This window comes from Polynucleobacter sphagniphilus (assembly GCF_029892205.1).
Lineage (GTDB): Bacteria > Pseudomonadota > Gammaproteobacteria > Burkholderiales > Burkholderiaceae > Polynucleobacter > Polynucleobacter sphagniphilus.
Genome location: NZ_JARXVX010000001.1, coordinates 1 through 56,892 on the forward strand (window position 1 = coordinate 1; position 56,892 = coordinate 56,892).

Below are 56,892 nucleotides of genomic sequence, written 5' to 3' on the forward strand. Positions count from 1 at the left end.
TAGCTGCTAAGAAGCCTGCTGCTAAAAAAGTAGCTGCTAAGAAGCCTGCTGCTAAAAAAGTAGCTGCTAAGAAGCCTGCTGCTAAAAAAGTAGCTGCTAAGAAGCCTGCTGCTAAAAAAGTAGCTCGTAAAGTAGCAAAAAAAAAGTAAGTAAGCCTGCTGCGAAGAAAGCGGGCTCAGCTGTAAAAAAGCCCGTGGCTAAAAAAGCCGCGCCAAAGACTAGTTCTTTGAATACCGCTGCTGCTTGGCCCTTCCCAACTGGCACACGTCCATAAGCTTTAGCTTGTAGACGGGTGAAGTTCAAAGGGGTCTCTTTTGAGACCCCTTTTTTATTGCCCTAAAAGTAAAAATCTTTAAAAGGCAAAACCAAACGCAGATTTGAACTGCGCTGCAATCTCATCTTTACTGGGTTGATGATTTTGTGGGCCTTGATGGCTAATCTTGATTGAACCCATCAAACTGGCCAGGCGGCCAGTTGTTTCCCAATCCATCGCATTTTCTAGGCCAAAAAGCAGTCCACCACGAAAGGCATCGCCGCAACCGGTTGGATCGATCAGCTTTTCTGCTGGCACTGGTGGGATAGGAATGCATTTATTTTGTGTGTAAATATCAGCACCTTCAGCACCTTTGGTAACAATCAGGGCTTTTACACGTTCAGCAATCTTATCCAAGCTCAGGCCAGTTCTTTGGGAAAGCATTTCACCTTCATAGTCATTGACTGCAAGGTAGCTGGCAATATCAATGAGTTCGAGTAATTCTGGGCCGTTAAACATCGGCAAACCTTGGCCTGGATCAAAAACAAATGGAATATTTGCTTCCGCAAGCTGATGGCAATGCTCCCACATGCCTTGACGACCATCTGGGGCAACAATTCCAAAATGAACAGCCCCTTTTTTATTTTGCGTACGCTCTGTCACTACCTTGGAAACAAGATTGAGGTGAGATTCATTCATGGCCCCCGGATGAAATGCAGTAATTTGGTTGTTGACCTGATCGGTTGTGATCATTGCTTGGGCAGTGAAGGCCTGGGGAATGGTGCGAATATGACTGGCATTGATTTCTAGTCTTTTAAGGTGCTCTAGGTAGGGATCAGCATCGCCACCAACTGTTGCCATGATGATGGGGTCGCCACCAAGCAGGTTCAAGTTGTAGGCAATATTGCCTGCACAGCCGCCAAACTCACGACGCATAGTTGGCACCAAGAACGCCACATTGAGCTTGTGAATCTGGTCAGGCAGAATTTGATCAACAAATTTACCCTCAAAGTTCATGATCGTGTCGTATGCAATAGAACCGCAGATTAGGCTTGCCATAAATTACTTTCTTCTAATAATGATCTGATAGTGGGTGATAGCTTAAGGGTAAATCACGCTGACTCGATAGCCTGCAGCATTTTGAGGCAGTGAAATTGGCAGATTGATAGAGAGAGCCTCTCCTGCGCGCACGCCGACTTGTGAAAAATCTGGATGAGATTCTTGCCATTCATTTGTAAGCCATTCTTGAGGCGTAAATTGCATAGACTCGATCTCATTTTCTTCTGCATCGGTGATCACCAACACCAAATTAGGAGGCAAAACGGGCAATGCAAGTTTATTTTGTAGCTCCACTTGCAGGATTGAATGATTAGGGCCGCCTTTAAGGCCCTCTCGCGCGTTTTCTGGTGATAGTGTGGCAGAAGTTATTTTCCATGCTGAAAAATCGCTTAGAGGGCGATTCACGCACTTTGCTGCCTGACAAATTTTTTCATCTGCGCTGAGTAAAACTGTAAATGCTTTTACAGCAAGTGGATTTGAACTGCCATCGATGTTCGTAGCAAGTTTCGGTAGTAAGAAATTGCGTGATAGGTGCTCACCAAAAATGATGAGCACTAGCGCGCATAGAACGATCAGAGCTAATTTAAGACTTTTTTTTTGAGCCGAAGCGAGTGAATGTGTTTTTGTAGAGTCACTTTGGATTGCTAAAGTGCCATGCAAACAAACCCAACCGTCACTTTCTTTCCAAACCGAGAGTGTTAACCACTGGCTATAGGTTGCAATCACCTCTTCAGCTTGTCTGGCAAGAACACCGGATAGAACGATTCTGCCGCCTGGGCGCATTTTGTTGACTAGTGCCGGAGCAAGTACTTGCAATGGGTTGGCAAGGATATTGGCCATCACAATGTCGTATTTTGTTTCTGCAGCCAACTCTGGAGCACCTTCGGTTGGCAATACAAAGCGAATCACGGTGTGATTAATCTCCGCATTACTGCGCGCCGCGACCATAGCTTGGGGATCGATATCGGTTCCTACTACGGGATTGCAGCCAAGTTTTGCTGCTGCAATCGCTAGAATTCCGGACCCACAGCCGTAATCGAGCAAACTTTGCTTTTCTAGATTGGTATTTTGTTCAAGCCACAATAGGCATAAATGGGTGGTGGGGTGACTGCCTGTACCAAATGCTAATCCTGGATCGACTGCAAGACAGATTGCATTGGGATCAGTAGGGGTGTCATGCCAAGAGGGGACTACCCAAATACGCTCGCCAATTTGAATGGGTGCAAACTGACTTTGGGTAAGGCGAACCCAGTCTTGCTCCTCAACTATTTTTTCTTGTGGGGCTGTCAGTGCAAATCCAGCTTCTTTCAAGGCAATCAGCAATTGCGGAATGAAGTTTTCTGCCCCAGAATCGTCAATATCGGGATTGAATAGCGCTGTGACTGAGGATCGATCCCAGGCCTGCACTTCTGGTGATAGGCCAGGCTCTCCATAGAGGGGGTTTTCGTCGTAGCCACCTGCAGCATCATCTTCGACGGTGACTGAAAGCGCACCCAATTCAAGTAATGCATCACCCAGGGGCTCTGCAGTCTCGGCTACTACGGTAAAGATTAACTCACGATAAGACATGCAGGGATCTCGGTTAAATAGAAAAGCTTATGCTTTGCCGCGGCTCGCAGCTTGCTCTTCAAGGCGGTGCTCTAAATAATGAATATTGGTGCCACCTTCAATGAAATTAGGGTCAAGCATGAGTTCGCGATGCAGAGGTACGTTAGTTGTTATGCCGTCAATCACCATTTCTGAGAGTGCAATTTGCATCCGGCGGATTGCTTGTTCGCGTGTATTGCCATAGGAAATCAACTTACCAATCATTGAATCGTAGTTCGATGGGACCATATATCCACTGTAAGCATGGGAATCGACACGAATACCAGGGCCACCAGGCATATGCCAGGATTGGATGCGTCCTGGGCTTGGCGTGAACTTAAATGGATCTTCGGCATTTAAGCGGCATTCAATCGCATGACCGCGAAAGACAATATCTTTTTGGCGATAGGACAACTTCAGTCCCGCAGCAATACGAATCTGCTCCTGCACAATATCTACGCCAGTGATCATTTCAGTGACTGGGTGCTCAACTTGCACTCGGGTATTCATCTCAATAAAGAAAAATTCACCGTTTTCATAGAGAAACTCAAAAGTGCCAGCGCCACGATAACCAATTTTTCTGCATGCTTCTGCGCAACGTTCACCAATTTTGGCAATTAAGCGGCGATCAATACCAGGCGCAGGCGCTTCTTCGATTACTTTTTGGTGTCGACGTTGCATTGAGCAATCACGCTCTCCTAACCAAATCGCATTGCCATGGGTATCAGCCAAAATTTGAATCTCTACATGGCGTGGCTTCTCCAGAAATTTCTCCATATAGACTTCTGGATTGCCAAAAGCACGACCAGCTTCTTCTTTGGTCATGTTGACCGCATTAATAAGAGCGGCTTCTGTATGAACGACGCGCATCCCGCGACCGCCACCACCTCCAGCAGCCTTAATAATGACTGGGTAGCCAACGCGTTTTGCCGTAGCAATAATTTCCTTAGGGTTTTCAGGTAAAGCACCTTCGGATCCAGGTACACACGGCACGCCCGCTTTAATCATGGCGTGTTTTGCTGAAACTTTGTCTCCCATCAGGCGAATCGATTCGGCTCTGGGACCAATAAAAGCATAGCCAGACTTTTCAACGCGTTCGGCAAAGTCGGCATTCTCAGAAAGAAATCCATAGCCAGGATGAATGGCTTCTGCATCAGTTACCTCTGCCGCAGAAATAATGGCTGGCATATTCAGGTAGCTTAGGGGAGAGGGTGCTGGCCCAATACAGACTGCTTCATCAGCTAGCTTGACGTATTTAGCTTCTTTATCGGCAGTTGAATAAACAACAACAGTCTTAATTCCCAACTCGCGACATGCGCGTTGGATACGGAGAGCAATTTCCCCCCGATTGGCGATCAGAATCTTAGAGAACATATCGGCTCTGAGTTAGGTAACAGTAGGAAGGATTGCTTAAAGGAGTTTTACGCAATGATGAAAAGCGGTTGGTCGAATTCAACGCCTTGTCCGTTTTCACACAGAATTTGCTTAATCACACCTTCTTTTTCTGCTTCAATTTCGTTTAGCAACTTCATTGCTTCAATGATGCACAGCGTTTGACCTACTTTGACGCTGTCACCCACTTTGACAAAATCAGGCGATTCCGGGTTTGGTGCCCGGTAGAAAGTACCAACCATTGGTGAGCGAGCAACGAATCCAGTTTCAGCTGGGGTTTCTGCAATGGGAGCGGCTGCTACTGGAATAGCTGCTACTGGAGCAGCCTGCATGACTTGGGGTGCAGGGTTGGCATAGACAACTTGCCCAGTAGGGGCGGGTGATCCAGCATTCACAATGCGAACGCGATCTTCACCTTCGTTGACTTCCAATTCGGAAATACCAGATTCAGCAACGAGGTCGATCAGGGTTTTGAGTTTTCTAAGATCCATGGAAATACTTCCTCTCTTTTGATGCTTGATTAATCTTTATTTTTGCAAACGGGCAATGGCAGCTTGTAATGCCAGCTCGTAGCCAATGGCGCCTAGTCCGCAAATCACCCCAGTAGCAATATCAGATAAGTAAGAGTGCTTACGGAACTCTTCGCGTTGATGAATATTTGAAAGATGAATTTCGGTAAAAGGAATGGCTACACCTGCTAAGGCATCGCGTAATGCCACACTGGTATGAGTAAAGGCACCTGGATTGATGATGATGAAATCAACCCCATCTTGTTTGGCTTTTTGTACTCGGTCGATTAACTGGCCCTCATGATTGCTTTGATAAGTATCTAGGTCGACAGAATGGGCTTTGGCGATTTCACCTAGCTTTGCGTGAATATCTGCCAAGGTAGTTTTGCCATAAACCTCGGGTTCACGGGTGCCGAGTAGATTGAGATTTGGTCCTTGAATTACAAGAATTGAAGCTTTTTTCGACATAGATCGATATTTTTAAATGCAGTTAGGTGTTAATAAGGAAATTACACTTTTTGCTACAAAGCCGCTTTTCAATCAAAGCAGGTGCTTCAATAATGCATAAAGTATACCTCGCAAGCTCATAAAAACTCCCTGAAAACTGGGGAGTTTTTATATTTTTGAGCGAAGTTAAAGCATTTTGCTGAAAAATATTACCCCTCGTTATCTAGAAGGGGTTTTAAGAAAATTGGTTAAATTGAATTAATTGTTGCTAAAAAGCCGAATTTATTGCCTTTTTAAGTCTATCTTCATCTATCTTACCCAATTTAGTGTCGATCACTTTACTTTGCGGAGAGACCACAACGGTATAAGGTAGGGCGGACTGGGTATTGCCAAGCGACTTATAAATACTGCTGGCATTCATTCCACCCATCACAATCGGATAGGAAACTGGGGTCTTTTTAAGAAAATCACGTACGTTAGAGGGTGAGTCAACGGCGATGCCTACAAATAAGACATTTTTCCCGGAAAATTGCCTTTGCAGCTGATCCAATTGTGGCATTTCTTCAACGCATGGGGGGCACCAGGAGGCCCAAAAATTGAGAACCAGCACTTTTCCTTCCCATGCGCTGGTATTGATAGCCTTTCCATCAGGTGACTGCCATTCATTAGTAAATACTGCTTTGACGGCCTCTTCATTTACAGCCCTGTTTTGAGAAAACCAATGCGAGCTAAATGCGCCTGCCATGAGGGCTAAAAAACAAATTCCGATGATGGTGATCCATTGTCTGCGGTTCATAGCGAGTCCTTAGCTAAAATTCGATGATGCATATTCATATCTTGGGCATTTGCGGCACATTCATGGGCGGCATTGCCGCAATCGCACGACAAGCCGGTCATCGAGTTACCGGCTGCGATGCGAACGTCTACCCGCCAATGAGCACTCAGCTTGAGTCTCAGGGCATCGAGCTCATCGAGGGGTTTTCTCCTGACCAATTATTGCAGTTTGAGACGATGCCTGATTTATTTGTGATTGGGAATGTGGTTTCTCGCGGCAATCCATTGATGGAAGCTATTCTGAACCAAGGTTTGCCATACACCTCTGGCCCTCAGTGGTTAGGTGAACAAGTTTTATTTGGACGGCACGTCTTAGCAGTTGCGGGTACGCATGGGAAAACAACCACCTCGGCCATGCTGACCTGGATTTTGGAATTTAATGGTTATCAGCCTGGTTATTTGATTGGGGGCGTTCCTCTCAATTTCACGGTATCAGCGCGCTTGGGCGAGAGTGAGTACTTTGTTATCGAGGCAGACGAATATGACACCGCCTTTTTTGATAAACGCAGCAAATTTGTTCATTACCGCCCGCGAACAGCGCTCTTGAATAACTTGGAATTTGATCATGCCGACATTTTTGCGGACCTCTTGGCAATCGAAACTCAATTTCATCATCTCGTTCGAACTGTACCTGGTGATGGTTTATTGGTAGTCAACGGTGAGGAGCCTGCCTTGGAGCGAGTCATTGCTCGCGGTGCATGGGCGCCTGTGGAGCGGTTTGGGCAAGCCGCTCAGAATGAATGGTCTTTGGTATCCCAAGCACATGACGGCTTTAGTGTGTTGCATTTGGGTAAAGAGCTTGCTCAAGTGACATGGGCTCCAGACTCTGGGGTAATGGGGCGCCATAACCAACTCAACGCATTGGCTGCAATTGCTGCAGCCAATCATATTGGCATCTCACCAGTCGATAGTGCTAAAGCATTAGCGCAATTTAAAAATGTAAAGCGACGTCTAGAAACGATTGGCATTCGAAATGACATCACTGTCTATGATGATTTTGCGCATCACCCTACAGCGATTACCACTACGGTAGATGGCTTGCGTCGTCGTGTTGGGCAGGCGCGCATCTTGGCCGTACTGGAGCCACGCTCGAACACGATGAAACTCGGTGTGATGAAAGCCCAGTTGCCTGATAGCTTAAGTATGGCGGACAAAGTATTTGCCTATGGGGCAAATGCAGGAAAAGAGTCCTTGGGTTGGGATCTTACGGAAGTGTTTTCTCCCTTAAATACGGTGGCGGCTGATAAGGCAAAAGCATTTGATAATTTAGATGCTTTGGTCAATGCGGTTGTTAGTGAGGCCAAGCCAGGCGATCACATCTTGGTGATGAGTAATGGCGGATTTGGTGGCGTGCACCAAAAAATATTGAGCGCACTATAAGTCGACTCGCGATATAGAAAGAAAAAGATGGGTAAACGTTTAGAAGATAAAGTGGCGATTGTTACGGGCTCGGCCAAGGGCATCGGTTTTGCTACAGCACAACGTTTTGCCCAGGAGGGCGCTAAAGTAATCATTGCTGACGTAAATCCTGTGGCAGTTGAAAATGCTGCTGCACAGATTCCTGGCTCTGAGGGCTATGTGATGAACGTGACTGAGCGTGCCAGCATTCAAGCTGCGGTAGATCAAATCATGCAACGCTATGGTCGGATTGATATCTTGATTAATAACGCGGGCATTACACAAGATGCGCGTCTAGTGAAGATGACTGAGGCGCAATTTGATGCAGTCATTGACGTCAATCTCAAAGGTGTTTTTAACTGCACCCAATTGATTGTGCCGCATATGCTTGAAGCGGGTCAAGGTGCGATTGTGAATGCCTCCAGTGTGGTGGGTATCTACGGTAATTTTGGACAAACCAATTACTCGGCAACGAAATTTGGTGTCATTGGCTTTACCAAAACGTGGGCACGTGAATTGGGCCCCAAGGGAATTCGGGTCAATGCTGTCTGCCCAGGATTTATTTCCACTGAAATGGTCAAAGCCATGCCAGAAAATATCCTAAAAGATATCGAAAAACGAAGTTGGTTAGGACGCTTGGGTACTCCTGAGGAAATGGCCAATGTGTATTTATTTTTAGCGAGTGATGAAGCAAGCTACGTCAATGGCGTAGCGCTTGAGGCCAGCGGCGGAATCTCCCTCTAAATATGCATCTCTTATACGAAGAAGGTGGCGATATCAAAATCGCCACGGTGCAATCTACCTCTGGTGAAGGCGATGCCCAATCATGGCAAGCCACGAGTCTGACCGGCAAAAAGATCAAACTGAAAGCCAAAGAAGTGTGGCTTCGATTTGAAAAACCAGAAGCCCAACTGGTAATGGATGAAGCACACTCTTTATCCACAGAAATCGATTTGCAGTTTCTGTGGGACTGCGCTCCTGAAGAAGAATTTAGTTTGCTTGAAGTATCACAAGAATATTTTGGTGCTGGCGCGAGTATTTCTCAGCAAGCTTCCTTGGCAATTGCACTGCAAGGCGCTCCCGTTTTCTTTCGCCGCAAAGGCAGAGGTCGTTTCCAAAGGGCGCCACTAGAGCAATTGCAAGCAGGTTTAGCTGCATTAGAGCGTAAGAAAAAAGAATTAGAGCAACAAACGATTTGGCAAGAAGAGTTGATTGTGGGCATCTTTCCTGAAGACTTGAAATCTCAGGCGCACCAATTATTGTTTGCTCCAGATAAAAATACTTCAGCCTATAAGGCTTTGAGTGCGGCTTGCACGCAGACCGGAGAAACACCGGCGCAATTAATGATTCGTTGCAAGGCGATTGCTTCCCCTTTGGACTATCACCAGGGCTTGTTCCTGAAGTCATATTTTCCAAAGGGCGCCCATTACAACCCTGGTATCACTATTGATCAAGGCGCTTACGCGGCAGCAATACAAGAGCTCCCGATTGCGGAGGTAAGTGCTTTCTCAATCGATGATTCAGGAACTACAGAAATTGATGATGCCTTGTCCGTGACCCTATTACCAAACGGAAATCATCAAATTGGTGTGCATATTGCTGCCCCAGGTTTGGTAATTGCAAGGGATGATGTATTGGATCAGCTAGCACGTCAGAGGATGTCAACGGTCTATTTTCCGGGTGACAAAATCACCATGCTGCCTCCTGCTGTGATAGAACAATTTTCTCTGGATGCGGGCGCATCTCGGCCATCCCTATCGCTTTATGTCGAGATTAATGGGGAAGGCGGGCTTATTTCCGACTCTTTGCACATGCGCGCTGAAATGGTGCCCATTGCCGCCAATTTGCGCCTGGAAGATTTGGAGCACCGAGTTACAGATGAGGCTTTAGCTGATGAAGGTGTGGATTTTCCCTATCGTCATGAGCTTGCTATTTTGTGGAGAGCAGCAAAGTTATTGCATGCAGGGCGCCAAGAGAGACGTCTTGCGAATGGCTTGCGAGCAGAACAATTGGGTGTGATTGATCCCAATGCCTTGGCTCGAGATTTTCACTTCCAGATTAAAAAAGTAGCTGGAATTGAGCGGGTAGAAATTACTCCCCGTCAGCGTGGCTCGATTTTGGATACGATCGTTTCTGAATGGATGATTTATTGCAATAGCGCTGCTGGGCGCTTATTGGCTGAACACGGTCTACCAGGATTGTTTCGTACACAAAAAGGTTGGGGTCCATTGCGTACTCGGATGCAGACGCAGCCCGGTCCGCACGAAGGCTTGGGTTTGGATTGCTATGCCTGGAGTACCTCTCCCTTAAGGCGCTATGCTGATTTAGTAAATCAATGGCAGCTGATTGCTTTAGCTAAACATGGCGTAACGGCCAAGATGGTGGCGCCGTTTGCCCCTAAGGATTCTGCGCTCATGGCTATTGCTGCGGATTTTGAATCTTGCTATCAGGCCTATGCAGAGTACCAAGATCGTATGGAGAAATACTGGTGTTTGCGTTGGATTGAGCAAGAGCCTAATGCAAAAACCGTCTATGTACGCCACCTTAAAGAGGGCATGTCTAGAGTAGAGCCGATTCCCTTGCATTTACCAATTCCTGAGTTGGCAACCCATCTAAGAATGACGCGCGCGAAAGTGGTGATCGATAGCATTGATCTCTTGCAGTTGAGTGCTAGCGTGCGCGTATTGGAGCTTGAGTCTATTGAAAAAGTGTCTGAACAAACTCCTGATACCGCAGAACCTGTGGAAGCTTCAACTGATGATGCCAATCCCAGCTAAGCTAGAGCACTCCAATGTAGTAGTGAAGGCGATTGCATTTAAAGACTTCCTTCGTAGTGCCTGGCAGCAGCATCCCTTGTACTGCGCCTTAGTCGTTTCACTTTTAATTCACATGATTTTTCTATCCTTCCGTTGGGGAATAGGTGAAATTCAAAACAGGCGTCTCAACACCCCTTTAAGTGTGGTGCTTGTAAATGCAAGTCATCAACAAGCTCCAAAACAAGCAAATAAATTAGCGCAGGCCGATTTACAGGGTGGTGGTAGCGCTGATGAGCAAGATGCCACGGCATTGCATCGTGCTCGCTTGGGGGCCCAAGCCCGCATTGAGGTTTTGGAGAAGCAGCAAAAACAAATGTTGGCAAAGCTTGATGCACAACGAGCACGTACTAGCGGCGGCAAGAGTGGCGAAGAGCAGAAACTTATGACCCAACTGAATTCACTACAAGCAGAACTTGCAAAACGCTTGCAAGCGAATGGACGCCAACCGCGCCGCGTGGTCCTGAGTGGTGCTAGTACAAAAGCGGTTTCTTTTGCTCAATATTTCGATGCAATGCGTCAAAAGATTGAAGTCTATGGCAGCACCTTTTTTCCACAGGCTAATGGCCGACCTTTATATGGCAGCTTGGTGATTGTGATCAGTGTTGACTCTCAAGGAAGGATTACTAGTAATGCAAAAGGGCAAGATGGAGTGAGTATTGGACGTAGCTCAGGTAATCCAGAGCTCGATCGTCAAGCTCTTGCCATTGTGCGGGCCTCTGCCCCCTTTGGACCATTTCCGCTTGCAATGCGCAATCAGATTGATGTGCTCGATTGGGTTTCCACCTTTGAATTTACTCGCGATAGTGTTGACCACTTAGAGCTACGCCACCAATCAAATTCTAAAAATTAGCTTATCCTCTAACTAGTATGAACCCACCAAGCCCATCCTCAATTCATATCGATCCTGCCCAATATCCAGGGGTAGATGTATATGCTGTGGCTGGCAATCCGATCGCTCATAGCAAGTCACCCAGTATTCACCATCGCTTTGCAGAACAAGCAAAGCAAGCAATTCATTACGGCAGATTAGAACCTGAGCTCAATGCATTTGAGCAGGCGGTGAGTACGTTTTTCTCTGCAGGTGGCAAGGGTATGAATGTCACTGTGCCATTCAAGTTAGAGGCGTATGCACTTGCTGATGTCTTAACCCCGCGTGCACAACTAGCAGGAGCTGTGAATACCCTTTGGATGTCAGATAGCAAGCTTTATGGAGACAACACCGATGGCGCTGGTTTAATAAGAGATCTATTAGCACAAGGTATTTCACTGCAGGGCGCAAGAGTGCTGGTATTGGGTGCTGGTGGTGCCACCCGCGGTGTGATCGGGCCGCTTTTGGAGCAGTTACCAGCCAGCTTGACGATTGCCAATCGGACTGATCAAAAAGCGCTTGAGTTGGTAAATATGTTTGCGCAGTTGGCAAAGACTAAAGAGGTCATATTCAGCGCATGCACGCTATCTGATCTTGAGTCTCATACCAAGACGCCTGCGCCGTTCAACCTGGTCATTAATGCCACAGCTTCTGGGCTTGCTGATCAGTCTCCATTGACTGCAGGTGCGGCCTCTACTATTTTTGTCCCAAGTTCATTTGCCTATGACATGGTCTATGGGAAGATAACCCCCTTTATGCAGCAGGCGATAGGGCATGGAGCCCGTGTCAGTGATGGCTTGGGTATGCTGGTAGAGCAGGCTGCAGACGCCTTCTTAATTTGGCGAGGAGCAAACTTAGCCCATTCAATTGATCCACGTGCAGTACTGGCAGCACTGCGCAGTTAAACCTATGCGCTGGCTCAGTTATTTTCTGAAGTGTGTATTGGGTAGTTTGCTAGCGATGCAAATCTACTTTGTGATTCAGATTGGCGTATGGAGTACGCTCAATCCAAGTAGCACCGCTTTTCAACGATCCGAGCAATGGCGCTTGTGCTCTTGGCACCTTTCGTGCCCCATCCAAAAAACCTGGACACCATATAACCGAATCTCAGCAAATGTAAAGCGGGCTATTTTGGTGAGTGAAGACGATATCTTTTTTCAGCACAAGGGTGTGCGTGTTGAGGATATGCAAAAAGCCTGGGAAAAAAATAAAGAGCAAGCTCACCAACATGGGAGTCAGTCTAAGATTGCCTTAAGAGGTGGTTCAACTATCACGCAGCAGTTGGCAAAAAATCTTTTTTTATCCTCAGAGCAAAACTATTTCCGCAAAACGCAAGAATTAATCATTACTGGCTTATTAGAGCTCATGCTTACAAAGCAGCGTATTTTTGAGATTTACCTAAATTCAGTCGAGTGGGGTGAAGGGGTTTTTGGTATTGGCGCAGCTTCTGTACATTACTTTGGCGTCAGCCCAGAAAATCTCAGTAGAGAGCAGGCCGCGATTTTGGCAGCAGCCCTCCCGGCTCCAAAATGCTTTGATAAGACGCAATATTGTCGTCGGGCTAACTTCAATTTTCCTGCACGGCAAGATTTTATTTTGGAGAACATGGATCGGGTTGTCCTGGCGCCAGTCCCCAAAAAAGCTGCTAGTCGGTAATTTTCACTGCAGCCCGAAGTGCATCTCTGGTGCTGATAGCCACCGCTCGAGCGGTGGCTGCAAAGTCTGCGCCTGAACTGGCATACAGAATCGCCCTAGATGAGTTGATCATCATGCCTGTCCCGGGACGATGAGCGATGCTGCCGGCTTTGACGGTTGCATCAATATCGCCACCTTGAGCACCAATCCCAGGAATTAAAAGAGGCATTTCTCCCACAATAGCTCGTACTTTGGCAATTTCATCTGGGAATGTGGCACCCACCACCAGGCTTAATTGACCCGAGCTATTCCATTTTTCTGCCGCTAAGCGAGCTACGTGCAAGTAAAGCGGTTCGCCGCTGGGCGCAATATTTAAAAATTGGAGATCTGATCCACCGGGATTGGAGGTGCGGCACAACACAATGACACCTTTACCGGCGTGTTTGAGGTAGGGCTCTACTGAATCAAAACCCATGTAAGGGTTAACGGTTACTGCATCAGCCCCATAACGATCGAAGGCTTCGAGCGCATAGTGTTCGGCAGTACTGCCGATATCTCCCCGTTTTGAGTCCAGTATGACTGGAATATGAGGATATTTATTTTTAAGGTGCTTGACGAGTTTTTCTAGCTGGGATTCCGCGCCTTGAGAGGCGAAGTAGGCAAACTGGGGCTTAAAAGCGCAGACTAAATCAGCTGTGGCATCAGCGATCTCTCGGCAAAACTCAAAAATACCTTCAGATTTCCCCTGAAGCGATGGGGGCAAGCGCTTTGGGTCTGGGTCAAACCCAACACACAGCATACTGCCTTGGGAAGCCCATGTGGATTGGAGTTGCTCGTTAAAGGTTTTTGGGTTTGAGTTCATTTGATTTGCGCTTAGTTTAATGAAACTACTATCTCTATAGGATAAACTAGCGCACATTCCTTAGGAGTCCACCATGATCAACTTGTTCGTCCTACAAAATGGCCGACTCTCTCAAGAGCAAGTCGAAGATCGCAATGAATTGTTGCAATATTCAAATCCGATTTGGATCGACGTGGTTGATCCAGAAGAGGAAGAGCTTGTCTGGATTAAAGAAGCTTTTGGTGTCTTATTGCCTGAATTGGATGATTTGGGCGACTTAGAAGCATCAGCCCGCTATTTTGAAGCGGATGACGGTCACTTGCATATTCGCACCGATTTCTTATTGGATGAAGAGGAAACCTCCCGAAATATTCGAGTGGCTTTTGTATTGACCAAACAAGTCTTATTCTCCATTCACGATGAAGATTTACCCGTTTTCCGATTGGTGCGTTTACGCGCGCGTTTGCGTCCTGGTTCTGTGAGTAATGCAAAAGATGTGTTGCTTGATCTGTATTCAACCGATGCTGAATATTCTGCAGATGCCTTGGAAGAGGTTTATGAAAACCTCGAGCTGGCAGGAAAAAAAGTACTTTCCGATGACATTAATGACTCGGAAGCGGAAGAGGTTTTGGAAACCATTGCTAAAGAAGAAGATACGAATGGTCGTATTCGTCGTAATGTGATGGATACGCGCCGCGCCTTATCTTTTTTAATGCGCAGTAAATTACTCTCTGATGAGCAACAGGAAGAGGCGCGCCAGATTTTGCGCGACATTGATTCTCTTGAAAACCATACTGCTTTTTTGTTCGATAAGATCAACTTCTTGATGGATGCTACGGTAGGTTTTATTAATCTGAACCAAAGTAAGATTATTAAGATCTTCTCGGTGGTATCGGTTGCCTTGATGCCACCAACTTTATTGGCCAGTATCTGGGGTATGAATTACAAACATATTCCTGAGCTGGATTTAGAGTGGGGCTATCCATTAGCGCTGGTGTTGATGTTGATCTCGGCGATTATCCCGCTGTGGTACTTCCATCACAAAGGTTGGATGAAATAATCCTTGCTTATGGATGGCTGGCAAGTAAGTGAATAAGCTCAGTGAGGGCGTATTCACAAGCTTGCATGCGTACCCTCGAGCGGTCACCCTCAAAGTGCATGGTTTTGTAGGTGGTATGTTTTGCATCATCACCCAGCGCCCAAGCAAAGCAGACCGTTCCCACTGGCTTTTCGGGTGAGCCACCAGTGGGGCCAGCGATACCTGTAATAGAAATGGCGACATTGACCGCAGCATTCTTTCTTGCGCCCTGTGCCATCGAGATTGCCACCGGTTCACTGACTGCGCCAAAGGAGTCAATCATTTCGATTGGTACGCCCAAGCACTCTACTTTAGCTTGATTGCTATAGGTGATATAAGCGCGCTCAAACCAAGCGCTAGAGCCTGGTAATTCAGTCAGTGCAGCACTTACGAGGCCGCCAGTACAGGATTCGGCAAGGGCCAAAGTCCAGCCTCGCGCAATCAAGGCATTCCCAACAGCTTGACTCAGGCTTAGGTTCATTTATGAGAATTGTTTTAGGGTAACTTGAACGAGAGCAAAGGCTATCAGGGTGAAGAAGGCCGCAGCCAAATCATCGACCACGATACCAAAGCCTCGCCACCAGATTTCAAAATGGCTTGAGGGAGCATCGCTGGTATTCCCTTCGAGGGTTTTGAAATAGCGATCAATCCATCCAATGGGGCCTGGCTTTACCGCATCGAAAAATCGAAAGAGAGCAAATGCTAATAGCTGCCAGTAAATAGAGCTGGGCGAGATAAGCAGCAAGATCAACCAAAAGCTCACAATTTCATCCCAAACAATGCCACCAAAATCTTTTTTGCCTAATTCTTCACTCACCTGGCCACAAATCAGACAGCCCAAAACAAGCCCAATGCCAATAATCCACCAGCATTGCCAGCGCTCTAAAAATAGAGTCCCAATGAGAAATGTTGCCCAAGCCCAAAGACTGCCTGCTGTACCAGGTGCGATTTGACTTAGTCCACTGCCAAAGCCAAATGCCAGGATTCGGTTGATCTTTTGGAAGACCCAGCCTAGTGTCGGGGTCGCACTAGTTGTTGTGTTGATATGCAGATTCATGCAAAGTGATCAAAAGATCGCAGCAGACTGGCCGTGGCATCTTTATCGAGCAGTTGACCAGTAGAGTCTATTAAATCAATGGAGGGCTTGCTATTGCGCATGGCTTTAATAGTACCAATTCGAGCCAGGGGAAGAGATAGTTCTTGGCTGATTTGATTTAAGCGATCACGCTGCTCTTGCTTGGCTGTAAAACACAATTCATAGTCATCTCCACCACAGGCAGCAAACTGATTCTGGATAGTTTCACTTTGCTGCAATAGCAGCCCAGATTTAGGTAATTTCCCAAGTAATATTTCCGCATCAACATGAGACTGCTCAAGGATGTGCATCAGATCCCCCAGTAAGCCATCTGAAATATCAAGCGCGGCGCTCGCAACGCCTTGGAGACTTTGCCCAAGAGTGATACGCGGTTCAGGTTGGTGCATGCGCATTTGAATTGATTGGAGGTCGGGCGCAGAGATGGTTAATTCATGACGCAGTGCAGCAAGAGTCAATCTTGCATCACCCAGTGTTCCTGAAACCCAGATGTCATCCTGTACTTTTGCGCCTGATCTACGAATGGCTTTTTCCTTGGGAATAGAGCCAAATGCAGTGATCGAGATGGTTAGAGGTCCGGCGGTTGTGTCACCCCCAATGAGGGGGCATGTGTATTTATTGGCGATCTCAAATAGACCTTGGCTAAAGGCCTCTAGCCAGTGCCCATCAGCATGCGGTAGTGCTAACGCTAAAGTGAAACCTAGTGGCTTTGCGCCCATGGCAGCAAGGTCTGAGAGGTTTACGGCTAAGGCTTTGTATCCTAGGGACCGAGGGTCGACATTCTTGAAAAAATGCCCGCCTTCAACCAGCATATCGCTTGTAATCGCCAGCTCTTCGCCCACCGCTTCTTTTAGGATGGCGCAGTCATCACCAATCCCAAGCAGGACTCGTGAACCAGCGTCGGATTTGCCCTGGGCAAGCATTGCATCCGACTCCATTTTGAAGTAACGGGCTATGAGTTCGAATTCGCCAAGTTGAGAAGACATGCCCCATTTTAGGACTCTTGGACCTTCGCCACGCGAGAGGACTAGAATAAGAAACTTCACTATGACTTAATAATGAGTTAATCGATGAGCAAAGAACGCAACAAAGAACAAGAAATTGCCGATTTAAGAGCGGCAGCCCTTCACTATCATGAGTTTCCAGTTCCTGGAAAAATTGAGATTGCCCCCACTAAGCAGTTAACCAATCAACGCGATTTGGCGCTGGCTTATACCCCTGGGGTAGCTGCTGCTTGCGAAGAGATTGCTAAAGATCCGGCAAATGCGTTTCGATATACCGCTAGAGGAAATTTAGTGGGCGTGATCACCAACGGTACTGCCGTACTGGGCCTTGGAAATATTGGCCCGCTGGCAAGTAAGCCGGTGATGGAGGGTAAGGCTGTTCTATTTAAAAAGTTTGCTGGTATCGACGTATTCGATATTGAGGTTAATGAAACCGATCCCGAGAAGTTGGTTGAGATTATTGCTGCACTTGAACCTACTTTTGGCGGCATTAACCTAGAAGATATTAAGGCGCCTGACTGCTTCCTAGTTGAACGTAAATTGCAAGCACGGATGAAAATCCCGGTTTTCCATGACGATCAACATGGCACAGCGATCGTGGTAGCAGCTGCGATTCTGAATGGCTTAAAAGTAGTCGGTAAGAATGTGGGTGACGTGAAACTGGTTACCTCAGGTGCTGGCGCTGCAGCTTTGGCCTGTTTAGATTTATTGGTTGATTTAGGCATCCAACGTAAAAATATCTGGGTGACTGACTTAGCTGGTATTGCCTACAAGGGTCGTAAAGAATTAATGGATCCTGAAAAGGAGCCATTCTGCCAAGAGACAGAATTGAGAACGCTGTCTGAAGCAATTGAAGGGGCTGACATTTTCTTGGGCTTATCTGCTGGTGGTGTACTGAAGCAAGATATGGTGAAGAAAATGGCTGATAAGCCTTTGGTTTATGCATTAGCAAATCCAACACCAGAAATTTTGCCTGAGGAAGTAAAAGCAGTTCGCCCTGATGCAGTGATGGCCACTGGTCGTACTGACTATCCCAATCAGGTCAACAACGTTTTATGCTTCCCATTTATCTTCCGCGGTGCCTTAGATGTGGGCGCAACTACTATCACTCGTGGCATGGAAGTAGCCGCGGTTAAAGCAGTTGCTGAGCTGGCACAAGCTGAGCAGAGTGAGGTGGTTACCTCAGTCTATGGCATTGAAAACCTTTCTTTTGGCCCTGATTATTTAATTCCAAAGCCATTTGATCCGCGTTTAATTACAGCGATTGCTCCAGCAGTTGCAAAAGCGGCGATGGATGATGGTGTTGCGCAGCGTCCGATTAAAGACTTCGATGCTTACCGCAATCAGCTCCAGCAGTTTGTGTACCACTCAGGTACTTTGATGAAGCCCTTGTTCAGCATTGCTAAAAATGTACCTGCTAATCAGAAGCGTATTGTGTTCTCCGAAGGTGAAGATGAGCGCGTCTTACGTGCGGTCCAAATCATTATTGATGAGCGTCTTGCAACACCCATTCTGATTGGTCGCCCTGCTGTCATTGAGTACCGCATCGACAAGTTTGGCTTGCGCATGAAGGCTGGTGAAGACTTTGAGATTGTGAATCCTGAAAGCGATGCACGTTTCCGTGATTTCTGGCAAACCTACCTAAGCTTGACTGAGCGCAAAGGTGTTTCAGAGGCCTATGCAAAATTAGAAACGCGTCGTCGTAATAGTTTGATCGGTAGCCTGTTGGTTAAAAAGGGTATGGCAGACGGCATGATTTCGGGAACGATAGGTAATCTTGCTACCCATCTGAAATATATTGACGAAGTGATTGGCCATGAACCTGGTGCGAATGTTTACGGTGCGATGTCTGGCTTAATTCTTCCTGGGCGCCAAGTGTTCTTAGTTGATACTCACATCAATCTCGATCCAACTGCAGAGCAATTAGCCGAACTTACTTTGATGGCTGCTAGTGAAATGCGGAAATTAGGTATTGTTCCAAAAGTAGCGCTCTTGTCGCATTCAAACTTTGGATCAAGCAATGCGCCATCGGCAATCAAAATGCGTGAAGTATTGGCTTTAATTCAGAAAGCAGATCCTGCGCTCGAGATTGATGGCGAAATGCATGGTGATAGCGCATTAGATGCAACAATTCGTGCCGGTGCAGTGACTTCATCATCACTGCAAGGCGATGCCAATTTATTGGTGATGCCGAATATGGATGCTGCAAATATTTCATACAACTTGCTGAAAACAGCGGCGGGCAATGGCATTGCAATTGGACCACTATTGCTTGGTGTTGCTAAGCCTATTCACATTCTTACTCCGGCAGCAACGGTTCGCCGTATTGTGAATGTGACTACTTTGGCGGTTGTAGAGGCGGCTAGCAATGCAAGAGGGGTGTCTTAAGCAATTTTTTAAATGTAAGTTAGTGATAACAAACATTTATTATTCTTATATAAATCAAAGGTTTATATAAAATGCACTCTTTTTGGGCTTGATTTGATGGCGTGTTAGGGGTAACCTAGCACCCATCATGAATAATCGCTCAGAAAACAACAATACGGTAGGATTTGACGAACATAGCCGCGCTGAAAGTTGGGATAGTAATGATCGTCTTGAAACCGAATCATCTGCTGCCAACGTGTATGCACAGGGCGGTTTATCTCGTCTACAAACCTATGCAGCAAATCAAGTTTCGGGGAAAAAAGTGACAGCTTCTTGGCGTGCCGCTTTGGCCGTTCGCGATGCCGGACCGCCTGCTATGTTGCGCAGTGTACGGCCTAATATCGTCCAATCTATTCGTGCTTTCCGTACGCCTGATCTGCAGGAAGCGGCTACGGAGCTTGGTCAGCACTTTATTTACGCTAATTGCGCTCATGCACTGACCAAAGGTGAGGTGTTGGAGGCTATTGCCATTGCCTATACTTTCACCAAGCAGCAAGCGAAAAATTTTGATCCTTTATTGGATGCCTTAACAACCACTATCGATAAATCAGGCCCTCAACCCGGTTTTGTAGTGGTGTTGGAAGGTTTGCCTTGCACGCAGAAGTTTGACAAAGAGGCTCGTGAGACATTGTTAGATGTGTTCCGTGATGCTGTCGATTTCTGGGCAGAACGTCGCACACCTTATCGCGTCTTCTACTCGTTCGCCTAAATAGAAGGCTCTAAGAATTATTTAGAGCTTTTTGTAGTTCTTTCTGTATTTGAGCATCCCAAACGCTATGTACGGCCGTGATCGCAACGATTCCGGCCGTTTCCGTTCTTAGGACTCGGCTGCCTAGGGAAACAATTTGATACCCAGCACGTTCTGCCAAAGCCTCTTCTTCTGGAGAGTGACCGCCTTCTGGGCCAATCATTAAAATAATATCTTGCGGTCCATTTTCTAAGAGTACGGAATACATGCTTTGAGTGGCATCTGGACTTAAAAGCAGCTTGAGGGATGGCTTTTGGGGCGCCTTAAGATAATCCGCCAAGTTCTGAATGGGCTCAACTTGGGTAAATACCGTTCTGTCGCATTGCTCGCATGCAGCTTGCACAATCCCAACCCAGTGGAGTAAACGTTTTTGGGCGCGTTCCTGGTCGCTTGAGCGGGTTAATTTGAGTACTGAACGCTCGCATTGCAAGGGGGCGATTACTTGAGCGCCAGTTTCTACAGCTTTTTCGACTGTCCAGTCCATTTTGTCCCCTCCGGCCAACCCTTGTGCCAAAGTAATCGCGTAAGGAGACTCCCGATGGGTATCACTGCGAATTTGACTAATCTGCGCCAGACCACTCTTTCCAGTTAAGGAAAGCAGGTGAGCTTGGCCTATTTGCCCTTTTCCATCGAATATGGGGAAGTTTTCACCCGGTGGAATGCGTCGAACACGCAGATGATGGGCTAGCTCGGGTGTGAGCTCGGTTGGCTTTTCGGATTGCCATGGGCTGGGAAGATAAAATTGAGGCATTACTGAAATATAGCTAATTTATTTTCCCAGGGACCACTTTTAGAATGTCGAACCTTCAAATACGAATGGCAAATGCTATTCGCGCCTTATCCATGGATGCAGTGCAGCAGGCTAATTCTGGCCATCCTGGCATGCCAATGGGCATGGCTGATATTGCTGTTGGTCTATGGAATGAGCACCTACGGCACAATCCAACCGATCCACATTGGATGAACCGTGATCGTTTTGTTTTATCAAACGGACATGGATCGATGTTGCTCTATGCACTTTTACATCTGACTGGCTATGACTTGCCAATGAGCGAGTTAAAAAATTTCCGTCAATTGCACAGCAAAACCCCAGGTCATCCAGAGTATGGAATGACGCCTGGCGTAGAGACAACCACAGGACCATTGGGTCAAGGTATTTCAAACGCGGTTGGAATGGCGCTTGCAGAAAAATTACTTGCTGAAGAATTTAATCGTCCCGGTCACAAAATCGTAGATCACCATACCTATGTATTTCTAGGAGATGGTTGCTTGATGGAGGGTATCAGTCATGAAGTTTGTTCATTGGCTGGTACGCTGAAGTTAAATAAGTTAATTGCACTCTGGGATGACAACGGTATTTCTATTGATGGCAAAGTGGTTTCTTGGTTCAATGAAGATACGCCAAAACGATTCGAGGCTTATGGGTGGAATGTCATTCGCGCCGTAGATGGCCATGATGCGCAAGCGGTAGCTGCAGCGATTGCACAGGCTAAGAAAAGCGACAAGCCAACACTCATCTGCTGTAAGACTGCGATTGGTCAAGGCTCGCCTAATATGGCTGGTAGTGATAAGGTGCATGGCTCACCACTGGGCGCTGCTGAAATTGCTGCTACTCGTGTAGCACTGAACTGGCCCTACGCCCCATTTGAAATTCCAAATGATATATATGCAGCATGGGATTTTAAGAAGCGTGGTCAAGCAGCTGAGCATGAGTGGAATAAACAATTCCAAGCGTATAAAACTAAATTTCCAGAGCTGGCTTCTCAATTGCAACGTCGTATGCAAGGTGACTTGTCGAAAGACTTCGCTCCTACCTTAGAAGCCTATTTAAAAACTTGCCAAGCAAAGGCAGAAACAATTGCTACTCGCAAAGCAAGTCAAAATGCGATTGAAGCATTGGCACCTGCTTTACCTGAGTTCATGGGCGGTTCTGCAGACTTAACTGGATCGAATTTAACGAACTGGTCTGCATGTAAACCAGTGCGTGCTGATCAATGGGGAAACCATATTAATTATGGTGTGCGCGAATTTGGTATGAGCGCCATCATGAATGGTATTGCCCTGCACGGTGGCTACATTCCATTTGGTGGAACTTTCTTAACTTTCTCCGACTATAGTCGCAACGCCATTCGTATGGCTGCTCTCATGAAGTTGCGTAGCATTTTTGTTTTCACGCATGATTCGATTGGCTTGGGTGAGGACGGACCAACACACCAATCTGTAGAGCATGTCGCCAGTTTGCGCTTAATTCCAAACTTAATGGTTTGGCGCCCTTGCGACACCACAGAGAGTGCGGTGGCATGGGGGGCAGCGGTGGCCCGTAAGAATGGCCCAAGCGCATTGATCTTTAGTCGCCAAAATTGCCCATTCGTTTCTCGTAATGCACAGCAGATTAAAGATATTGCACGCGGCGCTTATGTATTGCGTGACCCACAGAAGCTCAAGATCAAGGCGGTGATGATTGCTACTGGTTCAGAAATTGCTTTAGCGCTGCACACTGCAGAACGTTTGGAGCAGGAAGGTGTTGGTATTCGGGTGGTGTCTATGCCTTCGACCACTGTATTTGATCAGCAGGATGCTGCATATAAAGCAAAGGTGTTGCCAGCCAATATTCCGCGCATTGCGATTGAAGCGGGTGTGACCGATGGTTGGTGGAAGTATGGATGCGCCGCCGTACATGGCGTTGATACTTTTGGTGAATCAGCCCCAGCGCCTGCGCTCTATGAGTATTTTGGTTTAACCGTGGATCAGATTACTAAGACAGTGAAGCAATGCATTGCTCATGCTGAGGCTAATGAGTAAACAACCAATTTGAATATTAGTAAGGGGAATGGAATGACAATTCGTGTAGCAATTAATGGATATGGACGTATTGGCCGCATGGTTTTGCGTGCCCTGTATGAAGATCAGGTGAACGGCAAGCCAAGACGTGACATCAAGATTGTTGCGATCAACGCGATGGGCGACATTGATATCAATGCGCATTTAACGCAATATGATTCTGCGCATGGTCGTTTCCCTGCTGAGGTAAAAGTAGATGGTGATCATATGGTGGTGAACGGCGATCGCATCAAAATGTTCTCCACCCGTAATCCATTGGAGACGCCTTGGGGTGAATTGGGTGTGGATTTGGTATTAGAGTGTTCTGGAAAATTCACATCTAAAGAAAAAGCCATGGTTCACATTAACCAAGGCGCAAAAAAAGTACTGATTTCTGCGCCTGGTGAAAAAGATGTGGACGCTACGATTGTGTATGGCGTAAACCAACATGTCTTAAAGCCAAGCGATATTGTTGTTTCCAACGCAAGTTGTACAACAAATTGTTTGGCTCCCTTGGTCAAACCATTGTTAGAAAAGATTGGTATTGAGTCTGGTTTGATGACAACCATTCATGCTTTTACCAATGACCAAGTGTTGACTGACGTTTATCACAAGGATATGCGCCGCGCACGTTCTGCAGTCACCAGCATGATTCCTACTAAAACAGGTGCAGCTAAAGCGGTTGGTTTGGTTTTGCCTGAACTAGCGGGGCGTTTCGATGGTTTTGCGATGCGCGTACCGGTCATTAATGTTTCGGTCGTTGATTTAACCTTTGCCGCTAGCCGTGCGACCAGTGTGGATGAGGTCAACACGATCTTGAAGACTGCAAGCGAAGGCGAACTCAAGGGTATTTTGGGCTTTAACACCCTGCCTTTGGTTTCAATTGACTTTAACCATGACCCTCGCCCAAGTATTTACGATGCCTCACAAACCCGTGTATCAACTGACGGAAAATTAGTCAAAGTATTGGCTTGGTACGATAACGAGTGGGGTTATTCAGTGCAGATGCTCAATGCAGCCGAGGCCTTGATGGCTGTAAAGTAATTAAAAGTAGCTAAAATTACTTAAAAGTTGTCAAAATTAAGTAATTATCTGAAAAAGACCTCATTTAGAGGTCTTTTTTCATTAAGTCTTCGATTTATTGGGGCAATTCTTCTTCTGACAGTGCCCATAAAGGGCTAAAGAGTGCTCTTGCAGGGTAAATCCAAGGTTTTTGGCAATATCTTGCTGCCTTTTTTCAATTGCCTCGTCAACAAACTCTTCAACATGCCCACAATCAAGGCATACAAGATGATCATGGTGTTGACCTTCATTGAGCTCATAAATTGCGCGGCTATCACCTTTACTGGATTCAAAATGACTGCGAATGAGTAGGCCAGCCTGCTCAAATTGAGTCAAGACCCGGTAAACCGTGGCTAAACCAATGTCTTGATCATCTTTTGCTAGCGCTCTAAAGACATCCTCTGCGCTGAAATGGGTGCCCCCGTTCTGGTGAAAAAAATCAAGAATTTTCATGCGTGGGCCTGTGGCTTTAAGGCCAATATCCCGTAAATCGGCTGGAGTAGGGTTTTGGTTCGTATTCATGGCTTTGCGAGCTAAAATCAAGGTCTTAATGATACGGCCAGCCATGCAAAATTGCCTTCAACTATTTAATCGACTTTTGACCCCTTGTGCGAAGCACTCGCGCCAAACTGCGCGCCTTGGATTCTTGACACTCACCTTGTTGATGGGTCTCGGGATCGGGGGTTGCACTACCAGTGTGGATGAAGTGCAGCGGAACTGGATGAATTCAATTTTTAGGCCTTATGTTCCAGACATTGTGCAAGGCAACTTCATCTCCAGTGAGCAGTACTCCAAATTAAAGGTTGGCATGAGTCGCGAGCAAGTTCGTCAGATTTTAGGCACACCTCTGTTGGCGGATTATTTCCATGCAAATCGTTGGGATTATATTTTTGAATATAAACGCGCGCGTCAAGTGATTGGCAAAGAAAGACGCGTAACCGTCTTTTTTGAGGATGACAAGGTAGTCAAGTTCGATGGCGATGCATTGCCAACTGAAGTGGAAATGGTAGCTGAAATTGATGGCTATGCAAAAACCAAACGTTCATTCTGGCAAGTAGTTACTGGCACTGGAAAAGGTCCTGAGACGCCTCCATTGCAACAACCAGAACAATTGGTGCCTAGTACAACAGATAATATATCGGCAGCAGCCTCCGCTTCAACAGCGCCAGCCTCAGAAGTGCCTGCCTCTACTAGCGATCCGCTTACACCTCAGTAATAAAGTAAATCTGTTTATTACTGAGTGATGCCAATCAGTCTCAATATCTTAAATAAGAAACGAAGAATCAAATGATGAAGATTGCAATTGCCGGCGCAACAGGGCGCATGGGAAAAATATTGATCGAGACCGTTTTAAAAACGCCTGATGCCCAATTGGTTGGTGCGCTTGAGCATGCTGCATCAGAATATCTCGGGCAAGATGCGGGTGCATTCTTGGGTCAAACTACCGGCATCATTATTTCTGACAATATCGCGCAAGTATTGGAAGGTGCCGAATATCTGATTGATTTCACTCGCCCTGAGGGCACGATGGCTCATTTGGAAGTAGCTAAAAAAACCGGTACCAAAATGATTATTGGCACCACTGGCTTAACCGCCGAGCAAATTGATAGTCTGAAGATTGCTTCCCAAAGTTTAGCAATCATCTTTGCCCCAAATATGAGCATTGGTGTCAACGCCACTTTTAAGTTATTAGAAATTGCCGCAAAGATGTTGAACCAAGGTTACGACATCGAAGTGATTGAGGCCCATCATCGTCATAAGGTGGATGCCCCGTCTGGTACAGCGCTGAGGATGGGCGAAGTGATTGCTGATGCATTAGGTGAGAAGCTGGCTGATGTGGCGGTGTATGCGCGTGAAGGCCATACTGGGGAGCGTCGAGCAGGCTCAATTGGTTTTGCTACGATTCGCGGGGGCGATATTGTTGGTGACCACACAGTGCTATTTGCTGGAGAGGGTGAGCGGATCGAGATTAGTCATAAGTCGTCTAGTCGCCAGTCTTATGCTGAGGGCGCTTTGCGAGCCGCACGTTTCCTTCAAACACAAAGCTCGGGCTTGTATGACATGCAAGATGTTCTAGGCTTGCGTCAATAATTAGTCAATTAAAAAAGAAGAAAAGAGTTGTATTGAATGAGTAAGGACTATGACTACCGCAGTATTGAAGCGGCAGCACAAGCTGATTGGATTAACGCTGGGGTATACAAGGTATCGGAAGATGCTTTAGATGCTTCTGGCAAACCAAAGCCAAAGTATTACGCCTGCTCAATGTTGCCTTATCCTTCCGGTAAGTTGCATATGGGTCACGTACGTAACTACACCATCAATGACGTGATGGCACGTCAACTCAGAATGCAGGGTTATAACGTTCTGATGCCGATGGGTTGGGATGCATTTGGTATGCCAGCTGAAAATGCGGCCATACAGAATCAAGTTCCCCCTGCAAAGTGGACCTACGACAACATCGCTTACATGAAAAAGCAAATGGCTGCGATGGGGTTGGCAATTGATTGGTCGCGTGAAGTAGCTACCTGCAGTCCAGATTACTATCGTTGGAATCAATGGCTCTTTTTGAAAATGCTCGAAAAGGGAATTGCTTATCGCAAGACTCAACTTGTTAATTGGGATCCAATAGATCAAACCGTATTGGCCAATGAGCAAGTGATTGATGGGCGTGGTTGGCGCTCTGGCGCTTTAGTCGAAAAGCGTGAGATTCCTGGCTACTACTTCAATATCACCGCATATGCTGAGCAATTGCTCTCTGGCTTAGATAACTTAGGTTGGCCTGAGCGCGTGAAGACCATGCAGCAAAATTGGATTGGAAAAAGTCGTGGCGTACGTTTTGCTTTTAAGCATGAAGTTCAAGATAGCCATGGTCATTTTATTCAAGACGGTTTACTTTATGTATTTACTACACGCGCAGACACGATTATGGGTGTTACCTATTGTGCGGTAGCAGCAGAGCATCCATTGGCGGCACAAGCGGCTTTAAGCAATCCCCAATTGGCTGCTTTCATAGAGAAATGCAAAACAGGTAGCGTCATTGAAGCCGATCTAGCCACTCAAGAAAAAGAGGGTATGTTCACGGGCTTATATGTAACGCATCCCCTCACGAACGAATCCGTCCCAGTCTGGGTTGGTAACTATGTATTGATGAGCTATGGAGATGGCGCAGTGATGGGTGTTCCTGCCCATGATGAGCGTGACTTTGCTTTTGCATTGAAGTATCAACTCCCCATTAAGCAAGTGATCGCCTTGAAGGGTGAGTCATCTTTATTTAATGCAACACATTGGGAAGCTTGGTACGCTCAAAAAGACAATGTAGTTTGTTTGAATAGCGGGAAATACGATAGCATGTCTCATGAAGAGGCGGTAGCCGCAGTAGCCAGTGATTTAGAGAAAATGGGTATTGGTGAGCTTAAAACCACTTACCGTTTGCGTGACTGGGGTATTTCACGTCAACGCTATTGGGGTACGCCTATCCCAATCATTCACTGTGATGATTGTGGAGCAGTGCCAGTGCCGGAGGCTGATTTGCCAGTAGTGTTACCTGAAGATTGCGTGCCTGATGGAAGTGGTAATCCATTAAATAAACGTGCCGACTTCTTGAATGTGAAATGTCCAAAGTGCAGTAAGCCCGCTCGTCGTGAAACCGACACAATGGATACTTTTGTTGATTCTTCTTGGTATTTCATGCGTTATACCGGTCCTAATGCAAAGACAATGGTAGATACCCGTAATGAATACTGGATGCCAATGGATCAATACATTGGTGGCATTGAGCATGCTATCTTGCATCTACTCTATGCGCGTTTCTGGACCAAGGTGATGCGTGACTTAGACATCATCACCTTTGATGAGCCATTTCAAAACCTATTAACTCAGGGTATGGTCCTCAATGAGACCTATTACACAGAAGAGGCTTCCGGTAAAAAAACTTGGTTGAACCCTTTGGATGTCGAATTAGACCTGGATGAAAAAGGCCGTCCACGAGGCGCTAAATTAAAAGGGGATTTTGCAGGTACGCCAGTCATTATCGGCGGCGTCGAAAAGATGTCGAAGAGTAAAAATAACGGGGTTGATCCTCAGGCACTGATTGATCAGCATGGCGCTGATACAGCGCGACTCTTTGTGATGTTTGCTGCGCCACCAGAACAACAATTGGAATGGTCTGGCGCTGGTGTAGACGGCGCCTCTCGTTTCTTGCGTCGTATTTGGATGTATTCAAGCAGTCAAGCAGAGGCAATTGAGAATGCCAATCCTGATTTGCCAACCGCTTTCAATGAGTCAGAGAAAGAGTTGCGTCGCGAGATTCACTCGATCTTAAAGCAAGCTAACTTTGACTATCAACGTCGTCAGTACAACACGGTAGTTTCTGCTGCGATGAAGATGCTCAATATCCTTGAGCCTATCAAGCTTGGTGAGAAGGCAGAAATTAGCGCTTCCGTATTACGTGAGTGCATTGGTATTTTGTTGCGCGTTTTGTATCCAGTCGTACCGCATTTAACTCATACTTTGTGGAATGAAATGGGTTATGTGAAAACCTATGGTTTGTTATTAGACGCCCCATGGCCATTGGTGGATGAGGCGGCATTGGTCCAAACAGAAATCACCTTGATGCTGCAAATCAACGGAAAATTACGTGGGGATATTCGGGTGCCAGCCGATGCTAGCAAAGAGCAGGTAGAGGCTCTAGCATTGCAAAGTGAGCCAGCCCTCAAGGCACTCAATGGAAATGCGCCCAAGAAAGTGATTGTGGTGCCTGGACGTCTAATCAATATTGTGGCCTAAGTTTTTAACTGAAAATATGAGCGCAAATCAACTCAAGTCAAAGCAGTCAACATTGGGCACACACTTTTTGCCTGTGCGCCGAATGATGCTTGGGATGCTTGTTTTGACGCCCGTAAGTGGCTTGCTTGCTTGTGGATATCGTTTGCGCGGGATGGTCGATCTACCCTATAGGGTGATTGCGATTACGGGTTCCCCAACACCGCCCATGCGTAATGATTTACAGCAAGTGATTCTCACTGGAACTGATGCAAAAGTAGCGATTAATCCAAAAGATGCAGATGTTTTGTTGGAGATTACTAACGAAGTATATGGGCGCGAGATTTTGACTTACAACTCCAGCGGACAAATTTCCGCCTATCGCCTAACAATTCGCGTCGGCTTTAGGGCGATTGATACTGCGGGTGCAGACATTCTTCCGGATACAGAAATCTATATCAGTCGTGATATGGACTTTTCAAACTCTACCGTGTTAGCTACCGATGCTCAGCAGCAGCAATTCTTAACTTTGATGCGTAAAGATTTGGCCGTCCAGATTTTGCGTCGCTTAGCTGCTTCCTCTAAATCCCAGCAATCTAAAAGTTTTTAAGAGTGATTGTTTAATCGCATGGTTAAAAGCGATGCCCTGCAAATTCATCTGAAGTCGCTCACTTGTGCAGCTGCTTTAAAGTCGCTTTATATATTTTCTGGAGATGAGCCTCTACTGATGATGGAGGCAATCGATCAACTACGTGGTCTAGCAAAAAAATTAGGATTTACTGAGCGCGAAGTGATGCTGCAAGAGCGTGGTTTTGATTGGAGTACGCTATTGAACGCGGGGCAGACCATGTCTTTATTTGGTGATAAGCGCTGGGTTGAGCTACGCATTCCTACGGGGAAACCAGGACGGGATGGGGCAGATGCTTTAAAGCATTTTGCCGCCCAAATTGCGTCTCTGTCCACTGGTGCTGATGGGCCAGAAACAATCGTTTGTATCATTTTGCCCAAATTGGATGGCAAGACAAAAACATCTGCTTGGTTTACTGCCCTAGATGATGCTGGCATGGCTATACAGATTGATTCTCTTGATCGTGGCTTATTGTCGCAATGGATTGCTGGACGACTAAAGACGCAAGGTCAGGAAGTAAGTTCTGGGCCAGAGGGTCGACGTGCTTTGGAATTCATTGCCGATCAAGTAGAGGGTAATTTAATTGCAGCTCACCAAGAAATTTTGAAGTTGGGCTTGCTTTACCCTAAAGGGGTTTTAACTGAAGAACAGATCCGCGTTGCCATTCTGAAGGTTGCTCGATATAACGTATTTGAGCTGACTGAGGCGATGTTAGCTGGTGACTTGCCGCGCTTAAATCGAATGCTGGATGGGTTGAAGGGTGAGGGTGAGCCACTTGTTCTTATTCTGTGGAGCGTTACTGAAGAGCTTCGACTACTATCTAAGCTGAAGGTCGCAAGTGATGCCGGCGAATCAGTTCAGCAATTAATGCGCGCCAATCGGGTGTGGGGCAATAAGGAGCGTCTTTATCCTGCAGCCTTAAAAAGGATTCAGCCACTTAAATTGCGCAGAGCAATGCAGGTAGCGGCTGGGTTGGATCGACAAGTAAAGGGCCTTCATGTGCCAGAACTACCGGCTGATCCCTGGGACGGATTACGTTTGGTGGGCAATTTATTGCGTTAGTAGTATTTCCATTTAATACAGAGTAGATATAAAGTCAGAAAATGAGTGCTTCAATTAAAGAAATGATGCAGGAAATAGGGCAAAAAGCACGCGCTGCTTCGCGCGCTATGGCGCGGGCATCTAGCGAACAAAAGAATCAGGCGTTATTACATATCGCCAAATTAATACGTGAGCAAGCAAGCGAGATTCAAGTCGTTAATCAGATCGATGTAGATCGCGCCAGGAAAAATGGCCAAGACGCAGCTTTTGTTGATCGCTTAACGATGACACCTAAGACCATCGAAACGATGGCTTTGGGTTTAGAGCAAATTGTTTCATTAGATGATCCGATCGGCAAAATTTCTGCATTACAAAAACAGGCCTCGGGGATCGAGATAGGACAAATGCGTGTCCCTTTGGGTGTGATTGGCATTATTTATGAGTCTCGACCAAATGTCACCATTGATGCAGCCTCTCTTTGTTTGAAATCAGGAAATGCTGTCATTTTGCGTGGTGGCTCTGAAGCCATTGATTCCAATACCTTGCTTGCAAAAATCATTCAAGCAGGTTTAGCTGCCGCTCATTTACCAATGGATGCGGTACAGGTCGTCAGTACTACAGATCGCAGTGCCGTTGGTGAAATGATCACAATGACCCAATATATCGATGTGATTGTTCCTCGTGGCGGTAAGAGTTTGATTGCCCGCTTGATGGCTGAAGCTCGCGTGCCAATGATTAAGCATTTGGATGGAATTTGTCATACCTATATCGATGCGGATGCTGATGTCGCAATGGCGGTAAAAGTATGCGATAACGCCAAGACGCAGCGCTACGCACCTTGCAATGCAATGGAAACTTTATTGGTTAATCAAAATATTGGTCCAACTGTATTGCCTTTGCTGTGCAAAATTTATCAAGATAAAGGTGTCGAGCTCCGTGTAGATACTGCTACACGCAAGACATTAGAGGCTGCTGGATTCTCGGGCTTGGTTGATGCCACGGAGGAGGATTGGCAGACTGAATACCTCGCGCCTATTTTGTCCATTAAAACGGTAGCCGATATGGATGAGGCGATGAATCATATCGAACGTTATGGCAGCAAGCACACGGATGCCATTATCACTAACAATCAATCACAAGCGCATCGTTTTTTACGTGAGGTGGATAGTGCGAGTGTGATGGTCAACGCGAGTACCCGTTTTGCAGATGGTTTTGAATATGGTCTTGGCGCAGAAATTGGTATTTCAAATGACAAGCTACACGCCCGTGGCCCTGTCGGTTTGGATGGACTGACATCTCTCAAATACGTTGTGATGGGTCATGGCGAGATCCGCACTTAATTTTTTAGGATATCAATATGGGTAATGCATATTTGTGGGTCAAGACATTTCATATTGTCTTTATTGCCTCTTGGTTTGCGGGCTTATTTTATCTGCCACGTATTTTTGTAAATTTAGCCGAAGAAAAAAATAGCTTTGCTTATGAGCGCCTCTTAGGAATGGCCGATCGCCTGTTTCGTTTCATGACTATCTTGGCTGTGCCTGCGGTTTTACTTGGCTTTAGTCTCTGGCTTTATTTTGGCATTGGCGCGGGACAGATATGGATGCACATTAAGCTAGCCTTTATCATTTTGGTGATTGGTTATCACCATGCTTGCTGGAGTTTGTTGAAAAAATTTCGTCAACATAAAAATACAAAAACTGGAGTTTGGTATCGCTGGTTTAATGAAGTGCCCGTACTGTTGCTCATCATTATTGTTGCTTTGGTAGTGCTCAAGCCTTAAGGGCTTGACTCACCATCCTCTTTCATCCTATTTAGATTGCTAGTCTCATGAGATTTTTTGTTGTTTGTCCCGGCGGACTAGAAGTTCCACTTGCTAATGAATTAGCGACGATTGCCGCTCGTCCAGATTCGAAGGCCTTGGGTACGTGGGTGATTGAGCCTACTCCAACAAGCCCTACTGGTGGTGTTGGTTTGGCTGCGCCCCTCGCTGGGGCAATGGCTCTTAATCTCCATTCACGTATTGCCAGTCGGGTTTTACTTGAATTGGCCCAAGCGCCATATAGACAAGAAGAAGATTTATACAAATTAGCCAGTGGCTTAGCTTGGGAAGAGTGGTTTGACTCTAACCAAACCTTGAGAGTCGATGTCACTGCCCATCGCTCACCCTTAAAAAGTCTTAATTTTGCAACGCTGAAGATTAAAGATGCCATTGTGGATCGCTTGCGGGATGTGACTGGTGACAGACCAAGCATTGATACAGCATTTCCGGATGTGCGTGTCCAGGCGCATTTAACGGCAACTCATGTCACGATCTACTTAGATACTTCTGGTGAAGCCTTATTTAAGCGCGGTTGGCGGGATGAAAAAGGTGATGCTCCTTTAAAAGAAAATTTAGCCGCTGGCATTCTATCGATTACCGGTTGGAAGCCATCCCAAACTTTGTTTGATCCAATGTGCGGTAGCGGCACTTTCTTAATTGAAGCAGCCCAAATGGCCTTGGCTATTCCGCCAGGAGCAATTCGTGCAGGAATGTATGGTGATGATGTCAAACCAAGTCGCCTGGCCTATCGACCACTGGTGACCAGCGCACATGGTTTTGGTTTTCAAAGGCTCAAGCCCTTTAATACACCAGCTGAGCAAAAGCGCTGGTCAGCCCTTAAAGAGGCATCGCTGGCAGAAGTACTTGAGAAGCGTAAGCAATTCCCAGATGCCCAATCTTTGGGTATTAGTGGCGGTGATATCAATGAGAGATTGGTTGCGATGTTTAAAGGTAATTGGCAGCGCGCTCAATTACCAGGTTTACCAGTGACAAGGCAGATTGATGCTCTAGCGAGCAAGCCACCTGGAAATACTCAGGGCGGTGTCATGTTGCTGAACCCTCCCTATGGTGAGCGTTTGGTGATTAAGGGTGGTCGCGGTCAGGATCGCGAGAGCGGCAGAGAGTCTGACTACGATCAGGAGGAGCCTGAGGATCGTTTTGCACATAACTTAGAGACGGGCCGCCAGAGTGCGAAGCGTTCAAGCCGTGAATCGTTGAAGCGTCTTCAGGCAGAAGAGGAGCAAGACCCTAAATTTGTTGAATTTCTAAGACAGTTTGGTCAGCATTTGAAGGATGCATTTGGTGGTTGGAATGTATTTGTACTGACTGCAGATATGGCTTTACCTGGCCAATTACGCATCAAGGAATCCAAACGCACTCCTTTATTTAATGGACCTCTTGAGTGCCGTCTATTTAAATTCGAGATGCATGCAAAACGAGATTTTGTAAATGACTCTTCTGAGACCAAAGCGTCTTAAAATCAAATAGAGTCAAATTAGTTAACAAAGCTATTAGGAATGCACCATGGAATTTAAAACTTATATGTGTCTCATTTGTGGTTGGGTCTACGATGAAGCTGCTGGCTTACCAGAAGAGGGAATCGCGCCCGGGACCCTTTGGAAAGACGTACCTATCAATTGGACATGCCCAGAATGTGGTGCACGCAAAGAAGATTTTGAAATGATGGCGATTTAATTTGTCATCGATATCAGTATCAAACTGAGGAAAAGATTGTGGGACAAAACGACGTTTTATTTGAGCGAGCACAAAAGACCATTCCGGGTGGCGTGAATTCTCCAGTGCGTGCATTTCGTCAAGTTGGCGGAATACCGCGTTTTGTCACCCGCGCAAAAGGCCCTTACTTTTGGGATGCAGAGGATAAGCGCTATATAGATTTAATTATGTCCTGGGGCCCCATGATTGTTGGTCATGCCCATCCTGAAGTAGTAGAGGCCGTACAAAGAGCAGCAGAAACCAGTTTTAGTTACGGCGCGCCTACCGAAGGTGAAATCGAGTTGGCCGAGCGCCTTTGTGAATTAATGCCCAGCGTTGAGCAGGTCCGCATGGTTTCTAGCGGCACTGAGGCAACGATGAGTGCCTTGCGTTTAGCCCGTGGTCATACCGGTCGTGATTTGATTATTAAATTTGAGGGCTGTTATCACGGGCATGCTGACAGCTTATTAGTAAAAGCGGGTTCAGGTTTATTAACTTTTGCTGATTCAACTCAAAATGCGCCCTCTTCTGGTGGCGTGCCACATGATTTAGTAAAGCATACCCTCGTATTGCCGTATAACGATGTTGCAGCGCTCGAGGAAGTATTTAAAAATCAGGGCGATCACATTGCAGCAGTCATCTTAGAGCCCATTGCCGGTAATATGAATTTAATTCAGCCTGCGAGTGAGTTTTTGGGTGCAATGCGCAGTCTGACTGCCAAGCATGGTGCGGTATTGATTTATGACGAAGTCATGACGGGTTTCCGAGTGGCATTAGGGGGTGCGCAGTCATTGCAGGGTATTACTCCCGATTTAACTTGCCTAGGGAAGGTGATGGGTGGCGGTATGCCCATGGCTGCTTTCGGGGGTAAAAAAGAGATTATGTCCAAGCTTGCCCCTTTGGGTAATGTCTATCAGGCAGGTACTTTATCTGGCAATCCAGTCGCCGTTGCATCTGGGCTAAAGACTTTAGAGATTATTTCTCGTGCGGGCTTTTATGAATGTCTTACTGCGCAAACCGAAAAACTCATGGCTGGCTTAAAGCAAGCTGCTGATAAAGCACAGATTCCGTTTGCTGTGGATAGCGTAGGCGGCATGTTTGGCTTTTATTTTGCATCCAAAGTCCCCACCTCTTTTGAGGAAGTGACTAAAACCAATATCGATGCTTTTAAGAAATTCTTTCATGCAATGTTGGATGAAGGTGTTTACTTGGCACCATCAGCCTATGAAGCTGGATTTACTTCGATTGCCCACGATAACGAAGTAGTAGCAGCAATCATTACTGCAGCAGAAAAAGCGTTTAAACGGATGTAAGCGGCCTACATGCGTAGTGGATGCTTATAGCCAGCCACTTGAATAATCTCTAATTTTTTAGAGTCTTGATTGGAATCCGGGACTTCCATCGCAGTCAATTTGCCGCCCCATACGCAACCGGTGTCCAGACCAATCACATTGTTTTGTCTTAGGAGTCCTAGTGTTGACCAGTGGCCAAAATAAATTAGGGTCTCCTCGGTTTTGCGTTTAGGTGCCTTGAACCACGGTACGTAACCTTTAGGACCCTTTTCTAATCCCTGGGCACTCTCAAACTCCATTTGTCCGGATGGTGTGCAAAAACGTAAACGTGTGAGTGTGTTGGTAATTACTCTTAAGCGCTCATAGCCCTTAAGAGAATTTGTCCATTTATTAGAGGTATTGCCATACATATTGGCCAGAAAGTCTTTATAAGTTTTTTTGCGCAAGACTTTTTCTACTTCATGTGCGTATTCAAGTGTTTGCTCTAGGCTCCATTGCGGGAGAACGCCGGCATGTACAGCAAGTACTTTGCCGTTGCTAAGGGCCATTGGCCTATTGCGGATCCAATCAATCAGTTCTGCACGATCAGGAGCTTTCAGAATGCCATCGACAGTATCGAGCCCCTTGGCTTTGCGTAGACCCGCATCAATGGCTAGCAAATGAAGGTCATGGTTGCCTAAGATGCATTCAGCGCGACCACTTTCTTGTAACTTTTTAAGTATGCGCAGCGCTCCCAATGAATCTGGGCCGCGATTAACCAAGTCCCCCAAGAAAATCAAATTTGATTTGGCGGGAACTTTTTTAATTAAGGACTTCAGGGAAGGTGCGCATCCCTGCACATCCCCAACAGCATAAATCTTGCTCATGTCTTATCTTAAAGGGTAATTGCGTAACACTACAAAATTCAATACTTATTCAGGGGTAACTTTTTTGACAACGCTATATCGAACCAAGGTCTTTTTGCGCGCCTCATCATGATCGACAACTGGTAAAGGGTAATCTCGTCCCAGTAGTAAGTCGGCTGCCTCAAGCTCAATATGCCCTGAGCGCCATGGCGCATGAATGGATTTTTTTGAAAGCTTGCTTAACTGAGGTAAATAACGTTTGATGAATTTACCTTCTGGATCAAATTTCTCTGATTGGGTAATGGGGTTAAATATGCGGAAATACGGCTGTGCATCGCAACCCGAAGAGGAGGCCCACTGCCATCCACCATTATTTGAAGATAGCTCAAAATCATTGAGATGCTTAGCAAAGTAGGCTTCACCCCAGCGCCAATCGATTCCCAAATCTTTTGTTAGAAAACTGGCTACCACCATCCGCAGACGATTATGCATATAGCCACTTTGATTGAGTTGATGCATGGCGGCATCTACCAGTGGATAGCCTGTTTTACCCTCACACCATGCGGTAAATAGTTTTTTAGCGTGAGAGCTGCTTTCCCATTCAATGTTGTCGTAGTCAGGTTTAAAGCTCACACCATCCGCTAGTCGTGGATGATTAGACAAAATCATGAAATAGAAATCACGCCAAATGAGTTCGCTGAGCCAAATCGTCGCACCCATGCTTCCGGCTAGCATCCGGCGGTGCGCTTCTCGCACCAACCCTCTAATCGAGAGCATGCCAAAGCGTAAATGAGTTGAGAGATAGCTGACTCCTTTCACTGCGGGGAAGTCTCTACCAATTTGATAGTGATCAATGCGTGTTAAAAAATCTTCTAGAAGAGCTTGGCCTCCCTCGGGGCTAGGTGGGAGATGGCTTTCAATCCCAGTGGTACAAAAGCCCATGGATTCTAGTGAGGGGAGCGGTTTATCTAGCGGTTTTGGGATGGCTGCAAATTGGCCCTTTTTTGGGGTGCAGTCATAGGCGGCCAAATCTTTATCTTGTAATGTTTTGAGCCAATTATTTTTATACGGCGTGAAAATAGAAAAGACCGTATTCGAGTTAGTGAGAATTTCTTTCTTCTCAAAAATGACTTGATCTTTAAAAGTCTCAAATTCAATACCGTGCTTTTTTAGTAAGACAGATACAGCCGTATCTCTGGCAATGGCGCTCGGTTCATAGTCATGATTGGTGTAAACGGTTTGTACTCCCAGTGCTTGCGCAATTTGAGGAATGCAATCAACTGGTTTACCAAATTGCACAATCAGCCCGCCACCTTGCTGTCGCAGTTCAGCATCCAATTGTTTCAGTCCTTGCCAAATGAAATCAACCCGCCGATCGGGCGTGAGTTCATTGACGCTGTCCTTTTCGATTAAAGGCTCAAGAATTTCCTGATCAAATATAAATGCCAGCCAAACTGAGCCGCTATTTTTAAGGGCGTGATGCAGGGCTGCCTGGTCATACAGGCGTAAATCGCGACGGAGCCAAACAAGTGCTTTTTGCATAGCCCCTATATTAGGGCTATTTGAGGGGTCTTGCTTGATGGGCGGGTTAAGATCCCTATTAACAATGGATACGATCTTTTTTATTCTTTCTAAAGTGGTGCAGTTTGGTATTGAGCCTCTCAATTGGGCTCTCTTATTTATATTGTTATCTGTTCTTTTCCTGGCTCTTAGAAAAACCCATTTAGTTAAACGGTTTTTACTACTCGGGCTGATTGATTTGTTGGTAGTGGGTTACCTACCTACTTCTGAGCTCCCCCTCCGTGTTTTAGAAGACCTTGTTCCAAAATCACCTTTAACGAGTATTGCAGGGGAGCAGATAGGAGCTATTGTTATTTTGGGTGGCGCAGTCGAAGGCGGACTCATAGGTCCCGAGCGTGGCGAGGTATCTCTAGAGGGCTCTGCGGAGCGAGTCACTAAGGGTTTGGAGTTGATGCGCACACACCCAAACACCCCTTTTATTTATAGTGGTTTTTCGGGCAAGCTCGTACCCAGAGGCATTTCTGAGGCAGATGCTTTTAGGGCTTTGGTACATGAGCAAGGCTTGGAAGGGCATCCTGGCTATTATGAAAATCAATCACGTAATACCTATGAAAATGTATTGTTTATTAAACAAATATTGAAGCAAATCCATGGTGAAAATGAAGCAATCAAGCCTGTGCTCTTGATTACCTCTGCGAGCCATATGTATCGCTCTATTCAGTTTTTTGAGAAACAAGAGATGGCGGTAATTCCTGTGCCGGTCGATTATCAAACGGGAACCTCTGTTTCCTCGGTTCATTGGGGAGTTTTTGATCTTACCGAGGGGTCTAGGTTGTGGAATCGACTGCTACACGAGTTAATTGGTTTGGCTGCCTATTGGGTTACAGGAAAACTCTAGATATTCGGTAAAATATTACCTATATGTCTACGGCCAAAAAAGCCTCCCATGAAGCTTCGGACCCCAGGTCTGATTTAGATCCCGCTATTTCTTTTTCGGCCGACCATCTGGCTAATCAATTCTTAATTGCCATGCCAGGCATGCAAGATCCTAATTTTGCGGGAACTGTGATCTATCTTTTTGAGCACACCGAAAGAGGTGCGATGGGCTTGGTTGTGAATCGACCCACTGAGGTCAATATGGCAACTCTTTTTGACAAGATTGATCTCAAGCTTGAAATTGCTCCACTTTTAGAGCAACCAGTCTATTTTGGAGGTCCTGTTCAGGTTGAGCGTGGTTTTGTGCTCCATGCGCCCATGGAAAATCCCAGCTACCGATCTTCATTAATTGTGCCTGAAGGTCTGACAATGACGACTTCTAAAGATGTCCTGGAGGCAGTTGCCGCCGGCACTGGACCAAGTCCATTCTTGATGACTTTGGGCTATTCAGGTTGGGGTGCCGGTCAATTGGAAGAAGAGATTAGCCTAAATGGCTGGATGAATGTGCCACTATCGCAAGCGCAAATGGTGGAGATTATTTTTAATACCCCTGTAGGTGAACGTTATTCCCGCACTATGAACTATCTAGGCTTTGATGTTTCGCATCTCTCAGGAGAGGCTGGGCATGCCTAGTGGTCAAGGCGTCATGGCCTTTGATTACGGGACTCGCAGAATTGGTGTTGCGATCGGAAATTCCATCAGTCGGGTTGGCCATCCACTAAAAACGATTTCCCATGCAAATGCGCAAATGCGCTTTCAGGAGATTGAGGACCTGCTTAAGGAGTGGCAGCCAGATCAGCTGGTGGTTGGTCTTCCAGTCCATCCTGACGGCACTGAACATGAGATGACGCAGAAGGCTAAACGCTTTGGTAATCAATTGCATGGCCGCTTTCATCTGCCTGTGCAATGGGTGGATGAGCGCTATACCTCTGCAGTTTTAGAGGGTGACGCCAAGATGCAGGACAATCTAGATAGCCATAGTGCTGCGCTTATTTTGGAGCAGTTTTTTGCTGAGTTGGCGGCTAAACAGAATAAAGTATTGGATAGATGATGAATGCAGAATTGCTGTATACCAAATTGCTAGAAAAACTGCGCCAGCGAGCCCAAAGTGGGCCATTTGAGCTGGTTGGTTTGGCAATGGGTGGCGCTTGGATTGCAGAGCGTTTAGCCGGTGATCTTGGTCTGGCGCATTATGGCGTCATTAATGTTGCGTTTCATCGTGATGATTATGCTGAGAAAGGCATGACTGCCTTGCGTACCGCAAGCACCATGTCTACGCATCTGCCATTCGAGGTGAATGGCGCTACTGTCATTCTGATTGATGATGTGCTGCTTACTGGTAGAACGGTGCGCGCTGCATTAAATGAATTATTTGATTTTGGCAGGCCAGCTGCGGTTGAGTTAATGGTTTTGGCCGACCGTGGCAAGCGCGAGTTGCCAATCAGCACTGACTTTTCTGGTGAAGAAATCCTACTACCTGATAGACAAATTTTAGTTTTAGAAAAAGACGATGCTGGCAAGTTCAATTTCCAACTTGAGGAGCGTACAGCATGAGTATGGCGGATAAGATGGTCAATCAATTTAACGCAGCCGGTGAATTAACGCATCTACTGACTCTGGAGGGCTTGCCCAAAGATCAGATCGTGCATATTTTAGATACGGCACAACAATTTGTGAGTGTGACTGATCCCTCAAGAGAGGTAAAAAAGGTTCCTCTATTACGCGGTAAAAGCGTATTTAATCTTTTCTTCGAGAATTCCACGCGGACGCGCACTACATTTGAGATTGCTGCAAAACGCCTATCTGCCGATGTGATCAATCTAGATATTTCCACCTCTTCAACTGCCAAGGGCGAAAGTCTTTTGGATACGATTGATAATTTAGTGGCAATGCAGGCTGATATTTTTGTGGTTCGTCATAGCACTTCGCGTGCGCCGATTGAAATTGCCAACCATGTGCCCCCACACGTTCATGTAGTCAATGCAGGTGATGGTAGTAACCAGCATCCCACCCAAGGCTTGCTCGATATGTACACGATGCGTCATTTCAAGCGGGATTTTCGTGGCTTGAAAGTGGCCATCATCGGAGATATTGTTCATAGCCGGGTTGCTAAATCTAATATTCACGCCCTGACTACTCTCGGTTGCGAAGAAATTCGCGCAATCGGGCCCGAGAGTTTACTGCCGAGCAATTTGGATATGATGGGTGTGAAAGTATTTCATAGCATGGAAGAGGGGCTCAAGGGTGTAGACGTTGTGATGACTTTGCGTATTCAGAAAGAACGCATGGAGGCAGGGCAAGTTCCAGAGGGCGCTGCTTTCTTTAGTCAATATGGCCTGACCCCAGCCCGTTTGGCTTTAGCAAAACCAGATGCCATCGTGATGCATCCGGGCCCTATGAATCGTGGTGTGGAAATAGATTCTGCAGTGGCAGATGGGCCCCAGTCAGTGATCTTGAATCAAGTTACTTTTGGGATTGCAGTTCGTATGGCTGTCATGTCGATAGTGGCAGGTAATTAAGAAAGTTCTTAAAGTGAGCCAAGCTATCCCAGTTGTAACTGAAAATAAGCGCTGGCTTATTTTGACCCATGCATTCAATATGGATGGCCGCGCAGCTAGCTTGACCATCACCGACAAGATTCCCTATCTTTTGGAGGCTGGAGTTGAGCCGATTGTTTTCAGTGCCATTACGGGAATGAAAGATAAGCGCTTTCCACACTATCAATTTTTAGCTTGGGGACCTGCAGGATTTCGGTTTGATTTTCGTCATTGGATAGCAAATCAATATGGGCGCGGGCTTTTTTATAAAATCACAACGCGAACTGTATCTATCTTGTTGGCACCCTTGATTGCCATAGAAAAATTATGCTTGGGATATTCAAGCCAATGGTCTTGGGCGCTCCCGGCATTTATTCATGGGTATCGATTAATTCGCTCAGGAAAAGTGGATGTAGTTTTTTCAGTAGGTAGTGCATGGTCAGCGCACCTAGCTGGCGTATGGCTCAAAAAAGCTACAGGGGTTGAATTAATCTCCGAGGTTCATGATCCCCTGGTCATTCGCAAAAGTCCAGTGGATCAGGGGTTTGAGAGGCCCAAAAATCGGGATGCGCGTTTTCGACATTATTTGGAAAATCAACTCACCCGTTTCTCCAATAAAGTATGGTGGTTTACTGAGGGTGCTTTGCATTATGCAAAGGTTCGTAATCCCAATCTAAACACTCCAAACAATGCACACGGATTTGTTGTCACACCTGGGGCTGAGCCACCTGGCAGCTTGGCCGCAAGTAAAAAACATGAATATACGAATCAATTAAACCTGTGTCATTTCGGTTCGCTGGCGAATGATCGGTCACTATCAACTATCTTAAAAGCGCTAGTGCCTTTATTCAATAAATACCCACAGGCAAGACAATGTATTCGTGTACATGCTTATGGCGCACCCTTGGATACACTGAGTATTGAAGCGATTAAGCAGTTTGCTTTTGAAGATATCTTATTGGCTCATGGGCGTCTTGAAAAAGATCTGCAAACAGGCAAGTCTGGTCGTGAGCGGGTGGTAGAAAAAATGCAAGATGCAGATGTATTGATTCTGCTGCATGGTAACGATGAATGGTGTGCGGAGTACATTCCATCTAAATTTTATGATTACCTCTGGACGGGTCGTCCTATCTGGGGAATTACCCATCGCAACCCCCAGTTAGATCAGATGCTTCTCGATAGAGGGTCCTATATAAGCCCCGAGGGCGATGCCCAAGCAGTAGCAAGTACTCTGGAAAAAATTTGGTTAGACTGGCAGAATAAGCACTTAATCGAACCGGTATGGAAGCCAATTGGTGTGGATCAGGCTGTTAAGACTATTCTGACAGAAGTGCAAGCAAGGTAGCCTAGAATCTAATTATTCTTAAAAAATCAGGGAATCATTTGCAAGACTTTGTTCTTTACTGTAAATCTTACTCACAAGACTTTTTACGCTTAAAAAGACTGCTCGATTCTGTAAAGAAATTTAACGTCGATCAAATCCCTTTTTTTATTTCCACACCGCAGACTGAGAAAGACTTACTGATTTCCCTTATTGGTGTAGATGGTTATTCTTGGGTTGCGGACGAAGAAATTGTTCGCGCAAATCCATTGGCTGATTTTTCTAAATATCAATCCATGGCTGGCGGCTTGTCACAACAGATTATTAAGTCAGAATTCTGGCGCCTTGGTTTAACTGAAAATTATCTTTGCTTGGATTCGGATAGTTTCTTTATTCGAGAATTTAGAAAATCTGATTTTGTTTCGGATCAAAATATTCCTTATACTGTTTTACATCAGAATAAAGAGTTATTTCAACTTGCTGCTGATCGAGGTTATTCGAAGGTAAAACATAACCTACGTCTTGAAGCGGAGCGTGTACAAAATTTATTTGAGCGTCAGGGCCCACTTTTTTATTGCGCGCCATCGCCATTTAACTGGTCTGCTAAAGTATGGAAGACCTTGGATGCTGAGTATTTGCAAGCTCGGAAAATATCCATATGGGATTTGATTACCCCCGACCTTCCAGAGTCTTTGATTTATGGGGAAGCCCTGCTTAAATATCAAGCCATCCCATTAATAGCTATAGAGCCTTTATTCAGAGTCTATCACTACGATTGGCAATACTATTTAATGAAACGCCTAGGCGAGACACCAGAAAAAATCGCGCAGAATTACTTGGGACTTATTTGCCAGTCAGCCTGGGAGGCAGAACTTGATTTCAAGCAGTCATCAAAGTCATTGCCATCTCGACTGCTCAAGCGAGCAAAGCGTCTAGCCAAACATATTCATGCTTATTTTTGAAGGTAAAATTAGGCATTAAATTTATAACAAGATGACCTTCGTTTCATCAGGTCAATCTTCTTAGTCATTGGATCTATATGATTTTAGTCACTGGTGGTGCAGGCTTTATTGGTGGTAATTTTGTTTTAGACTGGTTAAAAGAGTCAAATAGTGAAGGCATTATTAATTTAGATAAATTAACCTATGCTGGTAATTTAGCTACTTTGGCTTCATTAAAAGATGATCCAAGACATCTCTTTGTGCATGGCGATATTGGCGATAAAGAGCTTGTACAGCGGGTATTGAGTGAGCACAAGCCAAGAGCGATTGTGAATTTTGCTGCAGAAAGCCATGTAGATCGATCGATACATGGGCCAGCTGAATTTGTGCAGACCAATATTGTTGGTACATTTAATCTGCTGGAGTGCGCTCGCGAATACTGGAATAAGCTAGATGTGGATAAAAAAGCCCAGTTTCGCTTTCACCATGTATCTACTGATGAGGTATACGGGTCTTTGACAGCAACAGATCCGGCCTTTACTGAAAAAAATCCCTATGAACCTAACAGTCCATACTCCGCCTCGAAGGCAGCCTCAGACCATTTAGTACGCGCCTGGTTTCACACTTATGGATTCCCTGTTGTCACGACAAATTGTTCCAATAATTATGGACCTTACCACTTTCCGGAAAAATTAATTCCTTTGGTGATTCTCAATGCGCTCAACAGTAAACCGTTACCTATTTATGGGGATGGCCAGCAAGTCCGTGATTGGTTATATGTGGGTGACCATTGTTCGGCGATTCGTGAAGTGCTTGCAAATGGTAGGCTTGGCGAAACCTACAACATTGGTGGCTGGAATGAAAAAGCTAACCTCGATGTGGTGAAGACGATTTGCAACATACTCAATGAGCTAAAGCCGAGGATCGATGGGAAGTCTTACGCTGAGCAAATTACTTTTGTGAAAGATCGCCCTGGTCATGATCGCCGCTATGCAATTAATGCTAGCAAGGTTGAACGTGAATTAGGTTGGCGTCCTGCCGAAACATTTGATACCGGTATTCGCAAAACAGTGCAGTGGTATCTAGATAACCCCGAATGGATTGAAGGTGTTGTCAGCGGCTCTTATCGTGATTGGTTATCTAAACAATACCAGTAAACCTTCTTCTCTGGTTAAATAATCTCGCATGATAAAAATACTCCTTTTTGGAAAAGATGGGCAGCTCGGTAAAGCGTTTCAGAAACACTTTGCAAGTCTTAATGTCAATCTGCTCTCAAACACACAGATTCAATATGTGGGGCGTGCGCAGTGTGATCTTAGTGATGATGCCAGTATTGATGAACTCTTAAGTCAATTTCAGCCCCATCTCATTATTAATGCGGCCGCCTATACGGCGGTAGACAAAGCAGAAACAGAGTCGGAGTTAGCCTTTGCGATTAATGCAAAAGCGCCTGAGCGTATGGCGCTTTATGCTGCCAACAATAACGCTACTTTTCTACATTATTCAACTGATTATGTATTTGATGGTGAGAAGTATGGCTTCTATTTAGAGGGTGATATGCGTAATCCTCTGGGCGTCTACGGCAAAAGTAAAGCGGCTGGTGAGGAGGCCGTAGTGAGGGCATTTGCTGCGGGTACTGGCGGCCAATACGCCATTTGTCGCGCTAGCTGGGTATATGGTGATGGGGGTAATTTCATTCGCACTATTTTGCGTTTAGCAAAAGAGCGGGCGGAATTAGGCATCATTCATGATCAGTATGGTGTACCTACTAGCGCCGATTGGTTGGCTAGGGTGACTTTAAATTTAGCCCTGAGCGGCCAATTGGAGTTAAAGAAATTTCCTTCAGGGATTTATCATGCTGTTCCCTCTGGCGAAACCTCTTGGCATGGTTTGGCATGCTTGGCCGTGCAATCTGCCCTAGACGCAGGAGTGGAGTTAAAGGCCAAACCTGCGGCAATCAGGCCGATCTTGGCTGTTGACTACCCCTTACCAGCGCCAAGGCCCATGAATTCAAGGATGGAGACGGCTAAATTGAGGCATGCATTAGTCATGTCTTTGGGTGATAGTTCTGACTCTTATAATGATCAAACAATTAACTCACTCTTTCCTCGGTGGGACTTATTGGTTCAGAAGTACGTAGCCGAATTAGCGGCAAAAAATTTAATTTAAATTTCCGTAATTTTGATTGCGGCGACCATAAGGTAGGTTTGTAATGACGGTAAATCGTAAGGGCATTATTTTGGCAGGCGGATCTGGCACACGTCTTTATCCGGTGACTCAAGCGGTATCTAAACAGTTGATGCCCGTCTACGACAAGCCCATGGTCTATTACCCTTTAACCACTTTGATGCTTGCCGGTATCCGAGATATTTTGTTAATTTCTACCCCGCATGACACACCACGCTTTTCTGAATTACTGGGCGATGGCTCTCAATGGGGCCTCAATATTGAATATTGTGTACAACCTTCTCCGGATGGCTTGGCACAAGCATTTACCTTAGGCAAACACTTTGTTGGCAATAACCCAAGCGCTCTAGTTCTTGGGGATAATATTTTCTACGGCCATGAATTAGTCGAGCAGCTCAATAGTGCCAATAGCAGGCATTCTGGGGCTACTGTATTTGCTTATCATGTAAATGATCCAGAACGCTATGGCGTGGTGGAGTTTGACAAAGATTACAAAGCCCTTTCGATTGAAGAGAAGCCCGCCAAGCCTAGAAGTAGTTACGCTGTGACGGGTTTATATTTTTACGATAATCAGGTTTGCGATATTGCTGCCGCCATCAAGCCGAGCGCCCGTGGCGAGTTGGAGATTACCGATGTCAATCGTGTTTATCTTGAAAAAAATGAATTGAGCGTGGAAATCATGGGGCGTGGTTTTGCATGGCTCGACACCGGCACGCATGACTCACTCTTGGATGCGGCAGGCTTTATTGCGACCCTGCAAAAACGTCAGGGTTTGATGGTTGCTTGCCCTGAAGAAATTGCTTACCGTCAAGGTTGGATCAGCGCCGATCTTGTGCAAAAAGTGGCGGCACAATTAAGTAAAAATAGCTACGGCCAATATTTGAGCAAAATTTTGCATGAGCTCAACACATCGGCTCAGCCAATTGCGATATCGACTAGAAAGACTATTTAATGACTGCTAATCTTTCGCATCCGAAGCTTGCTTTAATACCAACTGCAATCCATGATGTCTTTGTGGTGGAGCCTAAGGTATTTGGTGACGAACGCGGTTGGTTTACAGAATCTTTCAATGCACATGATTTTGCCCAGGCCACTGGCTTAAAGGTGGAATTTGTTCAAGATAATCATTCCTTTTCTCGTCAATGGACTTTGCGTGGTTTGCACTATCAGTTAGAGCAAACTCAGGGCAAATTGGTCAGAGTAGTTGCAGGCAGTGTTTTTGATGTAGCGGTTGATATTCGTAAAGACTCTCCTACCTATGGAAAGTGGGTGGGGGTGGAGCTCAGCGCTCAAAATCACAAGCAATTATGGATACCAGCCGGTTTAGCGCATGGTTTTTTGGTTTTATCTGAAAACGCAGAATTTCTCTATAAGACAACGGATTACTACCATCCGCAAAGCGAGGCTTGCTTGGCCTGGAATGATCCCACGGTAGGTATCCAATGGCCCTTAGCCGCTGGTGTTGCTCCTAATATGAACGCGAAGGATGCCGCGGGCCTTCTTTGGGATGCAGCCCCGAAGTTTTAAAGCGCTTGGCAAAAAATAAGATAATGCTCGTATGAGCAACGCATCAGCTAACGCCCCTAAAATTTTGCTAGTCAAGCTCTCCTCTCTGGGGGATGTGCTTCACAATCTGCCAATAGTTTGGGACTTACGTGCTCGCTTGCCCAATGCGCAAATCGATTGGGTCGTAGAAGAAGCTTATGTTCATCTTCTTGAGCCTTTGCTCTCGAAAGATGGTTTTAGAGGCATTGATCGCATTATTCCATTGGGCTTGCGACGCTGGAAAAAATCGATATTCAAAATCAATTCTTGGAAGCAGTTCTTTGCTTTCAAAAAAGAGTTGCAAGCAAAGACCTATGATGTACTGATTGAAACCCAAGGTTTGCTCAAGTCAGCGCTAGTCTGTGCATTAGCAAATAAAAGTAAGGATGCGCAGGTGATTGGCTTGGCAAATGCCACTAAATTTTCTGGATATGAGCCCCTGGCGCGTGCTTTTTATACTGAATCAGTTCAGGTCCCCAAGCAATGCCATGCGGTGGATCGTTCGCGGTGGCTCACTTGCGCAGCTTTTGATTGGCCTGTAATGAATCGATCAACTACCCCACATTTTTATCCAGAAAACTTTGTGGCTAATTTGGCGAATACTCACTTTGCAGGAATACAAAAGCCATATGTATTATTTTTTCATTCCACAGCCAGAGATGCTAAGCGCTGGCCAAATGAGAGTTGGGTTGCGTTAGGTAATGTATTGGCAAAAGAAGGTTATCAAGTCGTTCTGCCATGGGGTAATCCAGCCGAAAAGCAGGTAAGTGAGGAATTGGCTTTGCAGATCGCGGGTGCACTTGTGCCTGAGCGTTTTTCTATTGCGCAAGCTTTTGGCTTGATAGCGGGTGCTGCTCTCACGGTGGGGGTCGATACTGGCCTGACTCATCTTGCTGCAGTACTTGGTAAGGCCACAGTAGAGATTTACTGCGATTCACCGACATGGAAGACCGAGGGGTATTGGTCAAAACAAATTCGCAATACTGGCGATATGGGTAAGTCTCCTAGTGCTAGTGAGGTGATAGATGCTTCTCTGGAGCTGCTGCATCAAGCCTAATCATTTTTTATTGAAACCGCTTCTACCTTTAAAATTGAGACTATGGAAATCATATTGTTATTAAAAGCACTTATTTTGGGTGTGGTTGAAGGTTTAACAGAGTTTTTGCCCGTGTCGAGTACGGGGCATCTCATCTTGGTGGGCGATTTACTGAATTTCAATGACGAGAGGGGTAAAGCCTTTGAGGTCATTATTCAATTTGGCGCCATCTTGGCAGTCTGTTGGGAGTTTCGTGAAAAGCTTTTAAAAGTGGCGTGCTCGTTTAAAACCAGCCCAGTCGCACGTCGTTTTGTACTCAATTTATTGATTGCGGCTGCCCCTGCAATGGGCTTGGGCTATCTGTTTAGCAAACATATCAAAGCAGTCCTGTTTGCTCCAATACCAGTGGCCACAGCATTCATTGTTGGCGCCCTTGTGATCTTTTGGGCTGAGCGTCGTCAGGCTAGGGTTGGTACGGGTGCCAATAAGGCTTACATCCAGTCTATTGATGATCTCACTCCTTTGGATGCCTTGAAGGTGGGGATAGCGCAATGTGCTGCATTAATACCGGGAACCTCTCGCTCTGGCGCCACCATTATTGGTGGGATGTTATTTGGTCTCCCGCGCGTTGTCGCTACAGAGTTCTCTTTTTTCTTGGCTATTCCTGTCATTGGAGGGGCTACGGCTTATGAGCTGTTAAAACTTTGGAAATCTCCAGTACCCATTTCTGGAGATTACAGTTTGGCAATTCTGGTGGGTTTTGTCGCAGCTTTTATTTCTGCCTTTATCTGCGTGCGTTGGTTATTGCACTATGTGGCTCATCACAATTTCATTCCGTTTGCTTGGTATCGCATTGTTTTTGGACTTTTGATATTGATTAGCGCCTACAGTGGCTTAGTTAGTTGGACACAATAATTTAGTTTGTACAAGGAAGCGCTATGGATGTATCAATTGATGCTATTACCAATAATATTCAGCTTGCGCTTGCGCCAGTATTTCTATTGACGGCAGTGGCTACTTTACTCAATGCCATCTCAACGCGATTAGCGCGCTCAGTAGATCGGATGCGAGAGATTCTGAAAAGAATTTCTGATGGACACATCACCGATGAAAAAATGCTCAAGCATATGCATCGCGAGGCAAATGAAGCGAAGATTCGTGGACGGCTTTGCACAGCCTCTATTTTCTTTGATGTACTAAGCGGCATCTTTATTTCATTAACCGTTCTGGAGCTCTTTTTCTTCCAGGCAGGTGCAGTGCGATCTTTGCAAACTAGCTATGTGATTTGGACATTTGTACTGGGTTTATTGTCCTTTATGCTTTCTCTCTCAATTATTTTGGGTGAAGTGGTCTATGCCTACCGTTCAGCTGGTTGGTTTATTCCAGGCTCTGAGTTAAATAAATAACCCGAATGAATTCAATGAATACAGAACGAATTCGCTCCTTTGTTTTAAGGGCGGGCAGAACTACTGCAGGTCAGCAGCGAGCTATCGAGGAGTTGGGACCGCAATTCTTGATCCCTTTCCAAGATGCCATATTAGATTTACAGGCAGCATTTGGTGGGTCTACTAAACCTAAGATATTAGAAATTGGTTTTGGCATGGGTGAAACAACAGCGAAAATTGCCGCCCTACGCAATGAAGATGATTTTCTAGCAATTGAAGTTCATCCCCCTGGAGTGGGCGCTTTACTGAAGCTGATTGGGGAGAATGCATTAAGTAATTTACGCCTCATCCGTCATGATGCGGTAGAGGTTCTAGAGAAAATGATTGCCCCTAACTCTTTGGATGGCATTCATATTTATTTTGCTGATCCTTGGCATAAAAAACGTCATCATAAGCGTCGCTTGATTCAGGCGGCATTTGTGCAATTATTAATTTCTAGATTAAAGCCCGGCGCTTATTTGCATTTAGCAACCGATTGGCATAACTATGCAGAGCAGATGCTGCTGGTCTTAAATGCGCAGGATGGTTTGCAAAATACTGCTACTGAACAAGTGCGGATAGAAACTTTTGGGGTTGATGATGTAGCGGTAGAAGGGGTAGTAAGCAATGAATTCAAACCCAGTATGGGGCAACTCCAGTCGCAGCACCTTGGCTATGTCGAGCGACCAGCCTATCGGCCAATTACCAAGTTTGAAAATCGAGGTCTAAAACTGGGCCATGGCGTGTGGGACTTGGTTTACCTAAAAAAATAAATCTCACACCAGTGTCTCACAGTCCGATGCAAACGTATTTCATTTCAAGGTATTCGTCTATACCGTAGATGCTGCCTTCGCGGCCTAGGCCGGATTGCTTGATGCCTCCAAAAGGCGCAACCTCATTAGAAATGATTCCTGTATTTACGCCCACAATACCGTAATCGAGGGCTTCGGCCGCCTTCCAAATACGACCGATATCGCGACTATAGAAATACGATGCTAAGCCATACTGACTATCGTTGGCTAAAGCAATGACTTCATCATCGCTGGCAAATGGAATGATGGGGGCTACAGGCCCAAATGTTTCTTCGTGGGTGATGAGCATGTCTTTATCAACATTAGCCAAGATGGTTGGCTCGTAGAAAGTGCCGCCCAATACCGAGCGTTTGCCTCCAGCTACCAGGGTTGCCCCTTTAGAAATAGCATCTGCCACATGGCGTTCTACTTTAGTCAATGCAGCAGGTTCAATCAATGGGCCTTGTGTGATTCCGGCATCTAAACCATTACCCACTTTGATGGATTGAATCGCTTTCGCAAATTTTTCCACAAATACATCATGAATTTTTTGATGGACATAGAAGCGATTTGCGCAAACACAAGTTTGTCCTGAGTTACGAAATTTAGACGCAACCGCTCCCGCAACCGCTGCATCAATATCGGCATCTTCAAAAACAATAAATGGGGCATGGCCACCTAACTCTAAGGCTAGCTTTTTGACTGTTGGTGCACATTGGGTCATCAAAATTCGACCCACTTCAGTTGATCCAGTAAAGGAGAGGTGGCGCACTGTGGGTGATGCGCACAAGACCTTGCCAATAGCGATCGATTGCTTTTCATCTGCGGTCAGAATATTGATGACGCCAGCAGGGATGCCTGCGCGCATGGACAGTTCTGCTAATGCAAGAGCGGAAAGGGGCGTTAATTCAGCAGGCTTAATCACAATGGTGCAACCAGCCGCCATGGCTGGAGCAATTTTGCGCGTGATCATTGCAATTGGAAAATTCCAAGGGGTAATAGCAACGCATACTCCAATGGGCTGCTTGAGTACCATCAAGCGCTTATCACTCCAGGTGGTGCTTGGAATTGCTCCAGCTACTCTTTTGGCCTCTTCAGCAAACCATTCAATAAAGGAGGCACCATAGCTAACTTCCCCCATTGCCTCAACGAGTGGTTTTCCTTGTTCAAGCGTCATCAGGGTTGCCAAGTCTGATGCATGTTCTGTAATGAGCTCAAACCACTTACGCATCATATTGGCGCGCTCTTTGCCGGTCTTACTGCACCATTCTGGAAGCGCAGCATTTGCAGCGCCAATCGCTCGTTCTGCTTGAGCGATATCTACATTGGCTACATCTGCAATATGCTCATTTGTGGCGGGGTTATTGACAGCAAATCGCTCACCCGTGGCTGCTTTTGTCCATTGACCATGAATAAAGGCATCCTCTTTGAAGAGAGAGGGGTCTTTGAGGTGATGGCGAATGTCAATTTTTGGCATGATGGCTTTTCTCAGTATGCGTCTTGGATCAAACAAAGTACTTTTTTGATTTTATCCCTCAAATGAGAGATGGGCGGATAAGAAAAAACCCTTCTGAACTGCCAGAAGGGTTGGGTCTCATATGAGTGTTGTAGGCCTTAACCGGCTTGGATTTCAGTGCTACGTAGTTTTTGAGCCAAGAGGTCAAGAACGCCATTGACATATTTATGACCATCTGTCCCGCCAAATGTCTTAGCCAGCTCAACCGCCTCGTTGATGGCTACCTTATAAGGAACCGCTAGATCAATCGCTAATTCGTAGGTACCAATTAATAGGGCGGCATGCTCTACTGGGGAAAGCTCATTGATGGGGCGATCTAATGCGGGCGTGATGAGGGCTTCCAATTCATCGGTACGCTCTACTACGCCATCAAAAATACCCTGAAATAAATCGTGTTGGCAGCGACGAAAGCCGGGGTCTTCTGCAAGTTGCTTGGCAATGGCTGCAGCATTAGGAATGCTACCGGCACGGCGCATGACCAGGCTTTGATATACACCTTGTAATGCATATTCACGTGCACGGCGACGTGGAGTCAGGGAGCGCTTGGGCGCGGCGCTCTTATTCTCTTTATTGCCATCAGGCGATATTGAATGGGTACTGTTCTTAGACATGAATAAATTACTCAGTTGGAGAGTTGATTTCGATATCGAGATCAGGGGTGAGGGCTAATGCCAGGTTGGCCATCTCAACAACGGCTTTAGCGCATTCAGCACCTTTCACTTGAACGCGCACTTGCGCCTGTTCATCGGTATCGCAGGTAAGTACGCCATTGGCAATAGGCAAGCCGGAATCTAGTGAAATACGTGTGATGCCTGAGGCTGACTCATTGGAAACCAATTCAAAGTGATAGGTGTCGCCACGAATCACAGCCCCCAAAGCAACTAAGCCATCGAATTCGCCAGTTTCCACCATTTTTTGTAGTGCAAATGGAATTTCTAGGGCGCCTGGTACGGTGACTAGCTTGATGTCGTCTTGAGAAACACCTAAGGCAATTAATTCTTCGATACAGGCATTTCTCAGCGCAAGGCAGTGGTCTTCATTGAAGCGGGCTTGCACAATACCGATGCGTAGATCTTGGCCATTAAAGTCGACCGCTAAAACACCGACGCTACCGTTTAGATTGGTTGTTGTCATGATCATAAATTCGTTTCTTGATGAAGGGCAGAAGCAGAAAAAGGGGCATATCCTGTTACTTCGAGCTTGTAACCAGATAGGCTGGGAGTAGGGCTGGGGTTGGCGAGTAAGCGCATTTTTCCAACGCCAATGTCTTTCAAGATTTGAGCGCCGATACCGTAACTGCGAAAATCAGTTTTACGAGCCAGTGGCTTGTTAGAGGGCTCATCTTGAGATTGATTGAGTTTTTGAAACTGCGCTAGCCAATCATTCTCATGGGGTGCGCCAATGCCTGAAGCATTGAGTAATACCGCTACACCTGCAGGAGAGGCTGCAATTTGCTCTAAGGCGCTTCCCAATGGCCATGAGTGTGTGCTGATCTGAGCATCTAAAAAATCAAGCACTGTTACCGGCTCATGAACCCGCACTAATGTTTCTTTGGCTTCAGAGGGTGTTCCTTGAACCAAGGCGATGTGAATTGAAGAGCTAGGGGTATCGCGATACACAATCCCCTTGAACGTTCCCCAAGGGGTAGCAAATTCACGCTCACCTTCGCGAACGACAATGCTTTCATGTTGACTGCGATATTGAATGAGGTCGGCAATACTGCCAATCTTTAATTGATGCTCTTGGGCGAACTCGAGCAAGTCGGGGAGGCGCGCCATACTACCGTCATCCTTCATGATTTCACAAATGACTGCCGTTGGAGAGCAACCTGCCATGGCAGCCAGATCACAACCTGCCTCAGTATGGCCAGAGCGAATTAATACTCCACCAGGTTGTGCCATCAATGGAAAGATATGGCCGGGTTGCACCAGATCGTTTGGTTTGGCGTGAGGTGCTACAGCAGCTTTAATAGTATGAGCACGATCGGCTGCTGAAATGCCAGTTGTTACACCGCTGGCTGCTTCAATCGAAACTGTAAAGTTGGTACCCATTGAGGTGCCGTTGTCGCGCACCATCAACGGTAGATTTAATTGTTGGCAACGCTCACGGGTGAGGGTGAGGCAAATCAGGCCGCGACCGAACTTGGCCATGAAGTTGACCGCATCTGCAGTGACATGATCGGCTGCAAGAACTAAATCACCTTCATTTTCGCGATCTTCCTCGTCGACCAGGATCACCATCCTGCCGGCGCGCAGCTCAGCAACGATTTCTTCGGTTGGGGCGAGTGTATTTGGCATAGCTCTCTATTTTAAGCTGAGCGGGGCTTTGTAGTTAGGTTCACTGGTGATATCACCCCTTTCTGACAAAACACCTCCATCTGGGGTGTTTAAGGGGCTCCCGCTTCCCTTGAAAATAAGGGGTGACTCAGAAAATGCCCCCAAGAGATCGAATAAAGCATTTGCAATCGGGGGGATTTATTTTGCTTGAGGTGCTGATGGCAATGGCTTTGGTGATGACTAGCTGGATGGCGATTGGCAATAGCTACCAGTCCTTAGCTTTACGCTGGGGTCAACTTCAGGAGAAAAGAGCCCTCATTCACAGAGAGGCAGATCAATTTGAGCGATCTGTCTTCAATCCAAGAACACAAAAGACGGGGGTGATTCATGAGTCTACTCGAGTGCTTAGTAGGGCTGTCTCTCAGCCTCATCTTAATCGGTCCGTTAATTCGAACCAGCGGTGAATTCATATCTAAACAGATTGAATATGAAAAAAGGCAGTCACTCACGTTTGAGGCAGAAAGAGCTTTAGAGTTAATCGGCCGCTCCATTCGGATGGCTGGCTACCGAAATAGAAAAAATGACAAGGGTGGAATGCATTCATCATCTCAAAATATCCAGTGGATTGTGGTGACCAAGGGAGAGGGTTATCACCGCTCTGATTCAATTGAAATCAAGCACGAGTTATCTAATGGACTTGACTACGATTGCATTGGCAATACCCTTACTAATGAGCGCACTAAGAATAATTTGGCACTGCAGGGTTTTTCAGTTGAGCACCAAGCCACTGCACCAAAGGGAATGCGTATCAATGGGGGATCGCTCATTTGTAAATCACTCGATCGCCAGGGGCGCCCTCAAAAAACTACCTTAATGAATGGTGTGCAGCAGCTCTCTATCGATGAACTAGCCCAGCCACAGGGCTTAGCACGCTTATTTAGGGTGCGGATCACAATGACCGATGGGCGCCTCTTGCAGCGTGAATGGGAGCGGGTTTTTGCTACGCGTAACCTGTTGTGATTATTGCTTGGGTAGCCTCACTCGTCTTGATGATGTCAACACTCATTACTTATTTAGAGCGCCTCACGGCACTGGAAATCATCAGTGTGCATACGCTTAAGCAAACTCAGGATCATTTTGTAGCAGCGGAGAATGCGGTTATGGAGTGTCAAAACAATCTCTCGTCTATTAGTGCAGCACAGCTGCAAGCTTGCTATCTCCAATCAGCGGGGAATAATTACTGGCTCATCTCAAGTAAGGAAAAGCCGATCATTGAAGTATTGGTTCTCTTGGACGATAAAACGGGAATCGTAAGCAGACTAAATTGGCGCCAAGGCCTTGAGTAAGGAGTCTGGCGCGAGCCTCTTGGAGTTGATGGCAGTTGTATTCATTGTTGCCATCCTTGCCATGTCATCTATGCCTTTATTGCAAGGTCAATTAGCAGTGCGTGAAATTGAAACCATTGCCAGGCGCTTTATTGGTCATGCCCAATTTGCCCGTCAACAGGCTCTGTATTTAGGTCAGTCAGTGCAGATGACGCCACAGGAGGGTAATAACTGGGATAGTGGGTGGTCAGTTATCAGTGCTGGTAACAAGTCAGAGATTAGTAAGCATTGGCTGGCTCAGGGCGCTATTGATCCCATCTACTTTAAGGATGGCGGCAAGCAATTTAGTGACCCTCATTCTTCAAAGAAGGGCATCCGTTTTAATGGCGCTGGCGCTGCTAAAACAGGCTCTGGCGGTTTTGTCGCCAATCGCTTGATATTGGGGCATCGGCTAAAGCCAGAACTGGAGCGACATTTAATTCTTTCAAGTGGAGGACGCTGGCGCATCTGCGATCCACGGGTTGATAACAAGGGGTGCAGATGAGTCTTTCAGGGTAAATTTGATGCGATTGCCCACAATCGGTTTTAATAGACGTATGTATACCGCTGTTGACCATCAATGGATGCGCCAGGCATTAGCCGAGGCTAACAAATCCCTTTACCTATCTAACCCCAATCCCCGTGTGGGTTGTGTGATTGTGAAAGACGCTTTGGTCATTGGGTGTGGACATACGCAAAAGGTCGGTGGACCTCATGCGGAAGTTTGTGCATTAGCTGATGCACGGACTCGGGGATTCGATGTCGCGGGCTCTACGATTTATGTCACTTTAGAGCCTTGTAACCATACTGGGAGAACTCCCCCCTGTGTAGATGCCTTAATTGCCGCTCAACCTGCCAAGGTGGTAGTGGCTATGTCAGACCCCAATCCTTTAGTGGCGGGCAAAGGTCTAGAGCGCTTGAAGGCGGCTGGTATTGAGGTGCGTTGTGGCCTCATGGAAAAGGATGCTCGGCTTCTAAATCAGGGATTTATTTCTAGAATGACTCGTGGGTTGCCCTGGGTGCGTATGAAAATTGCTGCTAGTTTGGATGGTAAAACGGCCTTACCTAATGGCCATAGCCAATGGATTACCGGCGCCTTGGCTCGTGCAGATGGACATCATTGGCGGGCTCAGGCTTGTGCCATTGTTACTGGTGTTGGAACCGTTAAAGAAGATAACCCCAGTCTCAATGTCAGAGAGGTAGCAACCGAGCGTCAGCCCTGGAAAATCATTATTGATTCCAAATTAGAGACACCATTGGATGCCAAGCTATTTCAAGATACCAATTTAAGTAAAGTCATTTTGGTATGTGCCGAACTCAATACACCTGAAAAGCGAGCGACCGCTGCCATTTTTGAGGCGCGTGGCATTGAAGTGATCGCCATGCCTAATCCTCAGGGCAAAGTCGATCTTCCGAGCTTATTTGCCTATTTGGCACAAAAGCGGGAGCTAAATGAGATTCATGTGGAGGCAGGCTTTAAATTAAATGGCTCTTTAATCAGAGAGGGTTGTGTTGATGAGTTGC

58 protein-coding genes and 1 pseudogene (1 of these 59 only partly in view) are annotated in these 56,892 nt (G+C 46.2%); 40 read left to right on the forward strand and 19 right to left on the reverse strand.

What is annotated here, in order from left to right; all coding sequences use genetic code 11:
* Nucleotides 1-352 precede the first annotated feature (352 nt).
* The 7 genes and pseudogenes from M2125_RS00010 to M2125_RS00040 all read right to left on the reverse strand — a co-directional run bounded on the left by M2125_RS00010 (nt 353) and on the right by M2125_RS00040 (nt 6,043).
* Nucleotides 353-1,312 carry a carbohydrate kinase family protein gene (locus tag M2125_RS00010; RefSeq protein ID WP_277540489.1) on the reverse strand — a complete coding sequence of 320 codons (960 nt, stop codon included), beginning with the start codon at nt 1,310-1,312 and terminating at the stop codon, nt 353-355.
* A gap of 42 nt (nt 1,313-1,354) precedes the next feature.
* Complete coding sequence (locus tag M2125_RS00015) at nt 1,355-1,972, reverse strand: DUF3426 domain-containing protein (RefSeq protein ID WP_269844391.1); 618 nt, start codon at nt 1,970-1,972, stop codon at nt 1,355-1,357.
* Nucleotides 1,961-2,881 (reverse strand): annotated as a pseudogene (prmA, locus tag M2125_RS00020) (50S ribosomal protein L11 methyltransferase); the annotation flags it as partial. The pseudogene prmA and the gene M2125_RS00015, both read right to left, overlap by 12 nt.
* 27 nt (nt 2,882-2,908) lie before the next feature.
* Nucleotides 2,909-4,273 carry an acetyl-CoA carboxylase biotin carboxylase subunit gene (accC, locus tag M2125_RS00025; RefSeq protein ID WP_076023989.1) on the reverse strand — a complete coding sequence of 455 codons (1,365 nt, stop codon included), beginning with the start codon at nt 4,271-4,273 and terminating at the stop codon, nt 2,909-2,911.
* A 47-nt stretch (nt 4,274-4,320) separates the two neighbouring features.
* Nucleotides 4,321-4,782: an acetyl-CoA carboxylase biotin carboxyl carrier protein gene (accB, locus tag M2125_RS00030; protein ID WP_076023990.1), complete on the reverse strand. Its 462-nt coding sequence runs from the start codon at nt 4,780-4,782 to the stop codon at nt 4,321-4,323.
* Between the two features lie 36 nt (nt 4,783-4,818).
* Nucleotides 4,819-5,268, reverse strand: a complete 450-nt coding sequence (gene aroQ, locus M2125_RS00035) for a type II 3-dehydroquinate dehydratase (RefSeq protein ID WP_076023991.1) — start codon at nt 5,266-5,268, stop codon at nt 4,819-4,821.
* 247 nt (nt 5,269-5,515) lie between these two features.
* A complete protein-coding gene (locus M2125_RS00040; RefSeq protein ID WP_280742286.1) occupies nt 5,516-6,043 on the reverse strand; it encodes a TlpA family protein disulfide reductase in 528 nt (175 codons plus the stop codon).
* A 26-nt stretch (nt 6,044-6,069) separates the two neighbouring features.
* Here M2125_RS00040 and mpl point away from each other — a divergent pair, with 26 nt between their 5' ends.
* Genes mpl through mtgA form a run of 6 tightly spaced genes read left to right on the forward strand, consistent with a single transcriptional unit; the run spans nt 6,070 to nt 12,819 of the window.
* Nucleotides 6,070-7,461 carry a UDP-N-acetylmuramate:L-alanyl-gamma-D-glutamyl-meso-diaminopimelate ligase gene (mpl, locus tag M2125_RS00045; RefSeq protein ID WP_076024075.1) on the forward strand — a complete coding sequence of 464 codons (1,392 nt, stop codon included), beginning with the start codon at nt 6,070-6,072 and terminating at the stop codon, nt 7,459-7,461.
* Between the two features lie 27 nt (nt 7,462-7,488).
* Nucleotides 7,489-8,223, forward strand: a complete 735-nt coding sequence (gene fabG / locus M2125_RS00050) for a 3-oxoacyl-ACP reductase FabG (protein ID WP_076023993.1) — start codon at nt 7,489-7,491, stop codon at nt 8,221-8,223.
* A gap of 2 nt (nt 8,224-8,225) precedes the next feature.
* Nucleotides 8,226-10,256: a ribonuclease catalytic domain-containing protein gene (locus tag M2125_RS00055; RefSeq protein WP_076023994.1), complete on the forward strand. Its 2,031-nt coding sequence runs from the start codon at nt 8,226-8,228 to the stop codon at nt 10,254-10,256.
* On the forward strand, nt 10,237-11,145 hold the full coding sequence (locus tag M2125_RS00060) for a TonB family protein (protein ID WP_280742287.1): 909 nt from the start codon (nt 10,237-10,239) through the stop codon (nt 11,143-11,145). Before M2125_RS00055 ends, M2125_RS00060 begins: the two co-directional genes overlap by 20 nt.
* Nucleotides 11,146-11,162: 17 nt before the next feature.
* Nucleotides 11,163-12,068 carry a shikimate dehydrogenase gene (aroE, locus tag M2125_RS00065; protein ID WP_076023995.1) on the forward strand — a complete coding sequence of 302 codons (906 nt, stop codon included), beginning with the start codon at nt 11,163-11,165 and terminating at the stop codon, nt 12,066-12,068.
* A gap of 4 nt (nt 12,069-12,072) precedes the next feature.
* The gene (gene mtgA, locus M2125_RS00070) at nt 12,073-12,819 is read left to right on the forward strand and encodes a monofunctional biosynthetic peptidoglycan transglycosylase (protein WP_280742288.1); all 747 of its coding nucleotides are present in this window, start codon (nt 12,073-12,075) and stop codon (nt 12,817-12,819) included.
* Here the strand turns inward: mtgA and pyrF are convergent.
* Nucleotides 12,809-13,660 carry an orotidine-5'-phosphate decarboxylase gene (gene pyrF / locus M2125_RS00075; RefSeq protein ID WP_076024077.1) on the reverse strand — a complete coding sequence of 284 codons (852 nt, stop codon included), beginning with the start codon at nt 13,658-13,660 and terminating at the stop codon, nt 12,809-12,811. The genes mtgA and pyrF overlap by 11 nt on opposite strands.
* 73 nt (nt 13,661-13,733) lie before the next feature.
* Between pyrF and corA the strand changes: the two genes are divergently transcribed.
* Nucleotides 13,734-14,699: a magnesium/cobalt transporter CorA gene (corA, locus tag M2125_RS00080; protein ID WP_076023996.1), complete on the forward strand. Its 966-nt coding sequence runs from the start codon at nt 13,734-13,736 to the stop codon at nt 14,697-14,699.
* A gap of 7 nt (nt 14,700-14,706) precedes the next feature.
* Here corA and M2125_RS00085 read toward each other — a convergent pair whose 3' ends face one another.
* From M2125_RS00085 to thiL, 3 genes are read right to left on the reverse strand one after another with little or no spacing between them, the layout of a single operon-like run.
* Nucleotides 14,707-15,198, reverse strand: coding sequence for a CinA family protein (locus tag M2125_RS00085; protein WP_280742289.1), 492 nt, complete (start codon nt 15,196-15,198; stop codon nt 14,707-14,709).
* Entirely contained in the window at nt 15,199-15,774 is a 576-nt protein-coding gene (locus tag M2125_RS00090) for a phosphatidylglycerophosphatase A family protein (protein ID WP_277540467.1), read from the reverse strand. It lies immediately after the preceding gene.
* On the reverse strand, nt 15,771-16,796 hold the full coding sequence (thiL, locus tag M2125_RS00095; protein ID WP_280742290.1) for a thiamine-phosphate kinase: 1,026 nt from the start codon (nt 16,794-16,796) through the stop codon (nt 15,771-15,773). The genes M2125_RS00090 and thiL overlap by 4 nt, the downstream gene beginning before the upstream one ends.
* A gap of 84 nt (nt 16,797-16,880) precedes the next feature.
* On the opposite strand from thiL, the gene M2125_RS00100 reads away from it, so the two are divergent.
* A complete protein-coding gene (locus M2125_RS00100) occupies nt 16,881-19,202 on the forward strand; it encodes an NADP-dependent malic enzyme (RefSeq protein WP_076024000.1) in 2,322 nt (773 codons plus the stop codon).
* A gap of 127 nt (nt 19,203-19,329) precedes the next feature.
* Entirely contained in the window at nt 19,330-19,950 is a 621-nt protein-coding gene (locus M2125_RS00105; protein WP_076024001.1) for a barstar family protein, read from the forward strand.
* Between the two features lie 10 nt (nt 19,951-19,960).
* Here M2125_RS00105 and M2125_RS00110 read toward each other — a convergent pair whose 3' ends face one another.
* On the reverse strand, nt 19,961-20,740 hold the full coding sequence (locus M2125_RS00110; protein WP_076024002.1) for a 16S rRNA (uracil(1498)-N(3))-methyltransferase: 780 nt from the start codon (nt 20,738-20,740) through the stop codon (nt 19,961-19,963).
* 44 nt (nt 20,741-20,784) lie between these two features.
* Here M2125_RS00110 and tkt point away from each other — a divergent pair, with 44 nt between their 5' ends.
* Nucleotides 20,785-22,791: a transketolase gene (tkt, locus tag M2125_RS00115; RefSeq protein ID WP_280741390.1), complete on the forward strand. Its 2,007-nt coding sequence runs from the start codon at nt 20,785-20,787 to the stop codon at nt 22,789-22,791.
* Between the two features lie 33 nt (nt 22,792-22,824).
* A complete protein-coding gene (gene gap / locus M2125_RS00120) occupies nt 22,825-23,853 on the forward strand; it encodes a type I glyceraldehyde-3-phosphate dehydrogenase (RefSeq protein ID WP_280741389.1) in 1,029 nt (342 codons plus the stop codon).
* Nucleotides 23,854-23,934: 81 nt separating this feature from the next.
* On the opposite strand, the gene fur is transcribed toward gap, so the two are convergent.
* Complete coding sequence (gene fur / locus M2125_RS00125; protein WP_076024078.1) at nt 23,935-24,393, reverse strand: ferric iron uptake transcriptional regulator; 459 nt, start codon at nt 24,391-24,393, stop codon at nt 23,935-23,937.
* 43 nt (nt 24,394-24,436) lie between these two features.
* Between fur and M2125_RS00130 the strand changes: the two genes are divergently transcribed.
* From M2125_RS00130 to hemL, 10 genes are all read left to right on the forward strand, one after another.
* On the forward strand, nt 24,437-25,087 hold the full coding sequence (locus tag M2125_RS00130; protein WP_280742291.1) for an outer membrane protein assembly factor BamE: 651 nt from the start codon (nt 24,437-24,439) through the stop codon (nt 25,085-25,087).
* A 74-nt stretch (nt 25,088-25,161) separates the two neighbouring features.
* Nucleotides 25,162-25,962, forward strand: coding sequence for a 4-hydroxy-tetrahydrodipicolinate reductase (dapB, locus tag M2125_RS00135; RefSeq protein WP_076024005.1), 801 nt, complete (start codon nt 25,162-25,164; stop codon nt 25,960-25,962).
* 36 nt (nt 25,963-25,998) lie between these two features.
* Nucleotides 25,999-28,656, forward strand: coding sequence for a leucine--tRNA ligase (gene leuS / locus M2125_RS00140; protein ID WP_280741388.1), 2,658 nt, complete (start codon nt 25,999-26,001; stop codon nt 28,654-28,656).
* Between the two features lie 16 nt (nt 28,657-28,672).
* On the forward strand, nt 28,673-29,242 hold the full coding sequence (locus tag M2125_RS00145) for an LPS-assembly lipoprotein LptE (RefSeq protein WP_198929301.1): 570 nt from the start codon (nt 28,673-28,675) through the stop codon (nt 29,240-29,242).
* An 18-nt stretch (nt 29,243-29,260) separates the two neighbouring features.
* Nucleotides 29,261-30,322, forward strand: coding sequence for a DNA polymerase III subunit delta (gene holA / locus M2125_RS00150; protein WP_076024007.1), 1,062 nt, complete (start codon nt 29,261-29,263; stop codon nt 30,320-30,322).
* A gap of 41 nt (nt 30,323-30,363) precedes the next feature.
* Entirely contained in the window at nt 30,364-31,641 is a 1,278-nt protein-coding gene (locus tag M2125_RS00155; RefSeq protein WP_076024008.1) for a glutamate-5-semialdehyde dehydrogenase, read from the forward strand.
* Between the two features lie 17 nt (nt 31,642-31,658).
* Nucleotides 31,659-32,084, forward strand: coding sequence for a CopD family protein (locus M2125_RS00160; protein ID WP_280742292.1), 426 nt, complete (start codon nt 31,659-31,661; stop codon nt 32,082-32,084).
* A gap of 47 nt (nt 32,085-32,131) precedes the next feature.
* Nucleotides 32,132-33,601, forward strand: coding sequence for a THUMP domain-containing class I SAM-dependent RNA methyltransferase (locus M2125_RS00165; protein WP_280742293.1), 1,470 nt, complete (start codon nt 32,132-32,134; stop codon nt 33,599-33,601).
* Nucleotides 33,602-33,647: 46 nt separating this feature from the next.
* Complete coding sequence (locus M2125_RS00170) at nt 33,648-33,818, forward strand: rubredoxin (protein WP_076024011.1); 171 nt, start codon at nt 33,648-33,650, stop codon at nt 33,816-33,818.
* A 38-nt stretch (nt 33,819-33,856) separates the two neighbouring features.
* Nucleotides 33,857-35,149 (forward strand): glutamate-1-semialdehyde 2,1-aminomutase, encoded by a 1,293-nt coding sequence (gene hemL / locus M2125_RS00175; RefSeq protein WP_280742294.1) that lies wholly within the window; start codon nt 33,857-33,859, stop codon nt 35,147-35,149.
* A 5-nt stretch (nt 35,150-35,154) separates the two neighbouring features.
* On the opposite strand, the gene M2125_RS00180 is transcribed toward hemL, so the two are convergent.
* A complete protein-coding gene (locus tag M2125_RS00180; protein ID WP_280742295.1) occupies nt 35,155-35,994 on the reverse strand; it encodes a symmetrical bis(5'-nucleosyl)-tetraphosphatase in 840 nt (279 codons plus the stop codon).
* A gap of 45 nt (nt 35,995-36,039) precedes the next feature.
* Nucleotides 36,040-37,515, reverse strand: a complete 1,476-nt coding sequence (locus M2125_RS00185) for a cryptochrome/photolyase family protein (protein WP_076024014.1) — start codon at nt 37,513-37,515, stop codon at nt 36,040-36,042.
* A 64-nt stretch (nt 37,516-37,579) separates the two neighbouring features.
* Here M2125_RS00185 and M2125_RS00190 point away from each other — a divergent pair, with 64 nt between their 5' ends.
* The 15 genes from M2125_RS00190 (at nt 37,580) to trmB (ending at nt 50,194) form a co-directional block, all read left to right on the forward strand.
* Nucleotides 37,580-38,392 (forward strand): YdcF family protein, encoded by an 813-nt coding sequence (locus M2125_RS00190; protein WP_280742296.1) that lies wholly within the window; start codon nt 37,580-37,582, stop codon nt 38,390-38,392.
* Between the two features lie 131 nt (nt 38,393-38,523).
* Nucleotides 38,524-39,063, forward strand: coding sequence for a YqgE/AlgH family protein (locus tag M2125_RS00195; protein WP_277540693.1), 540 nt, complete (start codon nt 38,524-38,526; stop codon nt 39,061-39,063).
* Nucleotides 39,056-39,481 (forward strand): Holliday junction resolvase RuvX, encoded by a 426-nt coding sequence (gene ruvX / locus M2125_RS00200; protein WP_280742297.1) that lies wholly within the window; start codon nt 39,056-39,058, stop codon nt 39,479-39,481. Before M2125_RS00195 ends, ruvX begins: the two co-directional genes overlap by 8 nt.
* On the forward strand, nt 39,481-39,984 hold the full coding sequence (pyrR, locus tag M2125_RS00205) for a bifunctional pyr operon transcriptional regulator/uracil phosphoribosyltransferase PyrR (protein ID WP_420875817.1): 504 nt from the start codon (nt 39,481-39,483) through the stop codon (nt 39,982-39,984). Before ruvX ends, pyrR begins: the two co-directional genes overlap by 1 nt.
* A gap of 2 nt (nt 39,985-39,986) precedes the next feature.
* The gene (locus tag M2125_RS00210; RefSeq protein ID WP_277540426.1) at nt 39,987-40,949 is read left to right on the forward strand and encodes an aspartate carbamoyltransferase catalytic subunit; all 963 of its coding nucleotides are present in this window, start codon (nt 39,987-39,989) and stop codon (nt 40,947-40,949) included.
* 13 nt (nt 40,950-40,962) lie between these two features.
* The gene (locus tag M2125_RS00215) at nt 40,963-42,312 is read left to right on the forward strand and encodes a glycosyltransferase family protein (RefSeq protein ID WP_277540424.1); all 1,350 of its coding nucleotides are present in this window, start codon (nt 40,963-40,965) and stop codon (nt 42,310-42,312) included.
* Nucleotides 42,313-42,350: 38 nt separating this feature from the next.
* Nucleotides 42,351-43,250, forward strand: coding sequence for a DUF6492 family protein (locus M2125_RS00220; RefSeq protein ID WP_277540422.1), 900 nt, complete (start codon nt 42,351-42,353; stop codon nt 43,248-43,250).
* Between the two features lie 77 nt (nt 43,251-43,327).
* Nucleotides 43,328-44,386 (forward strand): dTDP-glucose 4,6-dehydratase, encoded by a 1,059-nt coding sequence (gene rfbB / locus M2125_RS00225; RefSeq protein WP_277540420.1) that lies wholly within the window; start codon nt 43,328-43,330, stop codon nt 44,384-44,386.
* A 28-nt stretch (nt 44,387-44,414) separates the two neighbouring features.
* Nucleotides 44,415-45,398: a dTDP-4-dehydrorhamnose reductase gene (gene rfbD / locus M2125_RS00230; protein WP_280742298.1), complete on the forward strand. Its 984-nt coding sequence runs from the start codon at nt 44,415-44,417 to the stop codon at nt 45,396-45,398.
* A 43-nt stretch (nt 45,399-45,441) separates the two neighbouring features.
* Entirely contained in the window at nt 45,442-46,368 is a 927-nt protein-coding gene (gene rfbA / locus M2125_RS00235; RefSeq protein WP_076024024.1) for a glucose-1-phosphate thymidylyltransferase RfbA, read from the forward strand.
* Nucleotides 46,368-46,943, forward strand: a complete 576-nt coding sequence (rfbC, locus tag M2125_RS00240; RefSeq protein ID WP_076024025.1) for a dTDP-4-dehydrorhamnose 3,5-epimerase — start codon at nt 46,368-46,370, stop codon at nt 46,941-46,943. The genes rfbA and rfbC overlap by 1 nt, the downstream gene beginning before the upstream one ends.
* 31 nt (nt 46,944-46,974) lie before the next feature.
* Nucleotides 46,975-48,018, forward strand: a complete 1,044-nt coding sequence (gene waaC / locus M2125_RS00245; RefSeq protein WP_280742300.1) for a lipopolysaccharide heptosyltransferase I — start codon at nt 46,975-46,977, stop codon at nt 48,016-48,018.
* Between the two features lie 42 nt (nt 48,019-48,060).
* Entirely contained in the window at nt 48,061-48,912 is an 852-nt protein-coding gene (locus M2125_RS00250) for an undecaprenyl-diphosphate phosphatase (RefSeq protein ID WP_277540411.1), read from the forward strand.
* A gap of 23 nt (nt 48,913-48,935) precedes the next feature.
* Nucleotides 48,936-49,403, forward strand: a complete 468-nt coding sequence (locus M2125_RS00255; RefSeq protein WP_076024028.1) for a DUF2721 domain-containing protein — start codon at nt 48,936-48,938, stop codon at nt 49,401-49,403.
* Between the two features lie 5 nt (nt 49,404-49,408).
* Nucleotides 49,409-50,194 carry a tRNA (guanosine(46)-N7)-methyltransferase TrmB gene (gene trmB, locus M2125_RS00260; protein WP_083657550.1) on the forward strand — a complete coding sequence of 262 codons (786 nt, stop codon included), beginning with the start codon at nt 49,409-49,411 and terminating at the stop codon, nt 50,192-50,194.
* A 16-nt stretch (nt 50,195-50,210) separates the two neighbouring features.
* Here trmB and M2125_RS00265 read toward each other — a convergent pair whose 3' ends face one another.
* The 4 genes from M2125_RS00265 to ribBA all read right to left on the reverse strand — a co-directional run bounded on the left by M2125_RS00265 (nt 50,211) and on the right by ribBA (nt 54,025).
* On the reverse strand, nt 50,211-51,689 hold the full coding sequence (locus M2125_RS00265; protein WP_280742301.1) for an NAD-dependent succinate-semialdehyde dehydrogenase: 1,479 nt from the start codon (nt 51,687-51,689) through the stop codon (nt 50,211-50,213).
* A 137-nt stretch (nt 51,690-51,826) separates the two neighbouring features.
* A complete protein-coding gene (gene nusB / locus M2125_RS00270; RefSeq protein WP_076024031.1) occupies nt 51,827-52,339 on the reverse strand; it encodes a transcription antitermination factor NusB in 513 nt (170 codons plus the stop codon).
* A 7-nt stretch (nt 52,340-52,346) separates the two neighbouring features.
* Nucleotides 52,347-52,862, reverse strand: a complete 516-nt coding sequence (gene ribH / locus M2125_RS00275) for a 6,7-dimethyl-8-ribityllumazine synthase (RefSeq protein ID WP_076024083.1) — start codon at nt 52,860-52,862, stop codon at nt 52,347-52,349.
* Nucleotides 52,863-52,864: 2 nt separating this feature from the next.
* Complete coding sequence (gene ribBA / locus M2125_RS00280; RefSeq protein ID WP_280742303.1) at nt 52,865-54,025, reverse strand: bifunctional 3,4-dihydroxy-2-butanone-4-phosphate synthase/GTP cyclohydrolase II; 1,161 nt, start codon at nt 54,023-54,025, stop codon at nt 52,865-52,867.
* A 366-nt stretch (nt 54,026-54,391) separates the two neighbouring features.
* Between ribBA and M2125_RS00285 the strand changes: the two genes are divergently transcribed.
* The 4 genes in view from M2125_RS00285 to ribD are tightly spaced (at most 52 nt apart) and all read left to right on the forward strand, a layout consistent with a single transcriptional unit that may run on beyond the window.
* Nucleotides 54,392-55,024: a PilW family protein gene (locus tag M2125_RS00285; protein WP_076024032.1), complete on the forward strand. Its 633-nt coding sequence runs from the start codon at nt 54,392-54,394 to the stop codon at nt 55,022-55,024.
* A 29-nt stretch (nt 55,025-55,053) separates the two neighbouring features.
* Nucleotides 55,054-55,350 carry a hypothetical protein gene (locus tag M2125_RS00290; RefSeq protein ID WP_280741376.1) on the forward strand — a complete coding sequence of 99 codons (297 nt, stop codon included), beginning with the start codon at nt 55,054-55,056 and terminating at the stop codon, nt 55,348-55,350.
* 28 nt (nt 55,351-55,378) lie between these two features.
* Nucleotides 55,379-55,873: a GspH/FimT family pseudopilin gene (locus tag M2125_RS00295; protein ID WP_076024084.1), complete on the forward strand. Its 495-nt coding sequence runs from the start codon at nt 55,379-55,381 to the stop codon at nt 55,871-55,873.
* Nucleotides 55,874-55,925: 52 nt separating this feature from the next.
* On the forward strand, nt 55,926-56,892 hold the 5' portion of the coding sequence (gene ribD / locus M2125_RS00300; RefSeq protein ID WP_280742530.1) for a bifunctional diaminohydroxyphosphoribosylaminopyrimidine deaminase/5-amino-6-(5-phosphoribosylamino)uracil reductase RibD. The gene runs 152 nt beyond the window's last position; only the first 967 of its 1,119 coding nucleotides appear in the window; the start codon lies at nt 55,926-55,928; its stop codon lies beyond the right edge, outside the window.

Coding starts and splice junctions, on each gene's coding strand:
- M2125_RS00010 (WP_277540489.1), bottom strand. CDS start 1,312: ATGGCAAGCCTAATCTGCGGTTCTATTGCATACGACACGATCATGAAC.
- accC (WP_076023989.1), bottom strand. CDS start 4,273: ATGTTCTCTAAGATTCTGATCGCCAATCGGGGGGAAATTGCTCTCCGT.
- accB (WP_076023990.1), bottom strand. CDS start 4,782: ATGGATCTTAGAAAACTCAAAACCCTGATCGACCTCGTTGCTGAATCT.
- aroQ (WP_076023991.1), bottom strand. CDS start 5,268: ATGTCGAAAAAAGCTTCAATTCTTGTAATTCAAGGACCAAATCTCAAT.
- M2125_RS00040 (WP_280742286.1), bottom strand. CDS start 6,043: ATGAACCGCAGACAATGGATCACCATCATCGGAATTTGTTTTTTAGCC.
- mpl (WP_076024075.1), top strand. CDS start 6,070: ATGCATATTCATATCTTGGGCATTTGCGGCACATTCATGGGCGGCATT.
- fabG (WP_076023993.1), top strand. CDS start 7,489: ATGGGTAAACGTTTAGAAGATAAAGTGGCGATTGTTACGGGCTCGGCC.
- M2125_RS00055 (WP_076023994.1), top strand. CDS start 8,226: ATGCATCTCTTATACGAAGAAGGTGGCGATATCAAAATCGCCACGGTG.
- M2125_RS00060 (WP_280742287.1), top strand. CDS start 10,237: ATGATGCCAATCCCAGCTAAGCTAGAGCACTCCAATGTAGTAGTGAAG.
- aroE (WP_076023995.1), top strand. CDS start 11,163: ATGAACCCACCAAGCCCATCCTCAATTCATATCGATCCTGCCCAATAT.
- mtgA (WP_280742288.1), top strand. CDS start 12,073: ATGCGCTGGCTCAGTTATTTTCTGAAGTGTGTATTGGGTAGTTTGCTA.
- pyrF (WP_076024077.1), bottom strand. CDS start 13,660: ATGAACTCAAACCCAAAAACCTTTAACGAGCAACTCCAATCCACATGG.
- corA (WP_076023996.1), top strand. CDS start 13,734: ATGATCAACTTGTTCGTCCTACAAAATGGCCGACTCTCTCAAGAGCAA.
- M2125_RS00085 (WP_280742289.1), bottom strand. CDS start 15,198: ATGAACCTAAGCCTGAGTCAAGCTGTTGGGAATGCCTTGATTGCGCGA.
- M2125_RS00090 (WP_277540467.1), bottom strand. CDS start 15,774: ATGAATCTGCATATCAACACAACAACTAGTGCGACCCCGACACTAGGC.
- thiL (WP_280742290.1), bottom strand. CDS start 16,796: ATGTCTTCTCAACTTGGCGAATTCGAACTCATAGCCCGTTACTTCAAA.
- M2125_RS00100 (WP_076024000.1), top strand. CDS start 16,881: ATGAGCAAAGAACGCAACAAAGAACAAGAAATTGCCGATTTAAGAGCG.
- M2125_RS00105 (WP_076024001.1), top strand. CDS start 19,330: ATGAATAATCGCTCAGAAAACAACAATACGGTAGGATTTGACGAACAT.
- M2125_RS00110 (WP_076024002.1), bottom strand. CDS start 20,740: ATGCCTCAATTTTATCTTCCCAGCCCATGGCAATCCGAAAAGCCAACC.
- tkt (WP_280741390.1), top strand. CDS start 20,785: ATGTCGAACCTTCAAATACGAATGGCAAATGCTATTCGCGCCTTATCC.
- gap (WP_280741389.1), top strand. CDS start 22,825: ATGACAATTCGTGTAGCAATTAATGGATATGGACGTATTGGCCGCATG.
- fur (WP_076024078.1), bottom strand. CDS start 24,393: ATGAATACGAACCAAAACCCTACTCCAGCCGATTTACGGGATATTGGC.
- M2125_RS00130 (WP_280742291.1), top strand. CDS start 24,437: ATGCAAAATTGCCTTCAACTATTTAATCGACTTTTGACCCCTTGTGCG.
- dapB (WP_076024005.1), top strand. CDS start 25,162: ATGAAGATTGCAATTGCCGGCGCAACAGGGCGCATGGGAAAAATATTG.
- leuS (WP_280741388.1), top strand. CDS start 25,999: ATGAGTAAGGACTATGACTACCGCAGTATTGAAGCGGCAGCACAAGCT.
- M2125_RS00145 (WP_198929301.1), top strand. CDS start 28,673: ATGAGCGCAAATCAACTCAAGTCAAAGCAGTCAACATTGGGCACACAC.
- holA (WP_076024007.1), top strand. CDS start 29,261: ATGGTTAAAAGCGATGCCCTGCAAATTCATCTGAAGTCGCTCACTTGT.
- M2125_RS00155 (WP_076024008.1), top strand. CDS start 30,364: ATGAGTGCTTCAATTAAAGAAATGATGCAGGAAATAGGGCAAAAAGCA.
- M2125_RS00160 (WP_280742292.1), top strand. CDS start 31,659: ATGGGTAATGCATATTTGTGGGTCAAGACATTTCATATTGTCTTTATT.
- M2125_RS00165 (WP_280742293.1), top strand. CDS start 32,132: ATGAGATTTTTTGTTGTTTGTCCCGGCGGACTAGAAGTTCCACTTGCT.
- M2125_RS00170 (WP_076024011.1), top strand. CDS start 33,648: ATGGAATTTAAAACTTATATGTGTCTCATTTGTGGTTGGGTCTACGAT.
- M2125_RS00180 (WP_280742295.1), bottom strand. CDS start 35,994: ATGAGCAAGATTTATGCTGTTGGGGATGTGCAGGGATGCGCACCTTCC.
- M2125_RS00185 (WP_076024014.1), bottom strand. CDS start 37,515: ATGCAAAAAGCACTTGTTTGGCTCCGTCGCGATTTACGCCTGTATGAC.
- M2125_RS00190 (WP_280742296.1), top strand. CDS start 37,580: ATGGATACGATCTTTTTTATTCTTTCTAAAGTGGTGCAGTTTGGTATT.
- M2125_RS00195 (WP_277540693.1), top strand. CDS start 38,524: ATGCCAGGCATGCAAGATCCTAATTTTGCGGGAACTGTGATCTATCTT.
- ruvX (WP_280742297.1), top strand. CDS start 39,056: ATGCCTAGTGGTCAAGGCGTCATGGCCTTTGATTACGGGACTCGCAGA.
- pyrR (WP_420875817.1), top strand. CDS start 39,481: ATGAATGCAGAATTGCTGTATACCAAATTGCTAGAAAAACTGCGCCAG.
- M2125_RS00210 (WP_277540426.1), top strand. CDS start 39,987: ATGGCGGATAAGATGGTCAATCAATTTAACGCAGCCGGTGAATTAACG.
- rfbB (WP_277540420.1), top strand. CDS start 43,328: ATGATTTTAGTCACTGGTGGTGCAGGCTTTATTGGTGGTAATTTTGTT.
- rfbD (WP_280742298.1), top strand. CDS start 44,415: ATGATAAAAATACTCCTTTTTGGAAAAGATGGGCAGCTCGGTAAAGCG.
- rfbA (WP_076024024.1), top strand. CDS start 45,442: ATGACGGTAAATCGTAAGGGCATTATTTTGGCAGGCGGATCTGGCACA.
- rfbC (WP_076024025.1), top strand. CDS start 46,368: ATGACTGCTAATCTTTCGCATCCGAAGCTTGCTTTAATACCAACTGCA.
- waaC (WP_280742300.1), top strand. CDS start 46,975: ATGAGCAACGCATCAGCTAACGCCCCTAAAATTTTGCTAGTCAAGCTC.
- M2125_RS00250 (WP_277540411.1), top strand. CDS start 48,061: ATGGAAATCATATTGTTATTAAAAGCACTTATTTTGGGTGTGGTTGAA.
- M2125_RS00255 (WP_076024028.1), top strand. CDS start 48,936: ATGGATGTATCAATTGATGCTATTACCAATAATATTCAGCTTGCGCTT.
- trmB (WP_083657550.1), top strand. CDS start 49,409: ATGAATTCAATGAATACAGAACGAATTCGCTCCTTTGTTTTAAGGGCG.
- M2125_RS00265 (WP_280742301.1), bottom strand. CDS start 51,689: ATGCCAAAAATTGACATTCGCCATCACCTCAAAGACCCCTCTCTCTTC.
- nusB (WP_076024031.1), bottom strand. CDS start 52,339: ATGTCTAAGAACAGTACCCATTCAATATCGCCTGATGGCAATAAAGAG.
- ribH (WP_076024083.1), bottom strand. CDS start 52,862: ATGACAACAACCAATCTAAACGGTAGCGTCGGTGTTTTAGCGGTCGAC.
- ribBA (WP_280742303.1), bottom strand. CDS start 54,025: ATGCCAAATACACTCGCCCCAACCGAAGAAATCGTTGCTGAGCTGCGC.
- M2125_RS00285 (WP_076024032.1), top strand. CDS start 54,392: ATGAGTCTACTCGAGTGCTTAGTAGGGCTGTCTCTCAGCCTCATCTTA.
- M2125_RS00290 (WP_280741376.1), top strand. CDS start 55,054: ATGATGTCAACACTCATTACTTATTTAGAGCGCCTCACGGCACTGGAA.
- M2125_RS00295 (WP_076024084.1), top strand. CDS start 55,379: ATGGCAGTTGTATTCATTGTTGCCATCCTTGCCATGTCATCTATGCCT.